Here is a 55,537-nt window from a genome sequence, read left to right as displayed (position 1 = left end):
GGGACCTGTTCGTCTGCACTCTGGGCATGGCCGCGGAGCCGGGCAGGACCGGCGTCGCGCTCCCTCCTCCGGGGAGCGGGCGGGGAGACCTGGGGCCCTAGCGCCCGGTGGTGTGGATCTGGAAGGCGAGCCGCTTGCCGAACACCTTGCGGAAGGCGGCGACCTCCCGCTCGGCGTTCCACAGCTCCAGGTCGAGCGGCTGGCGGGCGTGCAGGTGCAGCGTCACCGCCTCGCGGCCGTCCGTCACCTTGAAGTCGCGGATGGGCTGGTGGTGGCTGTGGTCCAGCGCGTTCGCCAGGCGCAAGAGCGTGGCCAGCTTGCGCACGCGCCGGGCTTCGGACGGGGTGAGCCCGGCCATGCCGGAGTGGGCCAGCTCCGGCAGCGAGCGCCGGTGGTAGCGGGCGACGCGCGCGATGATCTCCCGCTCGTGGTCCGCCAGGCCCGGGATGTCCGCGTTGTGGATGAGGTAGTACGTGTGGCGGTGGTGGCGCTCGTAGCTGACCGCCGTGCCGATGTCGTGGAGCAGCGCGGCGACCTCCAGGTGCTGGCGCACGGACAGGGGCAGCTGGTGCAGCGCGGCCAGCCCGTCGAAGAGGGCCAGGGACAGGCGGGCCACCTGACGGGCGTGCTTCTCGTCGAAGCGGAAGCGCTGGCCCATGACGAGGGCCGCGTCCGCCAGGCTGTGGTCCTCGCGCGATTCGTCCTGGCGGTAGAGCAGGTCCACCAGCACGCCGTCGCGCAGGCCGCGGTTGACGACGCTGACGGACTCCACGCCCAGGTGGCGCGCGACGCCCTCCAGGATGACGGCGCCAGAGACGATGATGTCCGCGCGGCGCGGGTCGAAGCGCTTGCGCCGGCGCTCCGGCGGCATCTTCGCCAGGGCCTCCACGGTCTGGGTGAGCTGGCGCACGGTGGCGTTGCCTCCGTTGTCCGCGGCGGCGAAGCCCACCACCGCGCCAATGGTGCCGGACGAGCCCAGCGCCACGCGGGGCAGGGCAGGGAGCTTCTCCGGGAGCGTCTTGTGGAGGGTCTCCTCCACGAAGCTCCGCATCAGCCGCAGCTGCTTGGGAGTCACGGCGCGCGAGGTGTCGAAGACCTCGGTGAGCCGCACGGAGCCCAGGGCGAGGCTCCAGAGCTCGTCGGGCTTCTCACCGGTGGCGATGGCGACCTCCGTGCTGCCCCCGCCGATGTCCACGAGGAGCGAGCGGGCGTTGGCGGGCTTGCGGTGCAGCACGCCCAGGCAGATGAGGCGCGCCTCCTCCTTGCCGCTGACGACCTCCAGCTCCAGGCCGGCCTCCTCGTGCACGCGGCGCACGATGTCCGCGCGGTTGCGGGCCTCCCGCAGGGCGCTGGTGGCGACGGCGCGCACCTGGGCCTTGTGGCGGCGGCAGAGGGCGGCGTAGCGGCGCAGCGTGGACAGCAGCCTGTCAGCGGTCCCCGGGGGCATCTCGCCGGTGGTGAAGACCCCCTCGCCGGGGCGGATGGGGTCCCGCTCCTGGTGGAGGGTTTCGAGCGAGCCCTCGGCGTCCGGGCGGGCCAGCTCCAGGCGCACGGCGTTGGTGCCCACATCGATGGCGGCGAGGACGGGGGGCGGGGTGGGACGTGCGGGAAGGGCCATGGGCTCGCGTGCTGAAAACGCCTGGGAGGGGCGCGGTCCTTCCGGGCCATGCTCCTCCAGGTGGGGGCGTTCCTAGCGTAGCCGTGTGACAGCCGTGTGGCGTTGGTGAAGATGGGGTTTCACGAGGGGGAGGTCCCCTGGGCTTCAACGGAACCCTCGGCGCGGATGCGGCGGGAGCGCTCCTGGAGCTCGCGCCAGTTGGCCTCGTACTGCTCGCGGGCCGTCTTCCAGACCTGACCTCGCGCGTGACGCAGGTTCTGGAGCATCTCCCTGGCGTTCCCCAGGCCGCGGGTCATGAAGTCCAGCTCCTCGCGCGTGAGGAGCGCGCTCTCGGCCATGCTCTGCTGGTGGGAGGCGACCCAGCGGTCCATCTGCGCGCCCAGCTCGTCCAGCTCGGCCTCTCGCTGGCGGCGGTAACCCTCGCGCAGCCGCGCGAAGTGGGCGTCGGCGCGATCCAACTGCTCACGGAAGCGGCGGCGGGCCTTCTCCGCGCCGTCCTTGAGCCGGTCCCAGTCGCGCTGGTCCGCGCGGCGGATCGCCTGAAGCTCGCGGTTGACGTCGCCGTTGAACTCGCGGACGCCGGTGAGGGTGTCGAGCGCCTCCTCGTTGTCGGCCAGATCCGCCTGGGCCTCGATTTCACGGAAGCGAGCGGTCGCCTCGCGCTGCTCGGCCTCCAGCTTCTGGATGTATGCGTCCTGTTCCGTCATGGCTTCCTCCTGATGGCAGAAGCATGGGAACGCGCGCGGGGCGGTGCATCAGAGGGGGGCGGGAGGCGGAGCGCTCCGTGAGGCAGTCCTTCCCTGCGACCCGCGTCGCGGCCCCATGTCTCCCTCCAGCCAGTCCCGCCACCCCAGGTAGGCGACCTGGCGTGAGACAGCGACACCGCGTCTTTCCATCGCACCTGTGCGAATCCGCCCGGCGATGGAGGGCCCATCGACGCATGGGGCGTGAATCGCTACCCTTCGTGCCCGTGACCGTCGCCGCCGCCGAGAAGAGTGAGAGGATCCGTCATCGCAAGATTGGCGCCTGCCGCGTGCTCGGTGAGCTGGGCCGGGGTGGCATGGCGCTGGTGTATCGCGGCCTCCACGAGCTGCTCCAGCGCGAGGTCGCCATCAAGGAGCTGCTCCCCGAGGGCCAGCGCGACCAGGAGGCCCTGTCCCGCTTCCGGCGTGAGGCGCTCGCGCTCGCCGCGTTCCGCCACCAGAACATCGTCACGCTCTATGACCTGGTGGAGAAGAACGACAGCCTCTTCATGGTCATGGAGTTCGTGGACGGCCCCACCCTCCACTCCCTCATCAAGGACGGCCCGCTGCCACCGGACGTCGCCGCCGTCATCGGCGCGCGCATCGCCAGCGCGCTCGACCACGCGCACTTCCGCCGCATCATCCACCGCGACCTGAAGCCCGCGAACGTCATGCTCACCAAGTCCGGTGAGGTGAAGCTGATGGACTTCGGCATCGCCAAGGATGTCAGCCTCGAAGCCCTCACCCAGCAGGGCATGGCCGTGGGGACGCCGTCGTACATGTCCCCGGAGCAGGTGACCGGCGCGCCCATCGACGCGAGAACCGACATCTTCTCGCTCGGCGTGCTCCTCTACGAGGCCCTCTCCGGCGTCCGCCCCTTCGTGGGCAAGACCGCGGGCGAGGTCTTCGCCCGCATCCGCGACGGCAAGTTCACGCCGCTCCAGAAGGTGGCCCCGCATGTGCCGCCGCCGCTCGCGCGCATCGTGAAGCGCGCGCTGTCGGTGCGGCCGGAGGCCCGCTTCCCGGACGCCGCGGCCATGCGCCGCGAGCTGGACCTGTTCCTCGCCCACGAGGTGCGCGTGTCCCATCCCGCGCTGCTCGTGGCCTTCCTGCGCTACCGCGAGAAGCTCACCGAGACCGAAGCGCTGGCGCACCTCACCCAGCAGGAGCTGGGCGTGCTGGACGTCTTCGCCACGAAGAAGCCCGCGCGCGCCCCGCGCAAGCTCAAGTGGGTGCTGGCCTCGCTCGCCGCCGGCATCGCGGCGGCGGGCACCGGCCTCTACCTGTCCCAGGCCCAGTGGGTGCCGCTCCTGGAGAAGCTCACCCGCTGAGCGCTGGGCCTCAGGCCTGCTGCTTCTTGTCGTGCGTCACGGTGACGATGGTCCCGATACCGCCGCGCACGAAGAAGTCGCCCACCACCGTGAGCTTGCGCGGCTGGATGGCCTTGATGATGTCGTCCGCGATGGTGTTGGTCACCTTCTCGTGGAAGGCGCCCTCGTTGCGGTAGGACCACATGTAGAGCTTCAGGCTCTTGAGCTCCACACACAGCTGATCCGGCACGTACTTGATGGTGAAGCGCGCGAAGTCCGGCTGGCCCGTCAGCGGGCACAGGCAGGTGAACTCCGGCACGTCGAAGGCGATTTCATAGTCGCGATCGGCGGCGGGGTTGGGGAAGGTCTGGATTTCCTTGGACGGCTGAGAGGGCATGCGCTGTCGTGTAGCACACGTTCGGCGTGTGTCACCGCCCTCCACGACGTCGCCTCCCTGGCTGCCCTGCGCCGGCTCTGTTCGGGGCCCAACGTGCCGCGACCCTCCGGGACAGGAGAACGTCCTGGGGTGGTTGGCGATCATGCCCGGGGATTCCTATCTCCCTCCGGCGACCCCTGTTTCGAGCGCGTCCCGCCCCTCACATGCTGCCACCCAACGACGTCGAGGATGTCCTCTCGTGCCTGCCCCAAGCGCTCCTGCGCGTGGGGGCCGACCTGCGCGTCCAGTGGTGCGAGGAGGGCTTCGCGGCCAAGACGGGCGTGGCGCTCGCTCCGGGCCGCCCCCTGCTGGAGGCCCTGGAGCCCGGCCGCAGCCTGGACGCCCTGGAGCGCGCCATCCGCGAGCAGCGGGCGCACTCCGGCCATGTCATCACCCGCGCGCTCCGGCAGGTGCGCGTGCAGGTGAAGCCCACCCACACGGACGGGCAGGCCGGGGCGTGGCTGGTGGTGGAGCCGTCCGGCGTGGACGACGAGGGCGCGTTTTCACAGGCCGTGCGGGAGATTGCCCGCGCGGTGGGGGAGTCGCTGGAGGTGGACCGCGTCTGCTCGGCCGCGGTGGTGGCCCTGGTGCGGTGCGCCCAGGTCCGCCGCGCGGAGGTGTTCCTCTACGAAGAGGACGACGCGACGCTCAAGCGCATGGCGGTGTCGGACCTGGAGGGCCTGGACGCGCCCCAGGACGCGTTCGACCCGTCGGAAGACCCCTACCGGCAGGCCCTGGCCCTGCGCCAGCCGCAGCTGGGCATCCAGCGCGGCTACGGCGACGCGGTGGGCCCGGTGTTCGCGGCGGTGCCGCTGTGCGCGCCGCGCCGCACGGTGGGGCTCCTGCTCATCTACAAGGAACAGGGTGCCTCGTTCTCCGTGCGCGAGCTGGAGATGTGGAGCGCGGCGGCCAGCCAGCTGGCGGTGGCGGTGGAGAACGCGCGCCTGCTGCGCGAGGCCCAGGCCGCCCTGCGCGTGCGCGAGGAGTTCATGTCCATCGCGTCGCACGAGCTGAAGACGCCGCTCACGCCGCTGAAGCTGGGCCTGTACGCCATGGAGCGCCGCATCGCCGCGGGTCAGCCGGTGGCGCTCGCGAGCGTGCTCAAGTCCAAGCGGCAGGTGGACCGGCTCGCGGGGCTGGTGGAGGACCTGCTGGACGCGAGCCGCCTGGAGCTGGGGCGGCTGGCGCTGGACTCGTCGCCGCTGGAGGTGGGCCAGCTGGTGGCGGAGGTGGTGGACCACTTCCGCCATGCCTTCGAGCGCCCCTTCACGGTGGACGTGCCGCACGACGGCGTCTGGGTGCTGGGCGACAGGGACCGGCTGGAGCAGGTGCTGGTGAACCTGCTGGAGAACGCGCACAAGTACAGCCCGGCGGGGGCGCCCATCGCGGTGCGGGTGGGGCGCACGGCGGAGACGGCGCGCATCCAGGTGCAGGACCACGGCATCGGGATTCCGGGCGCGGACCAGGCGCTGGTGTTCCAGCGCTTCTACCGGGCGCGCAATGTGTCGCACCGGAACTTCGGCGGGCTGGGGCTGGGGCTGTTCATCAGCCACTCCATCGTGAAGATGCACGGCGGCGCGCTGGCGCTGCGCAGCCGCGAGGGCGAGGGCTCCACGTTCATGCTGGACCTGCCGCGCATGCCCGCGCACGAGGTGCGCAGGCTGCCCCGGCGCGTGCTGGTGCTGGACGAGGACGCGCACCAGGAGGCCGCGGCGGAGCGCACCCTGCGGGCGGAGGGCTTCGAGGTGTTCACCGTGCAGAGCGGCGCGGAGGCCCTGCGCAAGGCGACGCACCTGCCGGTGGACCTCATCGTCCTGTCCACGAGCGCCACGCAGTCCCCGGTGGGCAGCTTCCTGGAGACGTTCGCCACGCTGCCCCGCGCGCGGCCGGTGCCCATCCTGCTGGCGGGGGATGAGCGGCCGTGGTGGGCGCAGGAGAACGCCGCGCTGTGCCGCCGGCCGTACCGCGCGGAGGAGCTGCTCGCGGGCGTGCGCAACGTGCTGACGCGCGAGCTGCTCCGCACGCCGGCGCCGGTGGAGCCGGAGCTCCCGCTCGTCACGCCCGCATGAGTCCGTCCGCGTGGAGGACGCGGAAGTCCGTGGGGCGCACTCCGGCCTGCTCCAGTGCCTCGCGTGCGCGGGCGTCCACGAACGTGGCGCGCTCCACCTCGCGCTGTGCGGCGTAGCGGGTGGTGACGAGCTCGGGCAGGTGCCCCGGGTGACACATCCACTCGGTGACGCCTTCGGCGGGCAGTGACGCGAGGGCCTCGCTGAAGCGCTCCGGTGTCCAGTACGCCGCCTCGCCGGACTCGCCCACGAAGTGGTCGTTCGTGGCCACGCCCCGGGCCCTCAGCGCGCTTCGCATGGCCTCGTGGATGGAGCGCACCGGAAGGCCCGCGCGCCTCGCGACGCGCGCCACGCCCTCCAGGACCCGCGGATGCCGGTGCAGGTGCTTGTGCACGTCCAGGTGCGTGGCGGCCTGGCCCAGGAGCCGCTCCAGCCGCTCCAGCTGCGCGAGCGCCTCCGCCTCCACCACGTCCGGGGGGAGCTCGCCCACGCGTGAGCCGTCGAGGCCTCCGTCCCCGGTGCGCCACTCGCGCGGGAAGCCGGGGGCCACGGGGGCGCCGCGGTCCAGGTTCAGGTGCAACCCGATGGCGAGTCCCCGGGCCTGCCGCGCGGCGGCCTCGGAGTCCGGCGCGTTCACCAGCAGGGTGGCGGAGGAGACGACGCCCTCGCGCAGGGCCTGGAGGAGGCCCCGGGTGACGCCGGGGTCGTAGCCCAGGTCATCGGCGTTGATGATGAGGGCCCGGCGCGGCGTGGCGTGCCTCCTTCAGGGGCGGGGACGCGCCTGGAAGAAGCGCCACATCTGGAGGGTCGCGTCCAGGTCCGTCGTGCCGTCATTGTAGAGCGGCTGGCCGGGCCACGCATGCTTGCCGCCGGTGATGGTGCACAGGCTCGCGGTGGCGCTCGCCGGCTGGCAGCCCGTAGACGCCACGCAGGTGCTGTTGCCCTGCTGGTACGTCTGCTGCTGCGGGCCGGTGCAGCCGTTGAGCTCCGCGAAGCGGCGCACGGACTCCGGCGCGGACGGGTAGGGCTTGCCGCCCGGGACGTTCGCTCCGCCGTCGTAATAGATGGTCGGGTCGGCGCTGCCGTGGAAGTGGAGCACCGGGACGGGCCGCGACGGGTGGCAGTCCGTCACGCCGTCCATGCCCGACACGGGCGCGATGGCGGCGATGCGCTGGGCGCGCTTGCAGGCCAGCTCGTAGGAGAAGAACCCGCCATTGGAGAAGCCGTTGGCGAAGACGCGGCGCGGGTCGGTGCACACGCGGGTGTCCAGGTTCGCGAGCAGCGCGTCCACGAAGCCCACGTCGTCCACGTTGGCGATCTGCGCCGGGCCACAGCACGCCTCGCCGTTCCACCCGCGCGAGTCCGCGTCGCCGCGGCCATAGATTTCCGGGAGGTTGAGGCCGCGCGGGTACACCGCGATGAAGCCCTCCGCGTCCGCCAGCGCGGAGAAGCCGGTCAGCTGCTCCTGCTCCACTTCATTGGAGCCGAAGCCGTGGAAGCTGAGGACGACGGGCGTGGGCTTCGTGGCGTCGTAGCCGGTGGGCACGTGGACGCGGAAGGCGCGGGTGTGGCCGCCGTGCTCGACGGTCCAGTCGTAGGTGCCCGGCGTCACGGTGAGACCCGAGCAGGCCGTGCGGTCCGCGGGGGCCACGTCCCCGGAGCCCGTGCCCGGAAGCTCCGGTCCGGAGTCAGGCGGGTCGTCGGGCGAGGAGCTGGAGCCGCACGCGGTGGCGGTCAGCAGCAGGCTGGACGCGGCGAGGGCGAGGAGGCGAAGGTGCATGGGGAAACCTAGTTCCCCCCGCCGCACTCCGCCGCGAGCGCCGGTGCCCGGTCCGGGAACCTTTCCGCCAGCGTACGTTTCACCTCGGCCACCCCGGCGGCGTTGCCTTCGTGGACGTGCAGTTGGCAACGCGCGGTGAGGGCGCGGGGATCGTCCGGAGCCAGACGCTCGGCCTCGCGGTATTCGCGCTCGGCGCCGCGCAGGTCGCCCTGCCGGAAGAGGACGGCGCCCAGATAGGAGTGGGCCACCGCGAGGTGGGGGGCCTTTCTCTGCGCGCGCTTGAGCAGGGCGACGGCGTCGTCCAGCTTCTCCTGGCGGAAGCGCACGAAGCCCAGCTCCGCCAGCGACCCGGCGTCGTCGTGCTGGCGCGTCCAGGCGGACAGCACGGCGGCGGCTTCATCCAGCCGGCCCCCCTGGGACAGGAGCTGTCCGTAGCGGGGGGTGACATCCGCGGAAGCCGGCGCCTGCGCGTAGGCCTTCGCGAGCGCGGTCAGCGCGCCCGGCACGTCGCCCTGGCGGGCCCGCAGGTCGGCCAGGGCCAGGGGCGCGCGGACGTCGTTGGGCGCCAGGGCGGTGGCCTCGTCGATGGCGCGTTCGGCGCGCTTGCCCATGCGCAGCTCGGTGGCGGCGCGCGCGGCCAGCAGGTGCGCCTCCGCCTCCTTCGGGAAGCGCGCGGCGTAGGACTCCGCCAGCGCCAGGGCCTGCGAGTGGGCGCCCGAATCGAGCAGCAGCGTGCTCGCGCGAGCCAGCTCCGCCGCCGTGGCGCGCACGTCCTTGCCCAGCCCGTCCAGCGCGGACACCTTCGCCTCCTTCGTCGTGGCGGCCTCCGCGGCGGCGAGCCTCGCGGGGGGCGGCACGTCCGGGCGCCGCAGGTGCCACGCGGCCCCCGCGCCCAGTCCGCCCAGCGCGAGCACGCCCGCGACGATGGCCAGGGCCCGCCGCGACCTGGGAGCGCCCCGCGACGCCGGGGCGCGAGCGCTTGCCGGAGCCTCGCCGCGCCCCGCGTCCTGGGCCGCCGCGGCCTGGAGTCCGGTGGAGGCCAGGCCCTGCGCGGCGGGGCTCGAGGCCGTGACGGGGACTTCCGCCGTCACGGGCCGGGTCGAGCCGCGAATCGACACGGTGTGGCTGCCCGGGGGCGGACGGGGCCGGGAGACGGCTGGAGCGGCGGCCGGCGGAGGCACGGGCCACGGGGGAACGCCCTGCACCCCGAACGGCGGGAGCACGTCCACGCCCGGCGCGCCCGCCGAGCCCGAGTTCGACGGATCCGCGAGCCTCGCGTTGCGCAGCGCCAGCCGCTTGGGGTCGCGGTCCGGCGGGAACAGGGTGTCCAGGTACGCGGCCACCTGCGCCGGCGCGGCGACCTCCGCGGGCCCGCCCAGCATCTCGATGGCCGCGATGAACGTCTGCAGGCTGTCGAAGCGCGCCGCGGGCTCCTTCGCGAGCGCCTTGAGGCACACCGCCTCCAGCGCCTGCGGCACCGACGGGTCGAACGCCGTGGGCGGCTTCGGCCTGCCTTCGGAGATGCGCGTGAGCACCTCGTCGGTGGACATGCCGGTGAAGGGCCGCCGGCCGCACAGTTGTTCGTAGAGCATCACCCCCGCGGCGAACAGGTCCGCGCGGTGGTCCACGTTGCGGCCGGCGATCATCTCCGGCGACATGTAGAAGAACTTCCCCTTCAGCGTCCCCGGCTCCGTCCCCGCCCCCAGCGCGTCCGCCTTCGCGATGCCGAAGTCGATGACCTTCACCGCGCCGTTCGCCCCGACGTGGATGTTGTCCGGCGTGAAGTCGCGGTGGACGATTCGCAGCGGCCGCCCCGCTTCATCCACGGCGCGGTGCGCGGCATCCAGCCCGCGGCACGCGTCCACCAGCACGCGCAGGGTGATGCCCAGGGGGACGCGCTGGCCGCGCTCGGCGGCCTCCTGCCGCACCTCCGCGAATGAGCGGCCCTCCAACAGCTCCATGGCGATGAAGGGCTCCGCGCCCTCCATGCCCAGCTCCAGGATGGACACCACGTTCGGGTGGCGCACCTGCGCGGTGATGCGCGCCTCGTTGAGGAACATCTGCACGATGCGCCGGTCCGCGACCAGGTGTGGCATCAGCCGCTTCACCGCCACGGCCGGGCCGCGCTGCCCGTCCGGACCGATGGCGCGCGCCAGATACACCTCCGCCATGCCGCCCGTCGCGATGCGCGCGCTCAAGCGGTAGTGGCCTGCCCAGGAGATGCTGGATTCCGACACCAAGGTGCCGGCAGTCTACGAGCCCGCGCCCCCGGCGCCCAACGTCCTGACGGGCTGCCTGCCTGCCTGTCACCGCTCCGCCGTGGGTGCCCCGGCCGCCCCAGGCATGCCCCCCGTGTTGAAAGGGCCGGGACGACGGGTGTGGGTGCCGGGATGTGTGGACCCGATGACGGCGGACCGCCCGGGAGTGCTAACCTGCCCGGCCTCACGCGTGACCCCTAAGGGGAGGGGGCCGCCTTCACGAGCCGCGCGCACCGACGCGGATACTGGGAGGGATGTTGGGCACCGTCCTCAAGGGTGGTTTCGTCGTCGAACTGGAGCCCGCGTCGGTCGAGCGGGTGGACCTTCGCATCGAAGGGGAGCGCATCGTGGCGCGAGGCGAGGACCTCACGCCCGGCCCCGACGACGAGGTGGTCGCGCTGTCCGGCAAGCTCGTCTTCCCGGGGCTCGTCAACGCCCACCACCGGTTGTCGACCGTGCTGTCGCGCGGCCTCAACCGTCCGACGCCCACGTCCTACCAGGCCCTGCTGGAGCAGGTGCGCTGGCCCTTCGAGAACGCGCTGGACCTGGACGCCGTGCAGGTGGCCGCCACCGCGGGCGGCCTGGAGTCCATCCAGTGCGGCACCACGACCCTGTTCGACCTGCACGCCTCGCCCAAGGCGGTGACGGGTTCGCTGCTGCGCTCGGCGCGCGGCCTCCATGAAGTGGGCGTGCGCGGCGTGCTGTCCTACGCGGTGACGGACCGCATGGGCGCGGTGGGCCGCGAGGAGGGCCTGGAGGAGACGGTCAGCTTCGCGCGCAAGGCCCGGGGCCGCTTCCGCGGACAGGTGGGCGCGGGCCCCTGCTTCACCCTGGGCGACGACGCGCTCCAGGGCCTGGGCGAGGCGCTCAACACGACCGGCACCGGGCTGCACTTCCCGCTCGCGGAGGATCCGCTGGACGAGCGGCTGTCCACCGAGCGCCACGGCAACCCGCCGGTGACGCGGCTGCTCAACGGCAACCTCCTGTCGCCCCGCGCGATGGCGGCGCACGCGGGCCACCTGGCGTGGGCGGACCTGGCGCAGGTGCTGGCCACGGGCACGTGGCTGTTGCACACGCCGCGCTCCAACCAGGGCCAGGAGGTGGGCTACGCGCCCGCGCTGAAGTTCGGGGCGCGCGCGTCGCTGGGCACCGACGGCACGTCGCCGGACCTGTTCGCGGAGGCGCAGGCCGCGTACCTGCGCTCGCGCGAGGCGGGGCAGCCCATCGACGTGCTGCGCTATCTGGCCAACGGCCACCGGCTGGCGTCGCAGGTGTTCGAGGCGGCCATCGGCCCCATGCGCGAGGGCGCGCTCGCGGACCTGCTGGTGTTGGACTACCTGTCGCCCACGCCGCTCACCGCGGAGACGCTGGCGTGGCACATGGTGCACGGGCTGGGCAGCCGCCACGTGGAGGCGGTGATGGTGGACGGCGTGTGGCGCGTGTGGGCGCGCCGGCCCCTGTCGGTGAACCCCACCGTGGTGGCCGAGCAGTCGCGCGAAGCCGCCGCCGCCGTGTGGGCCCGCATGTCCTCGTCATAGCGTCCGGGGGGAGCGGGGCTTGTCGCGGTGACAGGGGCCCGTTAAGTCCCGGGCATGCTCAACTCCCTGCTCGTCGTCGGATGGCTCAGCGCAGCGATTCCCCAGGTGGGCGACACCGCCCCGGACTTCACGGTGAAGGACACCGCGGGGACGACCTACACGCTGTCGGAGATGGTGAAGAAGGGGCCCGTCATCGTGGCCTTCTTCCCCAAGGCGTTCACCGGCGGCTGCACGAAGGAGCTGACCGCGTACCGTGAGCGCTACAAGGACGTCGAGCAGGCGCAGGGCCAGGTGCTGGCCTTCTCCACGGACGACGCGGAGACGCTGACGCGCTTCAAGACGGAGCTGAAGGCGCCCTTCGCGTTCATCCCGGACCCGGACGGCAAGGTCGTGGGCGCGTACGACGTGAAGATGCCGGTGGTGACGGTGTCCAAGCGCTACACGTTCGTCGTGGGCGAGGACCGCAAGGTGCTCAAGGTGAGCGAGGGCAAGGACGCCATCGACCCCACGGGCGCCATCGCCGCGTGCCCTCTGCGCAAGGGCGGCGCAGAGGCGAAGCCCACCGCGGCTCCGGCGGGCACCACGCCGCCCACCCAGGCCGCGCCCGCGACGAAGTAGTCGCGATGCGGCCCCCGGATGAAGGGACGGGGGCACGGTCCACTCGCGGACGTCCTCGTGGCACGGGCGGGCTGGACGCGGGCCGAGCCGTTGAGGAGTTCACGCGGCACGGGGGCTGCTGGCTTGTCCGCCCCCGAGCGGAAGCGATAGCCCTGGGGCGTGCCGCGCGCGGAGCATCCTCCCTCCGCCGGGCGGGGGGCGTGAGGAGGCCCGCGTGGATGGACATCGTCTTGCTGGGCCCCACGTGTCGGCCCACCCCCGAGGCCCGCGAAGGCAACGCCCCACGTCAGCTCGCGCAGGCGCTCCGGCGGCGCGGCCACACGGTCCTGCTCCTGGAGCGCGCGGCGCCCGGGGCCTGCATCGAGGAGGGGACTGACCTCAAGCGCTCCGACGTCGCGCCGTACCAGGACCTCACGGACCTCCACGCGCGGTTCCATTCACGGGTGCGCCGTGCGGACCTGGTGATGGTGGACGCGGAGGTGCCGCAGGTCGCGGACGTGAGTCGCTGGGCCACGAGCGCGGCGGGTGGGCTCACCGTCTTCTGGGACCGGGACACGCCTCGGACGCTGGCGCGGCATGCCCTGCGCGAGGACCCGGGCTGTCTGACGCCGGACCTGCTCGCGGGCTACCGGCTCTATCTCGCCTCCAGTGGAGGCCCGGTGCCCCGTCGGATCGAGCGCGAGTGGGGCGTGCCCCGGGTGCGCGTCTTCCTGCCGGGAGTGGACGTGGAGCACGTCGCGCCCGGAAGCGGGAGGACGCGTTGGGACCTGGGGCACCTGGGGCCGTTGTCGCCGGAGCGGCGGAGCCTGCTGAAGCAATGGTTGCTGGGCGCCGCGCGAGGCTGGCCCGAGGGCCGCTTCGTCCTCGCGGGGACGCTGTCGGCGGTGGATGACGCGTGGCCCGCCAACGTGGAGAGGCAGGCGCCGCCGTCGCTCCAGGAGCACACGGGCTTCCTGGGGGCGCAGCGCTTCACGCTGGCCCTCTCCCGGGCGGAGCACACGCCGGGCGCGGGCCTCTTCGAGGCCGCGGCCTGGGGCGCGGCGCTCATCTGCGACACGTGGCCGGGCCTGGAGGACATCTTCTCGCTGGGCGAGGAGGTGATGGTCGCCCGCACGGAGAGGGACGTGCTGCGCTACCTGCTCGCGATGCCGGAAGCGGAACGGCGCCAGCTGGGCATGCGCGCCCGAGCGAGGGTCCTGGCCGAACACACCGTGGCCCACCGCGCAAAGCTGTTGGAGCAGTACGTGAGCGAGGCGGAGCGTGGAGTCGCGTGGCTGGCCCCGGTGCGCTCGCTGAACTGAGCCTCAGGGGCCGGCAAGACGGACGGGCCCCCCTGTCGGCAGCGCACCGCACAAACCTGTCCGACAGTCGGACAGGTTTTGGAGCATCGCGCCCCGGGCCTACGCCCCCTCAGGGGCCTTCACCATTTCGCGCGGCGGGAACACGAACTGCGCGGCCCCGGCCACCAGCGGCGAGACATCGCGCTGGAACGCAGCGAGCATCGCCAGCCGCTCTTCCGTCCACCCGCGCCCCTCTCCTGCGTCGCGCACCAGGCAGTGCAGGGCCACGCGCCGGGCCTCCGGACTGGGGCTCCGCGCCAGACGCCGGCCGACGTCGTCCATCGTCCCCACATTCAGGCTGGACACCGCCACCTGTGCCGCCATCAGCGCATCCGCGTGGAGCCAGCCCTCCCGGCCCATCGTATCCAGGTGGCTCGCGAAGGCCGGCGGCGCGAGGGCCACCACCGCGCAACGCACGCGCAGCGTCGCCAGGCGCGGGTCCTTCGTCAGGAGCCCCGTCACCAGGCCCTGCACCGCGAGCAGGGGCACGGGCCGCATCCGCTCCCGGGGCTGAAGCAGCGCGTCCAGCGCCACGCTCAGCGCGCGCCGGTCCTCCACCACCGCCTCCAGCATCCGCTCCAGCAGCGTCACGTCACGCTCGTCGGCGCGGTACACCAGCGCCCCCATCGCCGCGCGCACCTCGTCGTCATAGGGCGAGGCCAGCCGCGCGCCACACGCGGCGAGGAACACGCGCTCCCGGTCCTTCACGGGCAGCCACGCCGCGCGCCGCAGCAGGTCGATGCGCGCATCCGGCTCCGGCCGCGCCAGCACCTTCGCGAGCAGCGCGGACAGCCGCCCATCCAGCGCCTCCGTCAGCCGGTCCGCCGGAATGTCCCCCACACGCGACGCCATGATGGCGTCCTCGCCGGTGACGGCGCGCTCGAACACCGCCCACGTGGGCTCGCGGTCCAGGTGGTCCCACAGCGCGCGCAACAGCGCGATGCGCACGTCGCGGTGCAGCGGCTTCGCGTCCAGCTCCAGCAGCCGCTCATAGCCCGCGTCCGAGCGCAGCTCGCCCAACAGGCGCACCACCTCCTTGGCCACCGTGACCTTGGTCAGCGGCACCTCCGCCAGCAGCGACAGCACCCGCGTGACGGGCATCCCGTTGAACGCGCGGCGCAGCCCGTAGATGGCGATGCGCGCGCGCGAATCCTCCAGGGCCCGCAGCAGCGCGGGCACCCCCTGGCCCTGGTCGCACCGCGCCATCACCCGCAGGGCCCGCTCCTGCACCGCGGGCCGCTTGTCGTCCGCCAGCGCGAGCAGCGCGTCCATGGGCGCCCAGTCCAGCGCCGCCATCCGCGTCACCGCCTCCAGCAGCGTGGGCGTGTCCCGCTCCATGTCCTCGCACAGCCTCGCGAGCGCGCGCGAATACGCCTGGCTCTGTTCGGTCGTCCATCGGAAGAAGCCGGAGGAGAAGGGGAGGATCCAGTGCGTCGCCCCGGTGGCGAACCGGCCCGTGATGACCGGCGCGTCCAGGTAGGGCCCCAGCAGGTCCTGCCGCCGCCGGTGCAGGTAGTCGCGCACCACCGAAATGGCGATGACGCTCTCGTCCCGCTTGAGCAGCTCGGGCAGCAGCCGGTCGAAGTCCCTCCAGGCGCGGTGGCGCAGGACCTCCAGGGCGACCGCGTACGCCTTGCCCTGTCGCAGCGCCATCCGCTCCAACTCCTCCACCAGCTCCCGGTGCAGGGGCATCCCCCGCTGCTCGGAAGCCGCAAGTGTCACGACCTCGTCGCCCCAGCCCCGGTCCCTCCAGTGCCGGAGCACGCCCGCGAGCGTTGCCTCGTAGCGGGGCCGGTCCTCCCGCGACAGCCACTGCGTCAGGGCGAGCGACAGCCTCACCTGGGGGGTGGTGTCACGCACGGAGACGAGCCAGTCCGACAGGCCGGGCACCAGCGCCGCGCGCTTGCCCAGGCTCGCCGCCAGCTGGAGCAGGGGGCCCCCGCGCTCGCGCTCCGCCCAGACCTTCGCCATCTTCAGCAGGTACGGTGCGGCGTGGCGCACCTCGTCGTCCGTCAACCGGTGCCCCAGCCCTCCGTCCTGGACGCGCCCGCGCTCCTTGAGGAAGGTGCCCAGCCACTGGGCGCCCCACGCCGCGTCCGCGCGGAAGGCCCGCACCAGCAGCCGCTCCGCCGCCTGCGCCGTGGGCATCGACAGGTCCGCGGCATCCAGCGCGTCGCGCAGCACCCGGCCCAGCGCCTCGGTGTGCTCGGCGCGCCACATCCGCCGGGGCCAGTCCGCCAGCGCCTGCAACATCAGCCCTCGCACCGGGTCCTGTTCGTTCTTCCGGGCCAGCACCACCGCCAGCGCGGGCGCCACGCACGCGGGCTCGTCCGGGCGCAGCCCGGGCAGGGCCAGCAGGGCGCTCAGCGCCGCGCCGCGCATGCCGGCGTCCGGGTGGCCCATCTCGGCCCGGAGCACCTCCAGCGCCTCGCTCCACGGCAGGTAGCGCGCGTAGGCGATGCGCTTCTCGGCGCGGGTGTGCAGCTCCATCACCTCATGCAGGTGCCGGCGCGCCTCCCGCTCGCGCAGGTCCATGGGAAGGTGCCGCACGGAGTCCAGCGCGATGATGCCCCTGTTGTTGCGTGCCCCCACCGTCCAGCGCGCGTAGACGCTCTCTCGCACGGCCGGGTCCGCGATACGGGCGATGAGCTTCGTGCCCCAGGCGGGGGCGCGCTTCACGGACGCGGCCCAGGCCTCGGTGAGCGTCGCGTGCAGCGACTCCGGCAGGTACTCCAGCACGTCCTCCGCGCTGCCTAGCAGCGTCGGGTCGCGCTGGACGATCCACGTCAGGGACCCGGCGTCCAGCGACGCCAGGGACTTCGCGAACAGCAGATGGGGGAGGGCCACCGTGGGGTGCTGACGCAGGAGCGCCACCATGCGCACGGGGCGCTGCCGTACCAGCGACCGCAGGGGATATTCGAGCGGCGGGATGCCTCGTTCCAGCAGCAGCGTCAGCAGCGTCTCCGCGAGGTCGGGCGTCCGGTCCGACAGCCACGCCAGCCCCCACGCCAGATGCTGCCGGGTGACGGGGTCCGGCTCGCCGGGCACCGCGCGCAGTTGCTCCAGCAGGAGCTCGCCCAGCACCGCGGGCGCACGCCGCGCCAGCCGCGCCCAGAATCGGTGGCTGGGCCGCTCCAGCGCCCGCGCCAGATGCTTGCGCAGGCCCGCCTCGGAGGCCAGGGGCACCGTGTCCGCGAAGGTAGCGGGGGCTCCCCGCTCCGCCAGCCCGTCGAGGAACGCGTCGATGACCGGGGAGCGCCGCTGCCTCACCAACTGGCGCAGCACGTGCTGCTCGCGGCGCATGCCGTGCGCCATCCGCAGCGCCTCCAGCGCCTGGGCGTCGTCACAGGCCAGCGCCACCAGCTCGAACGCCAGCGCGCGCACGCGCGAGGATTCATCCGCCGTGGCCTTCAGCACCGCCGCGCCATCCCGGCGCGTGAACTGGGCCGCCAGGGCCAGCCGCCGTTCGAAGGCATCCCCCCGGGCCAGCGCGTCCAGCTGCGCCTGCGCCTCCGGGTCCGTCCGCGCCTTCCGGCCCAGCTCCACCATGCGGCGCACCCGGGCATCGTGGAAGGTGGCGTTCAGCTCGGAGCGCAGGGCGGACAGGGCGGGTTCGGACATGGCGCCCAAGGATGCCCGCTCCCCGGGATTCCTGACAGACCCACTCCTGCCGCTCCGTGGCTCAGTGCGTCGCCTCGGTGGGCGTGATGGGGTAGCTGCCCGTCGAGTGCGCGCGCGTGTGCTGCGCGAAGAGGAAGCGCCGGACCGCGGCGCGGGTGATGAGCCCGCATGGCGCCAGCCCCAGCACGGGGGCCACCGGCAGGGCGTCCACGTCCTCCTGGTCCATCACCCGGAGCGCATGCGCCAGGTCCGAGTCCGGCGCCAGCGCCGGCAGCTTGCGCGCCATGTCGCTGGCCACGAGCAGCGGGTACATGGACTCGTCGCGCCACACCTCGCGCAGCTGCTCCACCTGCACCGTGCCGTAGAGGTTGCCCTCGGTGTCCAGCACCGGCAGCGTGCCGGCCTCTGAGGTGAGCAGCTGGTCCGTCAGCGCGCGCAGCGGCGTGCCCGCGGGCACCGCCGGCACCTCCGTCATCAGGGCGCGCACATGCGTGGCGGCCAGCAGGTCCTCGTCGCTCTGCACCTTGGGCGCGGTGCGCTCCGTGAGGTAGTGGCACAGCGCGGACGCGATGGTGCACGTGACCATCAGCGGCAGGATGATCTCGTGGCTGCCGCTCAGCTCGTACAGCATCATCATGCCGGTGAGCGGGCCGCGCGTGAGCGCCGCCACCGCGCCGCCCATGCCCACGATGGCGTACGCCCCGCTGGGCCCGGTGGCGAGCGGGAAGAAGTAGTGCACCAGCGTGCCGAACGCGCCGCCCGCCATGGCGCCAATGAGCGCCGCCGGGAAGAACGTGCCGCCGGACCCGCCAGAACCAATGGTGAGCGACGTGGCCACGAGCTTCAGCACGCACGCCGTCAGCATGAAGTAGAAGGGCAGCTGGCCCGCCGCCGCCAGGTTGATGTAGTCGTGCCCGCTGCCCCACACCGTGGGGCTCAGGAACACGAGCAGACCCGTGCACAGGCCACCCAGCGCGGCGCGCACCGGCAGCGGCTTCCTCCCCAGCCACGGGGACAGACGGCCGCCCATGCTGCCGTGGAAGAAGTGCTCCACCCCGTGCAGGAGCTTCACGAACGCGAACGCGAGCAGCCCGCACCCGATGCCCAGCGCCGCGTACGCGAACACCTCCGAGCCGCTGACCAGCTCGTAGTTCACCCGGTGGATCATGGGCGCCTCGTCCAGCACGCCCCGGCTCACCAGCGTGCCCGCCACGCTCGCCAGGATGATGGGGGAGAACACCCGCAGCTCGAACTCGCGCAGGATGATCTCCATCGCGAACACCGCGCCCGCGATGGGCGCGTTGAAGGACGCGGAGATGCCCGCGCCCGCGCCGCACGCCAGCAGGATGGACAGCTCCTTGCGGCTGAAGCCCAGCACGCGCCCCACGCTGGACGCGAACGCCGCGCCGCCATAGACGATGGGGCCCTCGCGGCCCGCGGACCCGCCGCTGCCAATGGTGATGGCGGACGCGATGAGCTTGAGCAACCCGCGGTCCGCCGGCACCACGTTGGCGCCGCTCTTCACCGCGCGCACCACCTCCGGCAGGCCGTGGCCGTGCGTCTCCGGCCGGTCGCGCAGGAGCCGCCCCACCGCCAGGCCGCCCACCGTGGGCGCGAGCAGCACCAGCCACCAGGGCAGGTGCGGCAGCGCCGCGGGCATGTTGTGTGAGTGGCCGAACACGGCGTTCACCGCCGCCAGGCCCACCAGCGGGTAGTAGAGCGACAGCGCGCCCAGCGTCAGCAGCGCCAACAGGCGCAGGCGGCGCTTCACCTCGTCGCGCGGGCCGCCGGGATCAATCACCCGCGCCAGCAGCAGCGCCCCCAGCGCCAGCGGCACGCCCACCAGCGCGTATTCCAGGTGCCAGCGCGCGGACGCGAGCGACTCCATCAGCGTGTGCAGCCGCTGCGGCTTCAGCGTCGCCGCCAGCTCCGCGGCGCTGAACGTGATGCCGCTCATCACGCCAATGAGGTTGGAGAAGATGCCCGCGGCGAGGCCGCTGTAGAGCCCCACCACCGCGCCCGCGATGGGCAACACCGAGGGGCTGGGCAGGCGGATGCGGTTGGACGCACCCAAAAGGAAGTAGATGAGGCGTGAAAGGTTCTGACGCGCCCAGAGGCTGAGCGCGGCCATCCGCTGCACTTGGGCAGGCGGAGGTTCGTCGGAGTCATTCATTTGGTACACCTACTAAACGGAGGACGCCGGTGGGTTTCAAGCCTCTTGATGGAGGTGTGACGCGCGCCTTGTCCGCTTGCACTCCACTCCACACATCCGCCGAGCGGTGCCCGGCCCCTTGCCCCCGGAGCGTGCTACGACGCCCCTGGTTTCCACCCGATGAAGGAGGCATCGCACATGCTCAAGCCGGGAGACGTCGCGCCGGAGTTCACCGTGCAGGACTCGGCGGGAAAGACGCACCGCCTGTCGGACTACCGGGGCAAGAACGTGGTGCTCTGGTTCTACCCGAAGGCGGACACGCCGGGATGCACCGCGGAGGGCTGCTCCTTCCGCGACCACAAGCCCCAGTACGAGGCGAAGGGCACCGCCATCCTGGGTATCAGCTTCGACACACCCGCGGAGAACAAGGCCTTCTCCGAGAAGTTCGGCTTCAACTTCCCGCTCCTGTGCGACGTGGACCGCAAGGTGGGGCTGGCCTACGGCGCCGCGGATGACGCCTCGGCCCCCAACGCGCGCCGCGTGGGCGTGGTCATCGGGCCGGACGGCCGCATCAAGGAGTGGCACGCGAAGGTGGACGCGCGCGCCTTCCCCCAGGAAGCGCTGTCGCGGCTCCAGTAGGACGCCGCGCGCCCTGGCCTCAAGGCGCGAACGAGCGGGACGGCAGGCGCGAGCGGATGAACACCGCCACGCCCGCCAGCACGAGCCACGGCAGCACGTGCCCGAGCATCAGGTGGCCCGCGCTGCCGTCCGGGCAGTGCACGTGCAGCACCAGCAGGCTCACCCCCGCGGAGGACAGGCCCGCCGCCAGCGCCCGCACGGGCTGGAAGGCGGAGCGGCACAGGAGGACGAGCGCCAGCGCCAACGGCACCACCGACAGGGCCACCTCCGCGCCCATGCACCCCAGGGTTCCCGCGAGGAACGGCCGCGCCTGGACCCCCGAGCGTCCCGTCAGCTGCGCCAGCGCCACGACGAGCGCGCCCGAGGCCACGAGCGTGAAGGGCCAGGCGCGCCGCATCGGCGCCAGGGCCACCATCGCCCCCCCGCCCACGCCCACGACGATGAGCAGCGCCACCAGCGCCACCGCCCACGGCGACGCGGCGTTGAGCATCATCCCGTGCCGGCCCACCACGAACAGGCCCAGGACGCCCACCACCAGATAGGTGGCGAGCAGCACCGCCACCTCCTTCCACCACGGCGTGGGCCGGGGCCGTGCGGCCAGCTCCGTCAGCGACTGGCGCCGCGTCTGCTCCAGCCGCGCTTCGTCAACGGGGGTGGGGGAGGGGACGGAGGCGGGAGGCCCCAGGGCATGGAAGCCCGCCAGCAGGGCGCGGCAGTCCGCGCAGCCCGCCGCGTGCGACGCCAGGTCCGGAGGCAACGGGCCGTCCATCTGGTCCAGGACGCGCTCACACTCGGGCGTCATCGCGATGTCTCCTCCTGGAGCGGGGCGAGCAGCTCGCGCAGGCGCGCGTAGCCCCGGTGGGCGCGGACCTTCACCGCGCTCTCGGTGAGGCCCAGGGCCTCGGCGATTTCAGCGAAGCCCATGCCCTCGAAGCGGTGCATGAGGATGGGCAGCCGCTGGCCTTCGGGCAGCTGCGCCAGGGCGTGTTGCACCGCGCGCTCCAGTCCCACGTCGCGCGGCTCCGGCGTGTCCGCCGCGACGGTGACGGGCAGCTCGCCCTCGGGCGTGAGGTCCTCCGGGCGGCGGTGGCGGCGGGCATGGTCCCGCGCGGCGTTGGTGGCGATGGCGTACAGCCACGGACGGACGCGGGCGCCCGCCTGGTAGCGGCCCCGCGCGCGCACCAGGGACAGGAAGGTGAGCTGGGCCAGGTCCTCGGCGGTGGAGGGGCTGCCGGTGAGGCGCGCCAGGTAGCCCTGGACGGGGCGCGCGTAGCGCTGGAAGAGCGCGTCGAACGCCTGCGCGTCTCCCTGGCGGAACCGCTCCATCAGCACCTCGTCCGAGTCGCCGGAAGCTCCCGAGGACACCGGCATCTCTCCGGTACGCACGGGCGCGGCATCAGGTTTCACGGGAGGTGACGAGGGGCTCACGGACAGGGGGGATTTTAGGCCCCCCCCGGCCGCCGCGAGGGAGAAAGTCGCCCCGTCAGGGCGAGGCGGCCGGCCGCAGCCGAGCCAGCCACTGCTCGAAGGCGGGGTGGCCGTGCAGGTGCGCCAGGTCCTCGTCGGAGGCGGCATAGGCCGCGTCCCGGAAGCCCAGCCCTTCCGCCCGCTGGAGCAGGCGCACCGCGTCCGGCACGTTGCCCGCGCGAGCGAAGGCGCACGCCGCGTCGTACGCGATGCCCGGGTCGGGCACGTGGCGAAGGGCGGCCTCGCTCACCGCCGCGGCCTCCGAATAGGCGCCCCGGATGAACAGCGCCCGCTCCGCGCACCGGAACGCGGCCGCCGGGTCCGCGCCGGGCAGCCGCAGCGCCTCGTTCACCTGGCCCAGCCGGATGAGCGCTCCCGCGTACTCGTGCATCACGGTGCGGTCCTGCGACTCGGCCCACGCCTGCTTCCAGTAGCCCACCGCCCGGGCGTCATCCCCCACCAGCGAGAACGCCGCCGCCACCGCGTGCATCTCCACCGGCTGGCCCTGCACCTGGGAGAAGTGGTCCAGCGCGGGCCGCCCGTGGCCCTGCTTCAGCGCCACCCAGCCCAGGAGATAGTGCGCCCGGCTGGTGAGGTTGGGGGACAGGCCCTCGGTCTCCAGGAGCCGGGTGCCCTGCCGCCACGCGTCGTCCAGCCGGTCCTCGCGCAGCGCCTGCTGCGCCTCGCGCAGGGCCTGGGCGAGGGGGCCCTCCTCCTCCTTCGCCGCGTTGCGCGCGCGCATCACGTCCGCCAGCACGCGGAACGCCTGGAAGCCGAACATGGCGAAGAGCACGCCCATGAACAGCGCCCCGGTCCGGATGCTGAGCAGCACCACGCCCACGCACAGCCCCAGCGCCAGCACGTGCGACACGATGAAGCCCCGCCGCCCGAACATCCGCGTCGCCAGCGCCGTGCTGATGTGCCCGCCGTCCAGGGGCGGCACCGGCAGCAGGTTCAGCACCGCCCACACCATGTTGGCGAAGAAGAAGTTGCCCAGGAAGAAGTCCGCCATCTCCGAGCGGCCCCGCACCTGCATCAGCACCGCCCAGCACAGGACGCCCAGCGTCAGCCCCGCCAGCGGCCCCGCGAAGCTGCTCACCACGTCCTTGTGCCAGGGCAGCGGCGCGTCCGTGTTGGGCCGGGTGACGCCGCCCATGAAGACCAGGTCCACGCTCGGCCGGTAGCCGAAGAAGCGGAAGGCCACCGCGTGCCCCAGCTCGTGGACGAGCACCGACACGAAGATGATGAACATCCACGCCAGCACGAAGGCCACCAGGGCGCCCACGTGCCCGGGCGACGAAGGGTCGACCAGCTGGTCCCCCAGCCACCCGGCTCCCGAGTGACGCCCCGGCAGCGGGCGGGACTGGAAGGCGAACACCGCGGAGAAGAGCAGGTGACTGGTATGGACCTGGACGGGGACGCTCCCGAGCCTGAAACGGAACATGGCGGAGGACCATAATCGTTGGTCCCCACCCGCGCAGGGCCGTTCTCATGGTCCGCGCGCTTCTGTTCCCCGCCGGGTATAGGGTGTCCTCACGCCATGCTGAAGCTGGGTCCCTACACGCTCCCCAACCCCTACATCCTCGCGCCCATGGCCGGCGTGAGCGAGCGTCCCTTCCGCGTCATCGCCTTCCGCCTGGGCGCGGCGCTCTGCCCCACGGAGCTGGTCAGCGCCCAGGGGCTGATGCGGCAGAACCAGCGCACCCTCAAGTACCTGCGCTACGACCCAGAGGTGGAGAAGCCCTACTCGCTGCAGATTTTCGGCGGCGAACCGGAGGCCATGGCCCGGGCCGCGCAGGTGGGCAAGGCCGCGGGCGCGCAGCTCATCGACATCAACATGGGCTGCCCGGTGAAGAAGGTGGTGCGCAACGGCGCCGGCAGCGGCCTCTTGTGCGACGTGCCCCGCGCCGCCGCCATCGTCCGCGCCATCCGGGAGGCAACGGGCCTGCCGGTCACCTGTAAAATCCGCTCGGGCTGGGACGCGCGCACGCTCAACTACCTCCAGGTGGCGGAGGCCCTCCAGGAGGCGGGGTGCGCGGGGCTCGCGCTGCACCCGCGCACGCGCGAGCAGGGCTACTCGGGCCAGGCGAACTGGGCCCACATCGCGGACCTGAAGCGCCACTTCCCGGAGCTGCCCATCATGGGCAACGGCGACGTGAGGACGGTGGCGGACGCCCACCGCATGCTGGACAGCACCGGCTGCGACTTCGTGATGATTGGCCGGGGCGCGCTGGGCAACCCGTGGCTCTTCCGGGAGCTGCGGGGCGGCCCGCCCGCCACGCCGGAGGAGCGCTGCGAGCTGGTGCTGGAGCACGCCCGCGGCCACGCGGAGTTCGTCGGGGACGCCTTGGGCGCGGTGCGCTCCTTCCGCCGCCACCTGGCCTGGTACGCCCACGGCCTGAAGGGCGCGGCGCACTTCCGCTCGGAGGTGAACCAGCTGGACTCGCCGCAGGCGGTGGAGGACAGCGTGCGCCGCTTCTTCGCGGGCGCGGACACCGACCCCACGGCCCTCCTGGAGGAGCCGCCGGAGGTGGACTACCGCGCGGCGCTGGGCTGAGCGCCGGCCACGACGGAGGCCGGCGGCACCAGCACGCGCCCGGTGGCCACCGCGCGGAAGTAGTCGCACGCCGGGGTGGGGCGGCGCTCCAGCGTGTCGAAGTCGACGTGGTAGAGGCCGAAGCGCGGGCCCCAGCCTTCCAGCCACTCGAAGTTGTCCAGCAGGCTCCAATAGAGGTAGCCCTGCACGTCCACGCCCGCCTCGCGCGCGGTCAGCACCTGGCGCAGGTGCGCATGGATGTACTCCGGCCGCACCGTCCCCTTACGGTCGTCGATGCCGTTCTCCGTGACCCACACCGGCTTGCCGTAGCGCTTCACCTCCTGGAGGAGCTGGAGGAAGCCCTCGGGCCGCTGCTCCCACCCGATGTCGGTGAGCCCGCGCCCCTCCGGGTCGCGGTACTTGAAGTCGATGAACGGCGGACGCGGGATGAAGCGCAGGTGCGCGCGCGTGTAGTAGTTGACGCCCACGAACTCCACCGAGTCGCGCGCCCCCTCGATGTGCACGTTCGTGGACGCCACGCCCGGCATGAACACGCGCAGGCGGCCGGTGGACAGCGCCTCGTGGAACGCGTGGTTGTAGGCGGGGGCCGCCCACCGCACCAGCAGGCGGTCCAGGGGATGCCACGCGCGGTCCGGCGCGAACGCGAGCATGTTCTGGGAGATGCCCAGCTCCACCCGGCCCAGCCGCTGCCCCAGCTCCTCGCGCGCGATGACGTGCGCCCGCACCAGGTTGGCGAGCGCGGCCATCATCTTCCCCCCGTCCGCGATGCCCGGCGGCATCACTCCCTGGAGGTAGCCGCCCAACAAGAGGACCATCGGTTCGTTCAAGGTGATGATGAGCGCGTCCAGCCCCTCCAACAGGGGGGCGCACCGGCGCACATACTGGCGGAAGGCCTCCAGGCTCTCCGGAAGGTGCCAGGGCGTGGACGCGTGGAACCACGTGGGATGGGTGAAGTGATGCAGCGTCACCACCGGCCGCAAGCCCAGGGCGCGCAGCCGCAAGAGCCGCTCGCGGTAGGCCTCCAGCGCGGCCTCGTCGAACCGGCCGCGCTCGGGCTCGATGCGCGCCCACTCCAGCGACAGCCGGAACGCCGTGGCCCCCACCGCCTTCGCCAGCGCGTAGTCCTCCGGGTACCGGTGCCAGTGGTCCACCGCGCGGCCGCAGCGCGCATGCGGCTCCTTCAGCCTCCCCTGCCGCTCCCACTGGGACCAGTCGTTCTCGATGCCGCCCTCCACCTGGTACGCGGACGTGGCGACGCCGAAGGTGAAGGACGCGGGGAAGGTCAGCGCGCTGGTGCTCATGCGGGCGCGCACCGTAGGCCGCCGCCTCCGGGACGCAAAGCGACACGACGCGCACGCGCCGGATGCACGGCAGCGGACATCCAGGCCTGTAGCGCGAACCCTCGAAGTGCGTCCGGAGCCGGAAACTCGGCCTCGCGCGCGACGCGCCGGACCCCCGAAATGACCGCCACGAACGGTTCGAAGCGCCCGGAGGCCAAAAATCGGCCTCGCCGCGCACTGCAATACATCACCATGCGTTGACACACTGGCATGTCGCCCGTACCATTCATTTCAAGCACTCACGTTCAGTTCGAAGTGGGTGCAGGGCTCGCGTCCTCGCGGGCCTCAACACTGAACGGAGGATTCCGATGGCCGCGAAGAAGAAGACCGCGAAGAAGGCCGCGTCGAAGAAGACCGCGTCGAAGAAGACCGCCCGCAAGGCCCCTGCCGCCAAGCGCGGTACGGCCAAGAAGGCCCCGGCCAAGAAGGCCGCCGCGAAGAAGTCCGCTCGCAAGACGACCCGCAAGAGCGCCAGCAAGGCCGCTGCGGCCCCGGCGACCCCGGAAGCCTGAAGTAACGGCGTCATTTCGGACGTCGGTTGACGTCCGGTGAACGGCTCGGCGAAACCCGCCGGGCCGTTTTTCTTTTTGCGGGCCAGGGGCTCCCTCCCCTCGGGGTCCGCTCCCGGGAGGGGCCATGTCGCTGCGTCCGGTGGAGTTCGGGGAGGTCGTGGCGGAGGCCGCGGCCCGGCTGGTGGGCGCGGTGGCCCAGAAGGCGTGGTGCCCGCTGCCCCGCCTGGCCTACCTGGAGCTGCGCGTCCCCGGCAGATCGGTGGTGCTGTGCCTGTGCGCTGAAGGTGAGCTGTCGCGCCTGTCCGTCGCGGAGGACCGCTTCCCCACGCCGGGCGAGCCCGCGCCCTTCCAGCGCTGGCTGCGCCAGGAGCTCACCGGCTTCAAGCTCCAGGCCGCGCGCTACCTGGAGGACTCTCGCGCCATCGTCCTGGAGTTCGAGCGCGAGGACGTGCGCCGCCGGCTCGTCCTGGAGGTGGGCGCGCCCGGGGGACTGCTGCTCCTCAGCGACAACAACCGGGTGCTGATGCTCTCCGGTGAAGGCTTCGGCCCCAGGCGCAACCTCTATCCCGGAGCGCAGTGGTCTCCACCGGAGCCCGTGTCCGCGGAGGCGCTGGCGAAGGGGCGCGCGCAGCCCTCGCGCCTGGAGCCGCGCGAAGGGGACGTGCTCCCCAGGCTGCAGGCCGCCGAGCGGGTGCTCGGGCAGAAGGACCGCACCAGCCGCGCGGACACCATCCGACGCCGGCTCGCGCAGCCGTACCGGGCGCGGCTGAAGCGCGCCTCGCGAACATTGGAGAAGGTGCGCGCGGAGGCGGGGCGCGGCCCGGAGGCGGAGAAGCACCGGCAGGTGGGCGAGCTGCTCGCGCAGAACCTGCACCGGCTCAAGCGCGGCGCCTCCCAGGTGACGCTCACCGCCTATACAGAGGAGGGCGTGGAGGAGGTCCAGGTGAAGCTGGACCCGAAGCGCACTCCCAGGGAGGAGGCGGACTGGCACTTCCACCAGTACCGCCGCCTGCTGCGCGGCGTGGAGCAGGCGCGCCACCGCGAGGCGGAGCTCGCGCGCGAGGTGGCGCACGCGCAGACGGCGCTCGCGCAGATCGAGGCCATGGATGACGCCGCGCTGCTCGCGCAGGTGGACGTGCTCCAGGTGTCGCAGGGCGAGGAGGGCCCGAAGGGGGGCCTCCCCTTCAAGGAGTACGTGGGCCACGGCGGCGCGCGCATCTGGGTGGGGCGCGGCTCCGAGGACAACGACCAGCTCACCTTCAAGGTGGCCCGTCCGTGGCACCTGTGGCTGCACGCGCGCGGCCTGCCGGGCAGCCACGTGGTGGTGCCGCTGGAGAAGAACGCGGAGGTGGCGCAGGAGGTGCTCCTGGACGCGGCGCACCTGGCGCTGCACCACTCCGGCGCCAAGGGCGAGCCGCGCGGCGAGGTGAGCTATCTGCCGGTGAAGTTCGTGCGCAAGCTGAAGGGCGCGGCCCCCGGGCAGGTGACGTATGCCCGGGAGAAGACCTTTGTCGTGCGCATGGAGCCGGAGCGGTTGGAGCGGCTGCTCAAGTCGCGCCATGGCGACCCGGGCGCATCGTCCTGAAGGACGATGCCTGTGGGACGGATTCACCCCAGCGTGTCACGCTCGGCGTGTGGGCCCGGTCGACCGGCGGACGGGCATCCAACCCCCGGCCTTGAGGTTCGGGAAGTGCCGGGTACGATGCCCCCCGCGTGACGCCCGAAGCCTTCCGCCAGATGTCCCTGTTCCCGCGTGGCTCGTCCGCGGAACGCGCCGCCACTCCCGCGCAGCCGCGCGCGCCGGAAGGCCCCGCGCCCCTGCCGCCGCGCAACCGCGTCGCGGAGGAAGCGCCGCGCGTCCTCACCGCGTCGCGTGAAGAGCTCTGGACGCGCGCGGAGTCACTCGCGTGGCGACTGAGCGCGAACCTGGGCATGCCGGTGCGTCTGGCCGTGACGGACAACCGCTCCACCATGGTTTCATTCCGTCGCGGCGCGCAGGTGCTCCAGCTGCGGCTGCACCACATGTTCCTGGACGCGCCGGAGATCGTCGTGCGCGCGGTGGCGGACTACGCGGGCCGGGGTCACCGCAGCGCGGGCGCCCTCCTGGACGAGTACATCCGGGGCCAGCAGCCGCTCATCCGCCAGCTCCGCCGTGAGTCCGACGCGGAGCTGAATCCGCTCGGTCGCTGCTTCGACCTGCGGGCGCTCTACAACGGCGTCAACGAGGCCTACTTCGGCAACGCCATCCAGGCCCGCATCGGCTGGGGCCGCATGCCGCCGCGCCGCCGCCGCAAGTCCATCCGCCTGGGCGTCTACGACCACCAGACGCGGGAGATCCGGATCCACCCCGCGCTGGACAAGCCGGACGTGCCCGCCTTCTTCGTGGAGTTCATCGTCTTCCACGAGATGCTCCACCAGCTCTTCCCCAGCAGCAATCGCACGGGGCGCCGCGTGCATCACCCGCGCGCCTTCCGCGAGCGCGAGCGCACGTACCCGCACTACGCCGCCGCGCTGCGTTGGGAGCGCGAGAACCTGGGCACGCTGCTGCGCGGTTGAACGCACGCCGAGCGGCCTGGACATTTACTGGTTTACCTGCCCGGTCGCGCTCGGTGATGTCTTGACCGAAATGAGGGAGAGCCGGATGTTCGGCCTCATATGCGACGAGCAAAGATTGTCTGCACCCTCGGCCCGGCCAGTCAGACCCCGGAGATGTTGGAAGCGCTGCTGGAGGCCGGCATGGATGTGGCCCGGCTCAACTTCTCCCACGGCAGCCACGAGCAGCATCAGGCGAACATCGACATGCTGCGCGCGGCCTCGCTGAAGGTGCGCAAGGCGGTGGGCATCCTGGGCGACCTGCAGGGGCCCAAGATCCGCACCGGCCGCTTCATCACCGGCAGCACGGAGCTCAAGCCGGGCGGCGTCTTCCACATCACCACGGATGAGACGGTGAAGGGCACGGATGAAATCGTGTCCACCACGTACCCGCACCTGGCGGCGGACGTGAACCCGGGCGACCGCATCCTGCTGGATGACGGCCTGCTGGAGCTGCGCGTCCTGGAGACGGACAAGAAGCAGCTCATCAAGACGGAGGTGGTGCACGGCGGCACGCTGAAGAACAACAAGGGCATCAACCTGCCCGGCGTGGCGGTGCGCGCGGACGCGCTCACGCCCAAGGACCGCGAGGACCTCATCTTCGGCCTCAAGGCGGGCGTGGACTACATCGCGCTGTCCTTCGTGCGCCAGCCGTCGGACCTGGACTCCGCGCGCCAGGCCATGGCGGAGGTGGGCCGCACGGTGCCCATCATCTCCAAGCTGGAGAAGCCGGAGGCCATCGCGCGCCTGGACGCCATCCTCGACAAGACGGACGGCGTGATGGTGGCCCGCGGCGACCTGGGCGTGGAGATTCCCCCGGAAGAGGTGCCCGCCGTCCAGAAGGACATCATCCGGCGCTCCAACCTGCGCGGCCTGCCCGTCATCGTGGCCACGCAGATGCTCAACTCGATGATCGACAACCCGCGCCCCACGCGCGCGGAGGCCAGCGACGTGGCCAACGCCGTCTACGACGGCGCGGACGCGCTGATGCTCTCGGGTGAGACGGCGAGCGGCAAGTTCCCCACGGACTCCGTGCAGATGATGGAGCGCATCATCCTGGCGGCCGAGTCCTCCGCGCGCGCGCAGCTGCAGCCACGCGTCATTGAAGCCCCGCTGGGCCTGCCGCTGCACTTCCCGGACGTCATCGCGCGCGTGGCGTGCGAGGCGGCCAAGGCCAGCGGCGCCACGCTCATCGCGGCCTTCACGCTGTCGGGCGTGACGGCGCGCCTGCTCGCGCACTACCGGCCCACGGTGCCCATCGTCGCGTTCAGCCCGAACCAGGAGGTGCGCCGCCGCCTGTCGCTGCTCTGGGGCGTGGTGCCGCGCGTGCTGGAGCCCATCCAGGAGACGGAGACCATGCTCCGCCGCGTGGAGGAGGAGCTGGTGTCGCGGGGCCTCGCGCGCCGGGGCGACCGCATCGTGGTGGTGTTCGGCGCGCCGGTGGGCCAGCCGGGCAAGATCAACAGCCTCCGGCTGCACACCATCAGCGCCTGATGCCGCGACTCACGCCGGGCTCTTCTTGAGGGCCCGGCGGGGAATCTCCGCCTCCACGAAGATGGTGAAGAGGTCCATGTCGAGCTGTCCGGACCCCGCCTCCTTCTTGAGGATGTCGAGCGCGAGCGCGTGCGGCACGGCCTTCTTGTAGGGCCGGTCGCTCGCGGTGAGCGCGTCGTAGATGTCACAGATGGACATCATCCGGGACTGCACCGGAATCTCCGGGATGGCGCGAGGGTAGCCCGTGCCATCCAGCTTCTCGTGGTGCGCGTACGCAATCTCCGGCACGCGGCGCAGCGCGCGGGTCCACGGAATCTGGGACAGGAAGCGGTACGTGTGCTCGACGTGGCTCTCGATTTCGCGGCGCTCCTCCATGGAGAGGGTGCCGCGGGTGATGGAGAGGGATTGGATCTCCTGGGGCAGCAGCAGCGGCTGGCCCTGGTCGTGAGCGTCGGTGAACGTGAGCTTGCCCAGCTCCAGGAGCCGCTCGAAGTTGCCCTGCGCGAGCACCGTGGGCTTGTTGCAGGTGAGCAGGAAGCCCATCACCTCATCCAGCTGGGCCAGCTCGTGGGCGAGCCGCAGGTCCTCCTCCTGGTGGATGGAGGGCAGGGCGGCCAGGCCGCGAGCCTCCACGGCGGACAGCCTGCGCCGCGAGCTCTGCAGCTGCAGGTCCTTGCGAGCCAGTTGGAAGCGGGCGCGCAGCGCCTCCAGCTCATGGGGGTAGAGCTTCTCCGCCTTGACGAGCACGTTCTCGCGCACGCCCACCTTGCCGAAGTCGTGCAGGAGCGACGCGTACCGCAGCTCCTGCAGCTCCACGGCGGTGAAGCGCATCTGGGCATAGCGGCCGGTGGAGTGGTGCTCCAGCGCCTGGGCCAGCGACACGGTGAGGTCCGCGACGCGGCCGGAGTGGCCCGCGGTGGTGGGGTCGCGCGCTTCGATGGCCACGACGGACGCGGAGACGAAGCCCTCGAAGAGGCGGTTGATCTCCTCGTGGAGGAGGGCGTTTTCAATCGCGCCGGCGGCCTGGGCGCCCAGGGCGAGCAGCAGCTCCTCATCCTCCGCGTCGAACACCTGCCCGCCGCGCTTGTTGAGGGCCTGGATGACGCCGGTCACCTCGCCGTTGGCGTCGCGCATGGGGACGCAGAGGATGGTGTGGGTGCGGTAGCCGCTGGAGACGTCGAAGCTGCTGTTGAAGCGGGGGTCGGCGTAGGCGTCGGGGATGTTGATGACGGCGCCCGTCTGGGCGACCTGGCCGGCGACGCCGCTGCCCATGGGGAGGCGGATCTCGTTCTTGGAGCCCTGGGCCACCTTGCTCCAGAGCTCATTGCGCTCGCGGTCCAGGATGAAGAGCGAGCAGCGGTCCGACTCCACGACCTTGGTGGCCTCATAGAGGATGAGGGGCAGCAGCAGGTCCAGGTCCCGCTCGGCGCTCATCGCCTTGGCGACATCCAGGATGGACGTCAGCTTCGCGAGCCGGCGGTTCAGGTTGGGGGAGGCGGGCGCGGACTGAGGAAGCACCGAGGCGGGCTCCGTGGGATGCGGCGGGTGGCCGCGGGCGCACCGGGTTGTAGCATGCAGGATGTGTCGGCTGCCCGGGCCCACCCCCTGTGGGGTCCACCTCTGTCCGCCAGCCCGCTGTCCTGCCGGGCGAAGGTACCGTGGCCCGCCGGAAGCGGTTATGAAGCGCCGCCATGACCCGCCCCGTTCGCATCTCTCCGTCGCTGCTCTCCTCTGACTTCAGCCGCCTGGGCGAGGAGGTCCGCGCCATCGAGGCCGCCGGCGCCGACTGGATTCACGTGGATGTCATGGATGGCAGGTTCGTGCCCAACATCACGTTGGGGCCGGTCATCGTGGAGGCCATCAAGCGCGTGGCGACGAAGCCGCTGGACGTGCACCTGATGATCGTGGAGCCGGAGAAGTACGTGGACGCGTTCGTGAAGGCGGGCGCGGACGTGCTGACGGTGCACCAGGAGGCGAGCCCGCATCTGCACCGCACGCTGCAGCACATCCGCAATGCGGGGGCGAAGCCGGCGGTGGTGTTGAACCCGGGCACGCCGCTGGTGGCGATCGAGGAGGTGCTGGGGGACGTGGACATGGTGCTGCTCATGAGCGTGAACCCGGGGTTCGGGGGCCAGTCGTTCATCGAGTCCACGGTGGACAAGGTCCGCCGGCTGCGCGGGATGTTGGACGCGCGGGGGCTGAAGGACGTGGACATCGAGGTGGACGGCGGCATCAACGCCCAGACGGCGAAGCGCGTGGTGGACGCGGGGGCGACCGTGCTGGTGGCGGGCAGCTACGTGTTTGGCGCGAAGGACTACGCGCAGGCCATCCGGTCGCTGCGGCCCTCGTGAGTCAGGCGGCTTCGGGGGAGGCGGGCGGGCGCGCGGCGGCGGCGGCCATGCGGGCGATGCGGGTCATGAAGGTGGGGTCGCACGGCTTCACTTCGTAGTCGTCGGCGCCCAGCTCGAAGCACACGTGGCGGGTGAATTGATCCTCCACGCCGCTGAGCATGATGACCTTGCAGTCGCGGGTGATGGGGTCCTTCTTCAGCTGCGCGAGCAGATCCCTGCCGTCCTGGTGCTGGTTGATGTCCAGGATGATGACCGCGGGCCGGTGCTTGCGGGCCAGCTCCAGCACGTGTTCGGAGGTGGTGTCGGACACGCAGACGAGGCCCGAGCGCTTGGCCTCTCGAGCGAGTGCGGACACGACAAGGGGCTCATCGTCCGAGATGAGGACAGTGGGAGCAGTCATGGCCCTCTGTGGGGGAACAGGGGTGGATCAACGTGCAACATCTTGGAAGTACAGGAAGGCCCGGATCTTGTGAAGAGGGTGAACATTGTCCCGTCCTAAAGGGTATGTAGGACAACAGTCGGGCAGGCGAGGGGGGCGGGAGGTGGAGGGGAAGGGGAGGGCAAAAGAGTCCGTTGACTGAAGGAAGCGGCTCGGATAGATCCGCCCACGCTTCGCCGGGCCCGAGGGCAGTTCCTGGCGCAGCACCGGATATCGGGGAGTGGCTCAGCCTGGTAGAGCACTTGGTTCGGGACCAAGGGGTCGCAGGTTCAAATCCTGTCTCCCCGACCAAACGATGAAGCGGGCTGGAGATCTTCGGATCTTCAGCCCGTTTTCATTTTGGGCTTCCGGCTTCGGCCCTCCCAGCGCGGCCTGCCGCTGTTCGTTGGACGCTCGGGCGGCGAGCGCAGGCCCCACGTTGTCGGCGGCGTCAGGCCGGTGTCGCGGTGGAACGTGGTGGTGCCCGGCGGCTCCGCGATGAGCTGGCTGCCCCGGCACACCAGGCGCCAGCGCGCGTTTCCCTGCACCTCGCCACTGCCGTCCACGGACCCGTACCAGGTCAGGTCGATGGCGGTGGACGAGTGGGGCGCCGCCTCCACGTGCGTGGGCGCCGTCGGGGGCGTGGTGTCGTTGGACTGGAAGGCCACCTCCACCCAGGAGTTGCTGGCCTGGTAGCTGTCGGTGGGAAAGCCGCTCGTGAAGGTGGCGGTGGCCAGCAGCGCCCCCGACGCGGACCACAGGCTGCCGGTGTGCGTGCCCGTGTTGCCCGCGCCCTTGTAGAAGCGCCTGCCCTTGAGCTGCCCGGGCGCGTCGCTGCGGAAGCGCACGCCCAGCTCCAGCGCGGCGCTGTCATTGGCGGCCTCCACGGCCGGGACCGCGGAAGCGTCGAAGAGGGCGCGCTCCCCCCTGCCGCGCACTTGTTTGCGATTTGCTTTTGATGTTTCGAGGATGCGATTGAACACGCGGCCCGGTGAAGGCTGATATCCCAGGGGTCCCAGTGGCAATGACCCTCAGTGAGTCCCCAGTCATGGCTGGGCCCGGGGCTGATGCTCCTCCTGTCGACCGTTCGTCCGATGCGCGGGGTGGATGTTGACGCAATGTCGAGGCTTGGGTCAGGTCAGCACCAATGCCCGACCATCCCTCGCCTTCCGCGCCCCCCTCCTCCGACGAGCAGCTCCAGCGCGCGTTGCGGCGGCTGGAGGAGTGCGAGCGCGCCGAGAAAGTGGTCGCCGCGGCGGGCATCGGCCGTTGGTCCCGCGACCTGTCACAAGCCCACGTCGTCTGCGACGCCATCTGCCGCGTGCACTACGAACTGCCCCCGGACGGCGCGGTGACCCCGGCCCAACTCCAGGAGCGCATCCACCCGGAGGACCGTGAGCAGGTGTGGGACGCGGCGCGGCGCGCGATGGAGGGGCAGGCGCCCTTCGAGATGCGCTTCCGGCTCCACCCGGGCGCGGAAGGCTCCATCAAGTGGTTGCATGTCACGGGCTCCGTCTTCCACGACGCGGAAGGGCGCGCGCGGCACTTCGAGGGCATCACGCGGGACATCACCGCCGAGCGGCAGCTCGAGGAGTCCCTGCGCCAGACGCTCATCGAGAAGAACGACTCGCTCCAGAACCTGGAGCTCATCAACAGCACGGGCCAGGCGCTGGGCGCGGAGCTGCAGTTGGAGAAGCTGGTGCAGGGCGTGACGGACGCCGCCACCCAGCTCACCCGGGCCGCGTTCGGCGCGTTCTTCTACAACGTGCTGGATGAGCGGGGACAGACCTACATGCTCTACACGCTCAGCGGCGTGCCCCGGGAGTCCTTCTCGAAGTTCCCCATGCCGCGCGCGACCCGTGTCTTCGAGCCCACCTTCAAGGGGGAGGGCATCATCCGCAGCGAAGACATCACGAAGGACCCTCGCTACGGCCATAACGCCCCCCGCAGGGGGATGCCCGAAGGCCACCTCCCGGTGCGCAGCTACCTGGCGGTGCCCGTGGCCTCGCGCTCCGGTGAGGTGATTGGCGGGCTGTTCTTCGGTCACCCCACGCCCGGCGTCTTCACCGCGCGCGAGGAGCGGCTGGCGGCGGGGCTGGCCGCGCAGGTCGCCGTGGCCATGGACAACGCCCGGCTCTTCCAGCGGGTGCAGGAGGCCGTCACGTCGCGAGACACCTTCCTGTCCATCGCCTCGCACGAGCTGCGCACGCCCATCACATCCATGAAGCTGCTGTCGCAGCACATGCGCAAGCGCATCCACGCCAACGACCCGGTGGCCTTCACCCCCGAGCGCGTCATCCGGATGGTGGAGCAGACGGAGCGCTCCATCGACCGGCTCGCCCGGCTGGTGGATGACATGCTGGACATCTCGCGCATCGCCGCGGGCCGGCTGCAGCTGCATCTGGAGCCGGTGGACCTGAGCGACGTCGCGCGCGATGTGATGGACCGCTTCGAGCCGCAGCTCACCGCGGCGGGCCACACGCTCACGCTGCGGCTCACGTCCGGCGTGGTGGGGCGGTGGGACCGGATCCGGCTGGAGCAGGTGCTCGCGAACCTGCTGACCAACGCCCTCAAGTACGCGCCCGGGACGCCGCTCACGGTGAGCCTCACGGCCCGGGACGGCCACGCCGTGCTGGAGGTGGAGGACCGCGGGCCCGGCATCGCACCGGAGCATCAACACCGCATCTTCGAGCGCTTCGAGCGGCTCGGCAGCGCCAGCGAGGTGAGCGGGCTGGGTCTGGGCCTCCACATCGCCCGCCACATCGTGGAGGCGCACGGGGGCCGCATCCACGTGCGGAGCGCCCTGGGCGACGGCGCCCGCTTCTTCGTCGAGCTGCCGCTGTCAGGCCCCCCGGACGTCAAGCCCGGGGCGCCGTAGGGGCTGGCCAGGAGGGCTCAGCGAACGCATATGCCAGCACCCTCCTGCGGCCTCCACACCTCACGCAGGCGAACACGTCGAAGTCGAACGTCCTCCTCAGCAACTCGGCCCGGTCCACTCGCGGCGCTCCCTGCTTCATCCGCTCCGTTCTGGCCGGTGCCTCCTTTCCCGCTCTCGCCTCCTCCCCACCTGCTTGGGGGAGCGCTCGTCCCCTGAAGCGTGTCCCTTCACCGGCTGGCTGACCGGCGCTGCCTCCCATTAGGGGCTCGTGGGGGAGAGGCAATCGTCGGTCGGCCTGGACGGAGCCGCTCCGGAGGCCGCTGCCCGGCCTCGGGAGACGTCCCGCATCAATGCCGTTCTGAGTGGATTGCGTCAGAGCCTGCGCTCGTTGGGCCGCAGCCTGATGGGGCTGCTCTCGCTGGACCCGGGGTGCCGCACCGGGGATGTCGCGGTGCTCAGCCTCGTGCTCCCGCCGGCCAAGGAGGAGGGGCTGCTCGCGAGCTGGCTGCCGGCCCGGCGCGCCTCGCGCGTGGACCCGAACACAGTGCTTCGCTCGGATGTCTGAAAGGCAGGCGCCACGGGTGCGCTCGGGTCAGGGGACGGGCCTGCAGCCGGTGCCGGCCTTCACCGCGGCCCGGAGCAGGTCGTTCGCTCCCGTGCCCATTCGCGTCGCATCCATCCCCGCGACGGCGACACCGAGGTCGAGGTCTGGGCACACCATCGCCGCCACGCCCCAGAAGCCCTCGTGCAGCCAGCAAGGTTTTCCATCGGCGCGCTCCAGCCGGAAGATGCCCATGCCCCCGCCGTCCTCGGTGTTCGTGGAGGGGATCCGCGACATGGTGTCGAGCGTGGAGGCCCGGGTGAACACCTCTCCGGCGAACAAGGCCTGGAACCAGCGGGCGAGGTCCGCCGTGTTGGACACCAACCCTCCACCGCCAAAGAGGTCGGCCGTGGCATTGATGCTGGCGAGCGGGAGCCCGTCATAGGCTTGCGGTGCCAGGGCGACAAGGTTCGCGGGGGGCGGCTCCAGCTCTTCGAGCCATGTGGCCTGGAGCCCCAGCCGCTCGAAGCCGAGCTGACTCCGGTAGGCCTGCGCGAGCCGCCAACCGGTCCTCGCTTCCAGCACGGCCCCCAGCAACAGGTAGCCCGTGTCCGAGTACACGTAGCGCTCGCCCGGTGCGCCCACGGGCGCGCCATGCTCCAGCGCGAAGCGGACCTGCTCCTCGCGGGTCCAGACGCGCTCCGGTGCATCGAGGACCGTCGTGAGGTAGTCCTCGCTCTGGGCGTAGTCGAACAGGCCGCTGGTGTGGGTGAGGAGGTGCGCCATCGTCATCCGCTCGGGGGCATAGCCTCCTGCGCGCAGCAGCTCCGGATAGGGCGCGGGGACCACCGCCGCCACGGTGTCATCGAGGGACAGCTTGCCGTCCTCCACCAGCCGCAGGATGGCCGCGGCCATGTATGTCTTGGTCACGCTGGCGATGCGGAACGGAGCCCTTGGGTCGAGCGGCTCCATGCCGGGAGCCTGTACCGCGCCTGAGAACTCAAGCCCCGCGGAAGGGATGCGGACGCTCATCAGCCAGCCGGCGTTGCCGGGATGTGCCTCCTGGGCCTCCTGCATCGCCTGCTGGAGCGACTGTCGCAAGGCGGCGGCGTCACAGGGGGGGACATCAGGGGCGTCCGACCGGCAGGCCAGCGCTCCGAAGAGGAGACAACTCGTGACGGTGAGCGCGCTGCACGCAGCGTATGTTGGGGTCCTGCGTGATGCCATGGAGACTCCGGGATGAGGAGCCTCCACTGTGTCGTGGCCAGGGCCGGCGGCGCTTGAACGCTCTTCGGAAGAATGAACCTCCCACCTCTCTTCGTCCTCGCCCCGGAAGCCGGCATCTTCGTCCTGCGGTCCAACGACGCTCACTCCGCGCCCCACCAGCAGTGGGGCACCGCGATCCTCTTCGGACTGGAGGGCGCGGTGACGGTGCGGCACGCCTCGGGCAGCGCGCGAGGCCGCATCGTGGTGGTGCCTGGGGATGTCCCGCACGTGACGTCGTCCCGGGGACCGCTGGCCAGCGTGGTGCTGGACGCGGACCACCACCGCGCCACGTTCCGAGCGCTGGCGCGGCGCCAGCCCTTCGCCCTGGAGTCCTCCAGCGCCCTGGCTCAAATGGCGGGGGTGGTGGCGCGCGGGAAGGGAGCGGTCGCGCGCGGCGCCGAGCAGGCCGTGGCGGGCCTGCTTCCCACGGGCCCGGCCCCGGTGGGGGATGGCCGCATCGCGCGCCTGCTCGACATGCTGGAAGGGGACGAGGAGCACCCCCTCCCGGTGCACGCGGCCCGCCTGAAGCTTTCCACGGGACATGTCTCGACCCTGTTCCATGCCAGGGTGGGAATCCCCCTGCGGCGCTGGTTGCTGTGGCGTCGCCTCTTGCGCTCACTGCCCCTGCTGCGCGCGGGCGGCCTCGCGGAGACGGCCGCGGCCTCGGGCTTCTCGGACCAGGCACACCTGACTCGGACCTGTGTCCGCTTCGCGGGCTACACGCCCCGGCAACTGGCGAACGCGCTCGCCTCGGCCGGATGAGCTGTCGTGCTCATGACGCAGCGACCGGATGGGGGCCCGCGCCGAGGGACTCCTGTTCGATGCCGTGGCCCCATGTACAGTCGTTGACGACTGTCATTGGTGCGGCCCTGCTGTGGAGCCTTCCTCTCTCGTCGTGGGGGGCAGGCCCCCTCCGCGGAGAAGCCCACGCGCATCGCCCTGCGCGCCGCGAGGCTCGTCGATGGGAAGCGTGACCGAGTCCTGCCGGCTGCGGTCGTGCTCATCGAAGGCTCGAGCATCCAGGCAGTGGGCGCCGGCCTCGCCATCCCCGCGGGGACACGGGTCTTGGACCTGGGGGACGTCACCCTGCTTCGCGGCTGGGCGCTGTTGGAGGCGGTCTTCCGCGACGGCGTCGCGCAGCTCTGTGCGCGGGCCGCCGCGCAAACGGGTGAGGATCCCGCCGCCGAGCTGGTGGCCTGGCTTGAGGAGGTGACGGTCTACACCGCGACCAACCGCGGGCTCGCCGCCGCGCTGTTGGCTGGCCCGGATGGGCTCACGCTCGAGGAACTCTGCTGCGCCGACATGCTGCTCGACGTGTCGAACGGTCTGGTGACACGGGCGTCATCGGTGGGCGCGATTCACTCCGGCGCCACGACGGAGGACCTGATGATGCTGGCGAACGCGATCGCCATCGAAGACGATCCGCTCACCGCGCGCCGGGTGCTGCGCCTCGCGCTCGCCGGCATCCGGTCCTGAACGCAACGGGCGCACCTCCTCCCGCCCTCGCTGCGGCTCAGAGACCGGGGGATGCCGCCTGGCTTGCCCGCGCATACCGGCCCGGAGACTGGCCCACGCGTCGACTGAAGGCCGTGGTGAAGGTGCTCGCCGAACTGTACCCGACGCGCTCGGCGACCTCGGAGATGGCGAAGTCCCGGCGGCGAAGCAGCCCGCGCGCAACGGCCATCCGCCAGTCCAGCAGGTACTCCATCGGCGGCAGGCCCACGGTGCGAGTGAAGCGGTCGAAGAACGCCGAGCGCGAGAGGGCCGCGCTCTTCGCGAGCTGCGCCACCGTCCACGGCCGCGTGACGTGCGCGTGCATCTGACGTATCGCGGGCGCGAGCCGCGCATCCGCCAGGCCGCGCAGGAGCCCCGGGGGCGCGTTGTCCGCCGGTGTCGAGCGCAGCGCCTCGATGAGCAGCAGCTCCACGAGACGCGTGAGCACGAGGTCTCGGCCCGAACGCTGCTCGCTCGTCTCGTCGCGGACGAGCCGCACCAGCGTCGAGAGCCGCTCCACGCCGCGCACGTGCACCAGGGTTGGGAGCAGCGACACCATCAGGGCCGCGTCAGGCGAATCGAAGACGAAGTAGCCGCCGAGCGTGCGCACATCGGGACGGCCGCCACGGGTGCCGTAACGCACCTCCCCCTTCGGATTGGGCGCCGCCTTGGCGTCGATGCGCTCGGGCACCACCGGCTCGAAGCCGGACATGGTGAAGCCGGGCGTCGCCGGCAGGAGCACGAAATCACCCGCCTGGAGCGTGAGAGGAGGCTGGCCGTCGACAGCGAGTCGGCAGCTCCCTTCGAGCACGGCACTGAAACTCGGCTGGCCAAAGTCCGAGTAGCGAACCCCCCAACGGCCTGCTCCGCTGATGCCCTTCGAGAAGACGGCTCGTGGCTGAAGCAGGGCGATGACTTCCGAGAGTGGATCGATCATGGCTGGACTCTAGCAAAAGAAATATGGACCGCTCGTGGTGGAGAGTCCTGTCGGCGGCACGTACCTTGGGACCATCAACGCCGCACGAACCGCGGCCAACCAAGGGGTCGACATGAAGGCAACGTATGGGTTCCGGGCCACGATGACCGCGCTGCCGGGAAGAGGCGATGAGCTGGCGGCGCTGTTGCTCTCCGCGGTGAGCGGCACGGGCCTCGTCACCAACCAGGACTGCGTCCTCTATCTGGTGGGGCGCTCCAGCAGCAATCCGGACGTCGTCTCCGTCACGGAGGGGTGGACCACGAAGGAGGCGCACGCCGCGAACTTCGCGAGCCCGCGCGCCCAGGCACTCATCGCCAGGCTCGCCCCGCTCGTCACCGGCGAGGCTCAGTACCAGGACGAAGTGCCCGCTGGCGGCAAGCTCAGCGAGGGGGTGGTGTCATGAAGACGGTGCTCATCACGGGTTGCTCCTCGGGCTATGGGCTCGAGACGGCGCGCCACTTTCACGCGCAGGGCTGGAGCGTGGTCGCCACCATGCGCACTCCACGCGAGGACGTCCTCCCTCGTTCGGACCGGCTGCGCGTGGTGCCGCTCGACGTGACGAAGCCCGGGAGCATCGCGGCGGCGCTGGAGGCGAGCGGGCCCATCGACGTGCTCGTCAACAACGCGGGCATCGGGCTGATGGGGGCCTTCGAGGCCACGCCGATGGCGACGGTGCGTGAGGTGTTCGAGACCAACGTCTTCGGGGTGATGGCGATGACGCAGGCGGTGCTGCCCCAGTTTCGTGCCCGCAAGTCGGGCGTCGTCGTCAACGTGACGTCCAGCGCGACGCTGGCGCCGATGCCGCTGGTGGCCGTGTACACCGCGAGCAAGATGGCCATCGAGGGGTTCACGGCGTCGCTCGCGTTCGAACTCGAGGCCTTCAACCTGCGCGTGAAGCTCGTCGAGCCGGGCTATGGCCCGAGCACCCGCTTCACGAGCAACGGAGGCGCCCGCATGGAGGGGCTGTTTCCCGAGCCGTATGCGCCCTTCGCACAGCGCATCTTCGCTTCATTCGGGCAGCCGGCCGCGGTGACGCGCGAGTCCGACGTGGCCGAAGAGGTGTGGCATGCCGCGAACGACACGTCGGCGAAGCTCCGTTACCCCGCGGGCCCTGACGCGGTCGCACTGGCTCGGTCGGCATGAGCAAGCTCGGTGAGGCATGGACTTCGCTGAGCGGGTTTCTGCTGCCCGGCGTTGGGTTGCTCGCATTCGAGCACTACTACTTGTGGGCGCGGCTGGTCCGGGATGTCGGCCTCCCCAAGCCCGCCGCGTGGGCGCTGACGTGGAGCCTGGTTGTCCTCGCGGTCAGCATTCCCGTGGGCGTGTTCGCGAGCCGCCTGGTGCCTCCCGATTTGTCGGTGTGGTGGCTCACGCCAGTCTACGTGTGGATTGGCGTGTCCACGCTGCTGCTCATGTCGCTCGTGGTGGTGGACGTGCTGCGGGTCGGTGCTTCCATGGCGCTTTGGGGCGCCGAGCCGATGGACGCCGGCCGCCGGCAGGCGTTGGCGCGCATGAGCGCGTTGGTCGCGGTGACGGTTGGCGTCGTCGCCAGCGGTTGGGGGCTTCGAGAAGGCCGCCGGGTTCGCGTCAAGCGGGTGGAGGTCCCGCTGAAGAAGCTGCCGACCGAGCTCGACGGGCTGAGCATCATCCAGCTGTCGGACATGCACATCGGACCGATGATGGGTCGGGAGTTCGTCGAGCACGTCGTGAGGATGGTGAATGCGCTGGCTCCAGACGTCGTGGCCATCACGGGCGACCTGGTGGACGGCAGCGTCGAGGACCTCGAGCCGCACGTCGCGCCGCTCGCGAACCTCACCTCCACCCATGGCACCTACTTCGTCACGGGCAATCACGAGTACCACGCGGACGCGAGTCGGTGGTGCGAGCACCTCGGCCAGCTCGGAGTGCGAGTCCTGCGCAACGAATACGTGGAGCTGGGGAGCGGTGAGCAGGTGCTTCACCTGGCGGGTATCGACGACTACGAGTCCGCCAGGTTCGACATCGGCCATCGGGTAGACCTCCCACGGGCCGTGGCGGGCAGAGACACGCGTCGAGCGCTGGTCCTTCTGGCGCACCAGCCCAAGGCCGTCCACGAAGCCGTCCTGCACGAGGTCGACCTGCAGTTGTCAGGGCACACCCACGGAGGGCAGCTGTGGCCGCTGGGGTGGCTTCAGCGCTTGGGGCAACCGGTGGTCGCGGGGCTCGCCAGGTTCAGCAAGACCTGGGTCTACGTCAGCAGCGGCACTGGCTTCTCGGGGCCTCCCATGCGGCTCGGCGCTCCCGCGGAGATTACGCAGCTCGTCCTGCGAGCAGCCTGAAGGCATTTGGAAGTCGGCGGCTCGATTCTTGTCTTGGAATAGAAGCGTTTGGATTTGAGGCCTGGAAGGTCTGAGACAGGCCATGTCGATACATCCCCATGAGCGCCGCCTTCATCGCGGCCACGCTCGAACCTGGAGAACATACAAGCCATGAAGACGCTCCATCTGGTCGACCCCTCCGTGCGCGACATCGTTGCCTCCATGAAGGCGTTTGATCCCGCGAGTGAGCCCCTGGAGGCGTTCCGCGCTCAGCTCCTCGCGAGCTACGCGCAGATTGCCGCCCCAATGCCTCACGCGCGGGAGGAGCGTTGGGTGCCGGGGCCGTCCGACGTGCGGGTCCTGGTGTATCGACCGAGCAACCCGCCAGCGGTGCTGGGGGCCATCCTCTATGTGCACGGCGGCGGCTATATCGCGGGCGTCGCGGAGATGACCGATGCGGCGTGTGTGCAGCTCGCCGAGGAGTACCAGTCGCTGGTCGTCAGCGTCGACTACCGCCTCGCGCCGGAGACTCCCTTCCCCGGTCCCGTCGAGGACTGCTACGCCGCGTTGAGCTGGCTGATGCGGGAGGCGCCTGCCTTCGGGGTGGACACGTCACGGGTCGTCATCATGGGGCACAGCGCTGGCGGAGGGCTCGCGGCGGCGACCGCGCTCTTGCACCGCGACCGCGGTGGCGCTCCCCTGGCGGGACAGGTGCTCATCTACCCGATGCTCGACGCCCGCACCGGAGCGCCGGAGGCCCCGGTCGACAACCCGAGCACGGGCGAGTTCGGGTGGACGCGTCCGCTCAATCAATTCGCGTGGCGCGCGCTGCGGGGCGGCGGCGTGATTCCGAAGGAGCGCGAGGGCCACTACTCGCCCTCGCTGGCGTCCGGGCTCGAGGGCTTGCCGCCGACGTTCCTGGCGGTGGGGAGCGTGGACCTCTTCCTGGAGGAGGACGTCGACTACGGGATGCGCCTGTCCCGCGCGGGCGTGCCCGTCGAAATGCACGTCTACCCAGGCGGCATCCATGGCTTCGATTTGTTCCCGACAGCCTCCGCGGCCCGGTTTGTCGCCGACCTTCGGAGTGCGCTCGCGCGCCTGCTGCGATGAGGCGGGAGCGGGCACTGGCCAGGCGACCCTCTATATCTATAAAGGGCTCCATGCCTCAGCCCCGCTCGGAAGCGTTCACCCCACGCCGCCGCGCACTCCTCATCGCTGATGGAGGCGCTTCCGGAGGCCCTTGGCGCGTGTGTCCCCCCGAGTCGCAGGTCCTCCTCGCCGAGCTGGCCCGCCTGCTTCCTCCGGAGGTTCCGCTGGTGAGGCTGGCGTCCCTGCCGGTTGGAGGGCGGGTGTTGCGTGCCGTCCAGCGGCTCTCTCCGGCCGAGGCTCCCGACGCGCAAGCATTGATCGACGCGCTGTGCTCCCATGCGGATCCGGAGCTCCAGCTCGAGGGCCTTCGCCACTTGGGTGCTTGGGCTCAACACCACGCGCTCTGGGGGGCCCCTGTGCCGGGGCCAGCTTCGCAGGCCGCGAGGGCAATGCCAGGTGCTCCAGAATGGCGGGTCCCCCTCCGGGGGCCGTCAGGTATGCCAGCACCCTCCCGCGGCCTCCACACCTCACGCAGGCGAACACGTCGAAGTCGGACGTCCTCCTCGGCAACTCGGCCCGGCCCACTGCATCCACCCTGGGGAAGTACAAGCTGATCTCCAAGCCGTTCCCCGCGCTCACGACGAGCTGGTTTGGCGTAAGCTTCCGCAAGGGAATCCAAACCTTCGACGGCGTCGGAGAGACGCCGCCCTTCGCAGCGGGGGACGTGGAAGGCTGCTGCGCCGGCTCCCGCTCCGGGCCGTAGAGGTTGAGGTGCGCCGGGTGGTAAAGAACCGGCACGTCCGCGCGGCGCCGCCACATCTCCGGAAAGAGCGAGGCCTGCGCGCGTCTCCTCCAGCGACAGCGGCGGGCTGTACTTCAAGCAGTCGAAGAGGCCGGGCTCGCCGTCGAGCAGCCGGTACGGGGGCGGCGCGTCACTCGCGCCGAGGTTGCTGCTCAGGCCGACCCCCCCGCCACGGCAACGTCCATGCAGCGACATCCGGGGCAGTCATGCCGCACACGTTACTCGTCAGCATTCGGCGACATGGGTAGGGTGCGCGCTGCTGTACGCGGTTCCCCCCAACCAAAGGAATGACGATGAAGCTGAATGCTCTCGCGATGTCCGTTGTTGCGATGCTGACGCTGGTCGTGGGTTGCGGAGTGGCTGATGAGAACGTGATGCAGGACGAGCGGGTGACCGCCCAGGGCAGCACCTGTGCAATGGGCCAGCACCTCTGCCCCACGTGTGATGGGAAGAGCACCTACTGCGCCATGATGTGCATGGACTGCGCCGTCCCCATCGCCGCGCCCACCGTCGAGGCCGAGGGCGTCACCTGCAAGACGGGCCAGAGGCTCTGCCCCACTTGCGATGGCACGGGCTCCTACTGCGCCGCGAAGTGCTTCGAGTGCGCTCCCCAGGTGGCCAACCCGGACCCGTCCGTGTCCGCCATGGACTCCACGAGCTGCCCGCCGCACCAGTTCCTCTGCCAGCGCTGCGACGGCAGCTACCGGTGCGCCCCCGAGTGCGCACCCTGCCTTTAGTCCGCGCCTCGTGACGCCCTGAAGTGCCGCGGCCGGATCCACTCGCATCAGGGATTCGCAGAGCCGGCGCCGCAACTGCACCGCACGGGCATGGATTCGGACTGGGGAACCATGAACCGCCATGGATGGCCGTGGAGAGTGAGCACCGGCTGGAGCGGAACATGCTCATCTCCAGCGAGGCGGGAGTCTACGTGCCGGGCGTCGGCGGTTACCGGCGCTCGGATACGGGCGCTCGTCACGGACAGAGGCTACCGCGTGCTGACGGACCGGGTTCCCACGGACGGTGAGAGCCTCACGTTCGGCAAGCCGGGCCTCGCGCCTTCGCAGACTGGCTGGCGTCTGAGCGGATTGTACCAGCCTTCGAGGAAGCGGAAGACGGCCATCCTCGCCTCGGCGTGAGTTGTAAAACGGCGGCGTGCGAGCAGCTCACACTCGAGTGTGGCGAAGCAGCTCTCACACATCGCTAGTTCGACGCCCCGCTCACGGAAATCAGGCGGGTATGGGGGGCGTGACTTCGGCATCGTGGGACCCTCTTCGCACAGCGGGTGGGACTCCACGAAACCGGGGCAACTTCAGTGCATGGGTCGTCTCGAGGGCCCCCTGCCTTCCCCGCCCCGAGGCCTCGCGGCGTCCGGGCTCCTCACTGGACGCTCTGACAGCGGCCCGGGCCACGTGCTTCCGCCACGTGCTTCCATCGAGGCCTTGGAGCTGGGGTGGGCGCCAGCGCGCACCGGGTACCAGATTGGGCAAAAGGAACCCATCCAATGGCCACACTTGCTCCCCCCCCTCCCGCCTCAGGCATCCTTGTGCACGGTCTGCCGCCTGGCACCCGCGCGCCTGAATGGGACGGCGCGTCCACCCCCGACGGGCGTCGCATCAAGCTTGCGGACCAGCGGGGCTCACCCGTCGTCCTCGTCTTCTATCCAGGGGACTTCACCCCCGTCTGCACCAACGAGCTGGGGCTCTTCAACGAGCTGCTGCCCGAGCTTGGCCAGTTCGGCGCGAAGGTGTTCGGCATCTCGTGCGACTCCCTCTGGAGCCACATCGCCTTCGCCAAGGAGCTCCACATCCAGATTCCGCTCCTCTCCGACTTCCATCCGAAGGGAGAGATCTCCCGCCGCTACAACGTCTACCGGGAGGACGCCGGCATCTGCGAGCGGGCGCTCTACGTCATCGACGGCAAGGGCGACATCTACTGGAGCCACGTCTCGCCCCTCGAGTTCAACCCCGGCGCGGACGGCGTCATCGACGCGCTCGAGCGGCTGACTGGCAAACCGATGGAGGTCCCCACCTTCCAGCCACAGCAGCAGCCATCTCGGACGGAGGCCCGGACATGAGCAGACTTCGCAGAGGCGTGGACGCCAATGACTGGGCCAAGGGGCCGGCCGATGCCCCCATCACCCTCCTGGAGTACGGCGACTTCGAGTGTCCCTACTGCGGGCGGGCCTTCTGGGAGTTGAAGCGGCTCGAGAGCGCTGTCGGGGACCGGGTCCGCTTCGTCTTCCGCCACTTCCCGCTCTCCCAGCTCCACCCGCACGCGCTGCTGGCCGCGGAGGCCGCGGAGGCCGCCGGCGCGCAGGGCAGGTTCTGGGAGATGTACGACAGGCTCTTCGAGAACCAGCAGAGCCTGGAGGCTCCCGCGCTGCTGACCTACGCGGCCGACCTGGGGCTCGACATGGGCCGCTTCACTCGTGACCTCCAGGAGCACCGCCATCTCCCCAAGGTTCGCCGCGACTTCATGGACGGCGTGCGCAGTGGCGTGAACGGCACCCCGAGCTTCTTCCTCAACGGGGAGCGCCACAACGGCGCCTACACGGCCGAGGCGCTGCTCGCCGCCATCGAGCAGCGGGCGGGGCCCGACATCGAGCCGATGACAGGGCTTCCCTGGGAAGGCGACCGCGTGCCGCGCATGGGCCGGTTCCAGGCGCCGCCCCATTTCCATATTTGAGGGAGTGCAGCAGCCATGGTCCTGACGCGCTCGTCCCGCTGGTGGGCCGTTGCTCTGCGCGGCATCGCTGCCATCCGCTTTGGCCTCATCACCTTCCTGGCGCCGGGCGTGAGCTTGCTCGCGCACGTCTGGCGCAGGGCAGGCGCGAAGCATCGGCAGGCGCTCCGCGGAGGCCTGCCTGTCACGGGAAGCGTGAGCGGTTGTTCGGCGCTCACTGGTGGGGTCGCGCCGCGGTCCCCAGATTCACAGTGTTCGAGACACGGGGCGCCACGGATATGACGGCCCTGTAAGGGGACCTAAAGCAATGGCCGACCTTTGCCAAATGTGTCAGCAGCGTCCGGCGACGACCCGGGTCACCCGGGTGACAGGCAATCGGAGAACTACCGAGGAACTGTGTGACGTGTGCGCCAGCCAGCGCTCGCGTTTCGGGCGCATGAGGCTGGGCACGTCCCTGTTCGACCAGTTCTTCAGTGGTTTCGACGACGATGATTTCGGGGGAATGGACGGTACACCCCAGTCCATCCGGCAGCCGGTGGAGCGCTACGACATCACCGAGGCCTTCTCCGAGGACACCCGCCGGGTGCTCGCGTCTGCCTTCGAGACCGCGCAGAAGGCGGGGGCACCGGCCATCGACACCGAGCACCTGCTCGCGGCGATCGCCCGGGACCCGCGTGGCCGCGAGGTCCTCACCCGACTGAAGCTCGAGCCGGCCCGGGTGGCCACCCGCGCTGAGTCGGAGATGCGCAGGGGCAAGCGGCCGATGGAGCGGCCGGAGCTGTCACCCCATGCAAAGCGCGCGTTGGAGCTCGCCTATGAGGAGGCCTACGCGCTCGGCCACTCCTATGTGGGCCCCGAGCACGTGCTGCTGGGCCTGCTGCAGGAGGGGGAAGGCACGGCGTCGGAAATCCTGCGCGAGATGGGCACCAACCATCAGAGGTCGCGCGAGGCCGTCAAAGAAGCGCTCGCCCCGGGTGCGGAGAAGAAGCGGTCGGACACGCCGTCACTGGACGAGTACTGCCGGGACCTGACGGAGCTGGCGTCCGAAGGCAAGCTGGACCCTGTGGTGGGGCGGGCGAACGAGATCGAGACAACCCTCGAAGTCCTCTCCCGCCGCACCAAGAACAACCCTTGCCTCATCGGCGAACCAGGTGTGGGCAAGACGGCCATCGCGGAGGGAATCGCCCAGCGCATCGCCTCGGAGTCCGTGCCCGACACCCTGCGCAACAAGCGGGTGCTGCAACTGGACCTCTCCGGACTGCTCGCGGGCAGCAAGTACCGCGGCGAGTTCGAGGAGCGGCTCAAGAAGGTGATTGACGAGGTGAAGGACCACAGCGAGGAGGTCATCGTCTTCATCGACGAGGTGCACACACTGGTGGGGGCGGGTGCCGCCGAGGGAGCCATGGACGCCGGCAACATGCTCAAGCCGGCGCTGGCCCGTGGAGAGCTGCATGTCATCGGGGCCACCACCCTCAACGAGTACCGCAAGAACATCGAGAAGGACGCTGCGCTCGAGCGCCGCTTCCAGCCAGTCCTGGTGCCCGAGCCCACGCCCGAGCAGGCCATCGAAATCCTCGAGGGGCTCAAGGACCGCTACGAGTCACACCACCGCGTGCGCATCACGGAGGAGGCCATCGTGGGTGCGGTGGAGCTGTCCGACCGGTACGTGCAGGGGCGCTTCCTGCCGGACAAGGCCATTGACCTGGTGGACCAGGCGGCCGCGCGCGTGCGCCTGCGTCAGACGGCGCGTCCCCAGCGGCTGACGGACGCGGAGCAGGAGGTGTCGCGGGCCAGGCGCTCGCTCGACGAGGCCCGCGACCGCAAGGACAACAAGCGCGTCCGGGAGTGCGAGCAACGGCTGGAGGCGGCCCAGAAGGCGGCGGCGGCGGCGCAGAAGGAGTGGCGCTCGACCAAGCGCGAGGAGACGCCCGAGGTGCGGGACACGGACATCGCCGAGGTGCTCTCGCGGATGACGGGCATCCCGGTGACCCAGATGACCGAGGACGAGCGCAAGAAGCTCTCCTACCTCGAGCAGCGGCTGCACGAGCGCGTCATCGGGCAGGACGAGGCCATCCGGGTGCTCTCGCAGGCCATCCGGCGGGCGAGGGCCGGCCTCAAGGACCCGAACAAGCCCATCGGCTCCTTCCTCTTCCTGGGCCCCACGGGGGTGGGCAAGACGGAGCTGGCCAAGACGCTCGCGGAGCAGCTCTTCGGGGACGAGAAGGCGCTCATCCGCTTCGACATGAGCGAATACATGGAGAAGCACACCGTGAGCCGGCTGGTGGGTGCCCCACCGGGCTATGTCGGCTACGACGAGGGCGGGCAGTTGACCGAGGCCGTGCGAAGGCGCCCCTACGCGGTCCTCCTCTTCGACGAGGTGGAGAAGGCCCACCCCGACGTGTTCCACGTCCTGCTGCAGGTGCTCGACGACGGGCGGCTCACCGACGCCCAAGGGAGGACGGTGAGCTTCAAGAACACCGTCATCATCGGCACCAGCAACCTGGGCTCGCAGCTCATCCAGGACATGACGGCGCGCCAGGACTCGCAGGAGCGCATCCGTGACCGGGTGATGCCGGTGCTCAAGGGGCACTTCCCGCCGGAGTTCCTCAATCGCATCGACGAGGCGATGGTGTTCGAGCCGCTCAACCGCCCCCAGTTGCGCGAAATCGTCAACCTCATGATGGAGAAGACGCGGCGCCTGCTCCACGGCCAGGACATCCAGATGGAGGTGACGCCCGCGGCCATCGACGCGCTGCTGGAGCGCGGATGGGATCCTGGCTACGGAGCCCGTCCGCTGCGGCGGGAAATCCAGCGCGCCATCGAGGGACCCATCTCCGAGTCCCTCATCCGCGGAACGCTGCAAGAGGGGAAGCGGGTGCGCGTGGACTTCCGGGACGGGGCGTTCCGGTTCGAGCCGTTGGAGGCGCGGGAGGAGCGTCCCGCCGTGGAGGAGCAACCTCCCGAGGTGCACTGAGAGGCCCCGCGCCAGCCGGGCAGGAGAGGACACCCGAGCATCAGACACATGGGGGGCCGGTGGAAGACCTGGGAGCTCAGCTTCCGCCTCGTTCGGGTTCGATCAAGGATTGGACGGATAGGAACCCTGTTGAGGGCTGCGGGGGGGAAGAGGGGCCGAGGATGGCTGCGGCCGGGTGCCCTGCGGGCAGTGCGCGGTGCCAGCTTCGCGGGCCGCGAGGGCAATGCCAGGTGCTCCAGAATGGCAGGTCCCCCACCAGGGGCCGTCAGGTATGCCAGCACCTTCGTGCGGCCTCCACACCGAGAGCAGGCGAAGACATCCAGCGCGAACGTCCGGCGCAGCAGTCCCGCCCAATCCAATCGCGGCGTGCGCTCCTTCGCCGACTCCACTGTCGCAGCCAGGGCCGGGCTCTCCTCCTCCAGCCCCGGCTCCGCCCCCCGCTTGAGGGAGCAGAAATGGCCGCACTTTCGCGCCTGGAACCTGGATGACTCGTCCGCGAGCCCGGCGGACTCCGGCGTTCGCCTCCGGCTGCTGCGGCTCGTGATGAGCCTGTCGGGCATCCACTGGAGCGCGGAGACCGTCGCCGAGACGCCCTTCTTCCGCGCCGAGGCGGAGTTCCTGATCCGTGGCGACCTCGAACAGCTCGTCGCGCTGGGCGAGCCCGAAGCCGAGGGCATCATCCGCGAGGTGCGAAAGGCATAGCGCGTGCCCTGGCCGCGGGGCCGGGGCCAGGTCCGCCAGGACTTCCCCCGGGGGCCTTGCTGGCGCGACGGGCCACGTCGAGCGTGACGCTCCGAAGACCGCAGTGCCTGCCTCCCGTGGGCGGAGGCGCACCGGACGTCACTCCGCCGACTTCGCGGCCTCCACGAAGTGCGCGAGCGCGGCCTCGAAGTCCGCTGTCGCCTCGATGAAGGGCAGGTGCCCCACGCCCGGAAGCCACGTGCCCCGCGCCGCGCGGGCGCACGGCAGCACCACCTCCGAACTCATGCTCGGAAGGACCACCAGGTCGAGCTCACCGTGGAGCGTCGCCACAGGGCGGCCGCAACGCTCCAGCTCCACCGAGTAGTCCTCCGCGCGGGAGAGGAGCGCGCGCCGAACGTTCGGGGGCACGCGGAGCATGGCGCGGACGCTCTCCTCGGCCAGCGACGGGTCGACTCGTCGCGCGGCGCATGCGCCGATGAAGGCGCGAGCGGCGGCCTCGTAGGTTTCCGCGTCCTCGGACAGCAGGCCCCGCGCGTTCGACATCATTCCTGGCCCGAACAGGGCGCGCGCGGGCTTGCCTGTCTTGAGCGACGCGGCCACGAAGAAGAGGCCGCCCAACGCGGAATCTCCCCGGTGCCGGAGGTAGTCCCCGACGACGACGCCACCGTATGACCAGGAGACCACGACCGGCCGCTCCAGGCCGAGCCGCTGGATGACCGCCTCCAGGTCTGCGGCGAAGTGGACGCCATTCACGTACGGCGCGTCCCCTTCAGGCTTGTCCGAGTCGCCGTGACCACGGAGGTCGACCGCGACGAGCCGGTGGCTCCGAGCCAGACCGCCCTGGAGGACCGTGTCCCACGCATGGCGGCTCTGGGCGAAGCCATGCACGAAGAGCACGCAGGGTGCACCCGACGACGGGCCCGTCTCGCTCACCGCGAGCCGGACGCCACCTGAACCTTCAACGAAGCAAGTGCGCAGCATGTCGGCCGCCGCCAGTACGCGCCCGCGGACGGCCCGTCAATCCTTTGTGGGATGGGAACGGATTTTTGTCGGCAAAGTCTTCTGAGGGGGAGGAGCGCTCGCGCGCAGCCCCGGGTGGACATGGAGGACGAGCTCGGTGGTCCTCGCCAGGTGCTCGGTCAGGAGCGCGCAGGCGCGCTCCGCGTCGCGGTCCAGGGTGGCTCGCACGAGCGCGGTGTGCTCTGCCTCCACGTCCCTCCCGGCCTTGCCGTGCGCCTGGGCAAGGCGCCGGTAGCGTTCGGTCTGGTCGAACAAGGTCGCATGGAACTTCAGGAGCCAGGGCGAGCCGCACGCGCTGAGCAGGGCCGCGTGGAAGCGCGCGTGCTCGAGCTCCCAGGCCTCGTCGAGCGTCCCTTGCTCCGAGGCCTGGACGCTCCGGAGGAGGCGGTGCAGGGCCGCGGTCACCTCTCCCTCCCAGGTGATGTCGCCATGGATGATGGCCGCGCGCAGCGCGAGCGTCTCGATCTGCTGGCGCGTCCGCGTCAGGTCCAGGATGTCGGCGCGAGAGATGGGCGCCACCCGGAAGCCACGTTGGTCCTCGATGGTGACGAGCCCCTCGGACGCCAGTCGGCAGCAGGCCTCCCGCAGCGGTGTCCGCCCGACGCCGTAGCGTGGCGCCAGATGTTCGAGCCGCAGCTTCTCACCCGGGGGCAACACCCCATGAAGGATGTCCCCGCGCAGCCGGTCTACGACCGCCGACGCGAGCGTGGGTTCGGACACCGGGCCACGGATGCGGGATGGAGCAGCCATCGACCTCCTCATGGGAACGACACGACCTATACGTCAGGGCGCGAAATTGACACAAGGCGTCGAATTGGATGCAAAGTGTATTTTGTCGACATTTGGTTGATGTGCCTCGGCTCCGTCGCTAACCTGGGCGGGCGGCACAGGGAGACCAGCGACATGCGGATGGCATCGATTCTCGTGAAGGAGGTGCCCGCCCTGGGCGTGCGCACCCCCAGAGGGATGGTCAACATGACGGCTCTCGACCCGTCGGTCGGGAGCTCGCTGCGGGCCCTGCTCGAGCGGGGCCCCGGCGCGTTGGCGACGCTCGCCGCTCGCGCGGCGGAGGCGGCCGAGTCGTACGTGCTCTCGCCCGCGGAGTTCCGCTTCCGGCCGCTCGTGCCAGAGCCGAGCAAGTTCCTCTGCCTCGGGTTGAACTACGTCGCGCACGCGTCGGAGGCGACCTACGAAACGCCGCGCCACCCCGTGGTCTTCACGCGTGTCCCGTCGAGCCTCCTCGCGCACGGTGAGCCGCTGGTGGTCCCCACCTGCTCGAACCAGCTCGACTACGAGGCCGAGCTCGCCGTGGTGGTGGGGCGCCCGGGGCGGAACATCCCACGGGAGCGGGCGCTGGAATGGGTCGCCGGGTACACGCTCTTCAACGACGGCTCGATTCGGGACTACCAGAAGCGCACTCCCCAGTGGACGGTGGGGAAGAACTTCGATGGGACCGGGCCCCTGGGCCCCGAGCTCGTCACCCCCGATGAGCTGCCCGAGGGCGCTCGCGGGCTGCGCATCCAGATGCGTGTCGGGGGGGAGCTCCTCCAGGACGCGAACACGTCGGACATGATCTTCGACGTCGCCACCGTCATCGCGGACCTCTCCGAGGCCATGACGCTCCAGCCGGGAGATGTCATCGCGATGGGCACTCCGAGCGGCGTGGGCGCCGCGCGAACGCCGCCGCGGTACCTTCGCGCCGGTGACGTCTGTGAGGTCTCCATCGAGCGGCTCGGAGCCCTGACCAACCCTGTCGCCGACGCTGTCCCCGCGCGCGCCGGGGCGTCGCGCACGCACGAGCAGCCTGCCGCCCTGGCGGCGAAGTGAGCTGGGGTCGTTGAGGAAGCACCCACGGGAGGACGAATGTCCACGCAAGCGAAGCTGCCCAGCAGGCTGCATCACACGGCCTACGTGACCCGGGATCTCGAGGCGACACGGAAGTTCTACGAGGAGTTGATTGGCCTGCCGCTCGTCGCGACCTGGTGCGAGTCGGACGAGCTGTTCGGTGCCGTCCGAACCTACTGCCACACGTTCTTCGAGCTCGCGGATGGGAGCGCGCTCGCGTTCTTCCAGTTCGAGAAGCCGGCGGACCAGCAGCTCTTCGGGCCGGAGATGCCCGCCTCTCCGTTCCACCACATCGCGCTGAACGTGGACCCGGAGACCCAGCACGGAATCGAGCAGCGCCTGCGGGCCGCTGGCTACAAGGAGCCCGAGCTGTACGTGCTGGAGCACGGCTACTGTCGCTCGCTCTACGTGAAGGACCCGAACGGGATGATCGTCGAGTTCACGCACGACAGCCCGGAGGCCGTGCGGCCTGAACTCGTGGAGGCCCGTCGCGCCAGGGCCCGCCAGGAGCTGGCGCGGTGGCTCGCGGGGGATCGCACCTCCAACAACGTGTTCCGGTGAGCCTGCTCACGCTCTCGTTCGACAACGGGCCCGATCCCCGCGTGACGCCGCGGGTGCTCGATGTCCTGGCGTCGCACGCCATCCCTGCTTGGTTCTTCGTGCTGGGGAAGAACCTCGTCTCGGACGAGGGGAGGCGGCTCGTCGAGCGCGCGCGCGATGCGGGGCACCTCATCGGGAATCACTCCTTCACGCACTCCATTCCGCTCGGGGAAGATGCGCGCCCGGACGCGGTGGAGGAGGAGATCGCCGCGACGGATGAGCTCCTCGCCCCGCTGGTGTCCGCGCCGAAGAGGTTCCGTCCCTTCGGCGGCGGAGGGAGGCTGGGCCCGCATCTGCTGAGTCCGCGCGCCGTCGACCACCTGTGCGCCCGCCAGTACTCGTGTGTGCTCTGGAACAGCGTCCCCGGCGACTGGCTGGATCCCGCGGGGTGGCCGGAGAAGGCGCTCCAGGATTGCGCGCTGCGCCCTCATACGCTGATGGTCTTGCATGACATCCCGGACGCCTGCCTGGAGGGCCTGGATGGGTTCCTCGTCCGGGCGAAGGCGCTGGGCCTGCGCTTCACGACGGAGTGCCCGCCGGACTGTGTGCCCATCGTGGAGGGGCGCATCGTTGGCGACCTCTCGGGCCTCGTCGCCGCCAGCGGCTGACGGGGCGAGCGGCGTCGGCTCGCGGTTGTCGCGCTACACGCCCGGGCGCGCGAACTCCGGGGCGAACTGCGGCTGGGTGGCCATCTGCGCGACCAGCGCGTCGATCACCAGTCGAACCCGCGGAGGCATGTGCCTGCCCCTCGGCCAGACGGCGTGGATGGGTAACGAGGCGCCCCGGAGCGTTGGCAGCACCCGGCGCAAGGCGCCAGCCTGCAAGTGTTCATCGGCCAGCCACGAGGGCAGTTGCGCCACGCCCATGCCCGCCAGCGCCGCATCCAGCAAGGCGCCGGTGTCACGCAGGCAGAGCGCGCCATCCACGGGGACCTCGCTCGAGGTCACTCCGGCCTCCGGTCGCGTTGCGTCCACAAGCTCCGTCAACCGCCAGCCCGTCCGGCGATCCGATAGCAGGCAACGGTGCCCGGCGAGGTCGGCGAGGGACTGAGGCACGCCGCCGCGCGCCAGATACGTCGGCGAGGCGCACAGGACTGTCCGTTGTATACCCAGGGGGCGTGCCATCAGCTCCGCGCGGTCCGCCAGCTTGCCGATGCGCACGGCCAGATCCACACCGTCAGCCACCAGTTCGCTCACGCGATTGGAGAACGTCACATCGAAGCGCAAGCGCGGATGCCGCGTGGCCAGCTCCCCCACGACCGGCATGACCCAGCGACGGCCGAACAGCAGGGGCACGTCCAGGCGCACGTCGCCCGCCGGTTGTGTCCGCCGGGTGCTGACGGACGCCTCCGCCGAGGCCAAGGCATCCATCACCTGCCGGCAACGCTCGTGGAATTCACGCCCCTCCGGCGTCAACGCAAGCCGGCGGGTGGAGCGCTCCACCAGGCGCACGCCCAGGCGCGCTTCAAGCCGCGAGACCGCCTTGCTCACGGCCGTACGCGACACGTCGATGCGTAGCGCC

General features: G+C 71.1%; 49 protein-coding genes, 1 tRNA gene and 2 pseudogenes (1 of these 52 running past the window's edge). 30 read left to right on the top strand and 22 right to left on the bottom strand.

Annotation, left to right across the window (positions count from 1 at the left end; genetic code table 11):
* Positions 1–97 precede the first annotated feature (97 nt).
* Together KYK13_RS33520 and KYK13_RS33515 are read right to left on the bottom strand one after the other, a co-directional pair.
* Entirely contained in the window at positions 98–1,618 is a 1,521-nt protein-coding gene (locus KYK13_RS33520; RefSeq protein ID WP_223638160.1) for a Ppx/GppA phosphatase family protein, read from the bottom strand.
* A 119-nt stretch (positions 1,619–1,737) separates the two neighbouring features.
* Positions 1,738–2,325: a hypothetical protein gene (locus tag KYK13_RS33515; protein WP_223638158.1), complete on the bottom strand. Its 588-nt coding sequence runs from the start codon at positions 2,323–2,325 to the stop codon at positions 1,738–1,740.
* 353 nt (positions 2,326–2,678) lie between these two features.
* Between KYK13_RS33515 and KYK13_RS33510 the strand changes: the two genes are divergently transcribed.
* Positions 2,679–3,692 carry a serine/threonine-protein kinase gene (locus KYK13_RS33510; RefSeq protein ID WP_370645455.1) on the top strand — a complete coding sequence of 338 codons (1,014 nt, stop codon included), beginning with the start codon at positions 2,679–2,681 and terminating at the stop codon, positions 3,690–3,692.
* A 10-nt stretch (positions 3,693–3,702) separates the two neighbouring features.
* Here KYK13_RS33510 and queF read toward each other — a convergent pair whose 3' ends face one another.
* Positions 3,703–4,068, bottom strand: coding sequence for a preQ(1) synthase (gene queF, locus KYK13_RS33505; protein WP_223638155.1), 366 nt, complete (start codon positions 4,066–4,068; stop codon positions 3,703–3,705).
* Positions 4,069–4,271: 203 nt separating this feature from the next.
* On the opposite strand from queF, the gene KYK13_RS33500 reads away from it, so the two are divergent.
* Positions 4,272–6,176: an ATP-binding protein gene (locus KYK13_RS33500; RefSeq protein WP_223638153.1), complete on the top strand. Its 1,905-nt coding sequence runs from the start codon at positions 4,272–4,274 to the stop codon at positions 6,174–6,176.
* On the opposite strand, the gene KYK13_RS33495 is transcribed toward KYK13_RS33500, so the two are convergent.
* The 3 genes from KYK13_RS33495 to KYK13_RS33485 are packed head-to-tail and all read right to left on the bottom strand — an operon-like array spanning position 6,163 to position 10,193.
* Positions 6,163–6,903, bottom strand: a complete 741-nt coding sequence (locus KYK13_RS33495) for a carbohydrate deacetylase (RefSeq protein WP_223646894.1) — start codon at positions 6,901–6,903, stop codon at positions 6,163–6,165. The two genes, KYK13_RS33500 and KYK13_RS33495, sit on opposite strands and share 14 nt — an antisense overlap.
* 33 nt (positions 6,904–6,936) lie before the next feature.
* Positions 6,937–7,953 carry a PHB depolymerase family esterase gene (locus KYK13_RS33490; RefSeq protein WP_223638152.1) on the bottom strand — a complete coding sequence of 339 codons (1,017 nt, stop codon included), beginning with the start codon at positions 7,951–7,953 and terminating at the stop codon, positions 6,937–6,939.
* Positions 7,954–7,961: 8 nt separating this feature from the next.
* Entirely contained in the window at positions 7,962–10,193 is a 2,232-nt protein-coding gene (locus KYK13_RS33485; RefSeq protein ID WP_370645205.1) for a protein kinase, read from the bottom strand.
* A gap of 275 nt (positions 10,194–10,468) precedes the next feature.
* Here KYK13_RS33485 and KYK13_RS33480 point away from each other — a divergent pair, with 275 nt between their 5' ends.
* The 3 genes from KYK13_RS33480 (at position 10,469) to KYK13_RS33470 (ending at position 13,668) form a co-directional block, all read left to right on the top strand.
* Positions 10,469–11,749 carry an amidohydrolase family protein gene (locus tag KYK13_RS33480; RefSeq protein ID WP_223646890.1) on the top strand — a complete coding sequence of 427 codons (1,281 nt, stop codon included), beginning with the start codon at positions 10,469–10,471 and terminating at the stop codon, positions 11,747–11,749.
* Between the two features lie 54 nt (positions 11,750–11,803).
* A complete protein-coding gene (locus tag KYK13_RS33475; protein ID WP_223638134.1) occupies positions 11,804–12,367 on the top strand; it encodes a peroxiredoxin in 564 nt (187 codons plus the stop codon).
* A gap of 218 nt (positions 12,368–12,585) precedes the next feature.
* Positions 12,586–13,668, top strand: coding sequence for a glycosyltransferase (locus tag KYK13_RS33470; RefSeq protein ID WP_223638131.1), 1,083 nt, complete (start codon positions 12,586–12,588; stop codon positions 13,666–13,668).
* A gap of 99 nt (positions 13,669–13,767) precedes the next feature.
* On the opposite strand, the gene KYK13_RS33465 is transcribed toward KYK13_RS33470, so the two are convergent.
* Together KYK13_RS33465 and KYK13_RS33460 are read right to left on the bottom strand one after the other, a co-directional pair.
* Positions 13,768–17,328, bottom strand: a complete 3,561-nt coding sequence (locus tag KYK13_RS33465; protein WP_223638128.1) for a hypothetical protein — start codon at positions 17,326–17,328, stop codon at positions 13,768–13,770.
* A gap of 61 nt (positions 17,329–17,389) precedes the next feature.
* Entirely contained in the window at positions 17,390–19,501 is a 2,112-nt protein-coding gene (locus tag KYK13_RS33460) for a chloride channel protein (RefSeq protein WP_370645204.1), read from the bottom strand.
* Between the two features lie 177 nt (positions 19,502–19,678).
* Between KYK13_RS33460 and KYK13_RS33455 the strand changes: the two genes are divergently transcribed.
* Entirely contained in the window at positions 19,679–20,119 is a 441-nt protein-coding gene (locus KYK13_RS33455; protein ID WP_223638125.1) for a peroxiredoxin, read from the top strand.
* A gap of 19 nt (positions 20,120–20,138) precedes the next feature.
* Here the strand turns inward: KYK13_RS33455 and KYK13_RS33450 are convergent, their stop codons facing one another.
* The 3 genes from KYK13_RS33450 to KYK13_RS33440 all read right to left on the bottom strand — a co-directional run bounded on the left by KYK13_RS33450 (position 20,139) and on the right by KYK13_RS33440 (position 23,030).
* Positions 20,139–20,921 carry an NrsF family protein gene (locus tag KYK13_RS33450; RefSeq protein ID WP_223638122.1) on the bottom strand — a complete coding sequence of 261 codons (783 nt, stop codon included), beginning with the start codon at positions 20,919–20,921 and terminating at the stop codon, positions 20,139–20,141.
* On the bottom strand, positions 20,918–21,490 hold the full coding sequence (locus tag KYK13_RS33445; protein WP_223646887.1) for an RNA polymerase sigma factor: 573 nt from the start codon (positions 21,488–21,490) through the stop codon (positions 20,918–20,920). Before KYK13_RS33445 ends, KYK13_RS33450 begins: the two co-directional genes overlap by 4 nt.
* A 112-nt stretch (positions 21,491–21,602) precedes the next feature.
* The gene (locus tag KYK13_RS33440; protein ID WP_223638120.1) at positions 21,603–23,030 is read right to left on the bottom strand and encodes a site-2 protease family protein; all 1,428 of its coding nucleotides are present in this window, start codon (positions 23,028–23,030) and stop codon (positions 21,603–21,605) included.
* A gap of 96 nt (positions 23,031–23,126) precedes the next feature.
* Here KYK13_RS33440 and dusB point away from each other — a divergent pair, with 96 nt between their 5' ends.
* A complete protein-coding gene (gene dusB, locus KYK13_RS33435) occupies positions 23,127–24,143 on the top strand; it encodes a tRNA dihydrouridine synthase DusB (protein WP_223638117.1) in 1,017 nt (338 codons plus the stop codon).
* Here dusB and KYK13_RS33430 read toward each other — a convergent pair.
* Positions 24,122–25,444, bottom strand: a complete 1,323-nt coding sequence (locus tag KYK13_RS33430; RefSeq protein ID WP_223638114.1) for a glycoside hydrolase family 1 protein — start codon at positions 25,442–25,444, stop codon at positions 24,122–24,124. The genes dusB and KYK13_RS33430 overlap by 22 nt on opposite strands.
* 347 nt (positions 25,445–25,791) lie before the next feature.
* Between KYK13_RS33430 and KYK13_RS33425 the strand changes: the two genes are divergently transcribed.
* From KYK13_RS33425 to pyk, 4 genes are all read left to right on the top strand, one after another.
* Positions 25,792–25,995, top strand: a complete 204-nt coding sequence (locus KYK13_RS33425; protein ID WP_207057695.1) for a hypothetical protein — start codon at positions 25,792–25,794, stop codon at positions 25,993–25,995.
* Positions 25,996–26,119: 124 nt separating this feature from the next.
* Positions 26,120–27,580 (top strand): NFACT RNA binding domain-containing protein, encoded by a 1,461-nt coding sequence (locus KYK13_RS33420; RefSeq protein WP_223638111.1) that lies wholly within the window; start codon positions 26,120–26,122, stop codon positions 27,578–27,580.
* Between the two features lie 152 nt (positions 27,581–27,732).
* The gene (locus KYK13_RS33415; RefSeq protein WP_223646885.1) at positions 27,733–28,551 is read left to right on the top strand and encodes a hypothetical protein; all 819 of its coding nucleotides are present in this window, start codon (positions 27,733–27,735) and stop codon (positions 28,549–28,551) included.
* A gap of 99 nt (positions 28,552–28,650) precedes the next feature.
* Entirely contained in the window at positions 28,651–30,081 is a 1,431-nt protein-coding gene (gene pyk / locus KYK13_RS33410; protein ID WP_223638107.1) for a pyruvate kinase, read from the top strand.
* 9 nt (positions 30,082–30,090) lie between these two features.
* Here the strand turns inward: pyk and KYK13_RS33405 are convergent, their stop codons facing one another.
* Entirely contained in the window at positions 30,091–31,599 is a 1,509-nt protein-coding gene (locus tag KYK13_RS33405) for an HD domain-containing phosphohydrolase (RefSeq protein ID WP_223638103.1), read from the bottom strand.
* Between the two features lie 173 nt (positions 31,600–31,772).
* On the opposite strand from KYK13_RS33405, the gene rpe reads away from it, so the two are divergent.
* Entirely contained in the window at positions 31,773–32,432 is a 660-nt protein-coding gene (gene rpe, locus KYK13_RS33400) for a ribulose-phosphate 3-epimerase (protein WP_223638100.1), read from the top strand.
* A gap of 1 nt (position 32,433) precedes the next feature.
* On the opposite strand, the gene KYK13_RS33395 is transcribed toward rpe, so the two are convergent.
* Positions 32,434–32,832 carry a two-component system response regulator gene (locus KYK13_RS33395; protein WP_223638097.1) on the bottom strand — a complete coding sequence of 133 codons (399 nt, stop codon included), beginning with the start codon at positions 32,830–32,832 and terminating at the stop codon, positions 32,434–32,436.
* A 253-nt stretch (positions 32,833–33,085) separates the two neighbouring features.
* Between KYK13_RS33395 and KYK13_RS33390 the strand changes: the two genes are divergently transcribed.
* Positions 33,086–33,162 (top strand) — tRNA-Pro (locus KYK13_RS33390).
* Positions 33,163–33,194: 32 nt separating this feature from the next.
* Here the strand turns inward: KYK13_RS33390 and KYK13_RS33385 are convergent.
* Positions 33,195–33,788 carry a DUF4082 domain-containing protein gene (locus KYK13_RS33385; RefSeq protein WP_370645203.1) on the bottom strand — a complete coding sequence of 198 codons (594 nt, stop codon included), beginning with the start codon at positions 33,786–33,788 and terminating at the stop codon, positions 33,195–33,197.
* 209 nt (positions 33,789–33,997) lie between these two features.
* Here KYK13_RS33385 and KYK13_RS33380 point away from each other — a divergent pair, with 209 nt between their 5' ends.
* Complete coding sequence (locus tag KYK13_RS33380; RefSeq protein WP_223638094.1) at positions 33,998–35,728, top strand: GAF domain-containing sensor histidine kinase; 1,731 nt, start codon at positions 33,998–34,000, stop codon at positions 35,726–35,728.
* Positions 35,729–36,095: 367 nt separating this feature from the next.
* Positions 36,096–36,293 carry a hypothetical protein gene (locus KYK13_RS33375; RefSeq protein WP_223638092.1) on the top strand — a complete coding sequence of 66 codons (198 nt, stop codon included), beginning with the start codon at positions 36,096–36,098 and terminating at the stop codon, positions 36,291–36,293.
* A 27-nt stretch (positions 36,294–36,320) separates the two neighbouring features.
* Here KYK13_RS33375 and KYK13_RS33370 read toward each other — a convergent pair whose 3' ends face one another.
* Entirely contained in the window at positions 36,321–37,370 is a 1,050-nt protein-coding gene (locus tag KYK13_RS33370; RefSeq protein WP_223638089.1) for a serine hydrolase, read from the bottom strand.
* Between the two features lie 198 nt (positions 37,371–37,568).
* Between KYK13_RS33370 and KYK13_RS33365 the strand changes: the two genes are divergently transcribed.
* Together KYK13_RS33365 and KYK13_RS33360 are read left to right on the top strand one after the other, a co-directional pair.
* Positions 37,569–38,297 carry a helix-turn-helix domain-containing protein gene (locus KYK13_RS33365; RefSeq protein WP_223638087.1) on the top strand — a complete coding sequence of 243 codons (729 nt, stop codon included), beginning with the start codon at positions 37,569–37,571 and terminating at the stop codon, positions 38,295–38,297.
* Between the two features lie 234 nt (positions 38,298–38,531).
* Positions 38,532–39,011, top strand: a complete 480-nt coding sequence (locus tag KYK13_RS33360; RefSeq protein ID WP_223638085.1) for a TetR/AcrR family transcriptional regulator — start codon at positions 38,532–38,534, stop codon at positions 39,009–39,011.
* Between the two features lie 37 nt (positions 39,012–39,048).
* Here the strand turns inward: KYK13_RS33360 and KYK13_RS33355 are convergent, their stop codons facing one another.
* On the bottom strand, positions 39,049–39,966 hold the full coding sequence (locus KYK13_RS33355) for an AraC family transcriptional regulator (protein ID WP_223638082.1): 918 nt from the start codon (positions 39,964–39,966) through the stop codon (positions 39,049–39,051).
* 112 nt (positions 39,967–40,078) lie between these two features.
* Here KYK13_RS33355 and KYK13_RS33350 point away from each other — a divergent pair, with 112 nt between their 5' ends.
* The 4 genes from KYK13_RS33350 (at position 40,079) to KYK13_RS33335 (ending at position 43,412) form a co-directional block, all read left to right on the top strand.
* On the top strand, positions 40,079–40,408 hold the full coding sequence (locus tag KYK13_RS33350) for a putative quinol monooxygenase (RefSeq protein ID WP_223638081.1): 330 nt from the start codon (positions 40,079–40,081) through the stop codon (positions 40,406–40,408).
* Entirely contained in the window at positions 40,405–41,148 is a 744-nt protein-coding gene (locus KYK13_RS33345; protein ID WP_223638080.1) for an SDR family oxidoreductase, read from the top strand. Before KYK13_RS33350 ends, KYK13_RS33345 begins: the two co-directional genes overlap by 4 nt.
* Positions 41,145–42,323 (top strand): metallophosphoesterase, encoded by a 1,179-nt coding sequence (locus KYK13_RS33340; protein ID WP_223638079.1) that lies wholly within the window; start codon positions 41,145–41,147, stop codon positions 42,321–42,323. Before KYK13_RS33345 ends, KYK13_RS33340 begins: the two co-directional genes overlap by 4 nt.
* A 150-nt stretch (positions 42,324–42,473) precedes the next feature.
* A complete protein-coding gene (locus tag KYK13_RS33335; RefSeq protein WP_223638078.1) occupies positions 42,474–43,412 on the top strand; it encodes an alpha/beta hydrolase in 939 nt (312 codons plus the stop codon).
* 714 nt (positions 43,413–44,126) lie between these two features.
* Here KYK13_RS33335 and KYK13_RS33330 read toward each other — a convergent pair.
* A pseudogene (locus tag KYK13_RS33330) lies at positions 44,127–44,401 on the bottom strand (hypothetical protein); the annotation flags it as partial.
* A gap of 85 nt (positions 44,402–44,486) precedes the next feature.
* Here KYK13_RS33330 and KYK13_RS33325 point away from each other — a divergent pair.
* Positions 44,487–44,930, top strand: a complete 444-nt coding sequence (locus KYK13_RS33325) for a hypothetical protein (protein WP_223638077.1) — start codon at positions 44,487–44,489, stop codon at positions 44,928–44,930.
* 23 nt (positions 44,931–44,953) lie between these two features.
* Complete coding sequence (locus tag KYK13_RS39410; RefSeq protein ID WP_223638076.1) at positions 44,954–45,217, top strand: M24 family metallopeptidase; 264 nt, start codon at positions 44,954–44,956, stop codon at positions 45,215–45,217.
* On the opposite strand, the pseudogene KYK13_RS33315 reads toward KYK13_RS39410, so the two are convergent.
* Positions 45,179–45,394, bottom strand: a pseudogene (locus KYK13_RS33315) (hypothetical protein); the annotation flags it as partial. The gene KYK13_RS39410 and the pseudogene KYK13_RS33315 overlap by 39 nt on opposite strands.
* A gap of 342 nt (positions 45,395–45,736) precedes the next feature.
* Here KYK13_RS33315 and KYK13_RS33310 point away from each other — a divergent pair.
* The 4 genes from KYK13_RS33310 (at position 45,737) to KYK13_RS33295 (ending at position 50,551) form a co-directional block, all read left to right on the top strand.
* Positions 45,737–46,267 (top strand): redoxin domain-containing protein, encoded by a 531-nt coding sequence (locus tag KYK13_RS33310; protein WP_223638074.1) that lies wholly within the window; start codon positions 45,737–45,739, stop codon positions 46,265–46,267.
* Positions 46,264–46,878: a thioredoxin domain-containing protein gene (locus KYK13_RS33305; protein ID WP_223638072.1), complete on the top strand. Its 615-nt coding sequence runs from the start codon at positions 46,264–46,266 to the stop codon at positions 46,876–46,878. Before KYK13_RS33310 ends, KYK13_RS33305 begins: the two co-directional genes overlap by 4 nt.
* A 304-nt stretch (positions 46,879–47,182) precedes the next feature.
* The gene (locus KYK13_RS33300) at positions 47,183–49,849 is read left to right on the top strand and encodes an ATP-dependent Clp protease ATP-binding subunit (RefSeq protein WP_304504073.1); all 2,667 of its coding nucleotides are present in this window, start codon (positions 47,183–47,185) and stop codon (positions 49,847–49,849) included.
* Positions 49,850–50,290: 441 nt separating this feature from the next.
* Positions 50,291–50,551, top strand: a complete 261-nt coding sequence (locus tag KYK13_RS33295) for a hypothetical protein (RefSeq protein WP_223638067.1) — start codon at positions 50,291–50,293, stop codon at positions 50,549–50,551.
* 138 nt (positions 50,552–50,689) lie between these two features.
* On the opposite strand, the gene KYK13_RS33290 is transcribed toward KYK13_RS33295, so the two are convergent.
* Entirely contained in the window at positions 50,690–51,532 is an 843-nt protein-coding gene (locus KYK13_RS33290) for an alpha/beta fold hydrolase (protein WP_223638065.1), read from the bottom strand.
* A gap of 36 nt (positions 51,533–51,568) precedes the next feature.
* Complete coding sequence (locus KYK13_RS33285; protein WP_223638062.1) at positions 51,569–52,321, bottom strand: GntR family transcriptional regulator; 753 nt, start codon at positions 52,319–52,321, stop codon at positions 51,569–51,571.
* Positions 52,322–52,480: 159 nt separating this feature from the next.
* Between KYK13_RS33285 and KYK13_RS33280 the strand changes: the two genes are divergently transcribed.
* Genes KYK13_RS33280 through KYK13_RS33270 form a run of 3 tightly spaced genes read left to right on the top strand, consistent with a single transcriptional unit; the run spans position 52,481 to position 54,624 of the window.
* On the top strand, positions 52,481–53,398 hold the full coding sequence (locus KYK13_RS33280) for a fumarylacetoacetate hydrolase family protein (protein ID WP_223638060.1): 918 nt from the start codon (positions 52,481–52,483) through the stop codon (positions 53,396–53,398).
* Positions 53,399–53,434: 36 nt separating this feature from the next.
* Positions 53,435–53,977 (top strand): VOC family protein, encoded by a 543-nt coding sequence (locus KYK13_RS33275; protein ID WP_223638057.1) that lies wholly within the window; start codon positions 53,435–53,437, stop codon positions 53,975–53,977.
* The gene (locus tag KYK13_RS33270; protein WP_255654083.1) at positions 53,974–54,624 is read left to right on the top strand and encodes a polysaccharide deacetylase family protein; all 651 of its coding nucleotides are present in this window, start codon (positions 53,974–53,976) and stop codon (positions 54,622–54,624) included. The genes KYK13_RS33275 and KYK13_RS33270 overlap by 4 nt, the downstream gene beginning before the upstream one ends.
* Before the next feature lie 33 nt (positions 54,625–54,657).
* On the opposite strand, the gene KYK13_RS33265 is transcribed toward KYK13_RS33270, so the two are convergent.
* Positions 54,658–55,537, bottom strand: partial view of a LysR family transcriptional regulator gene (locus tag KYK13_RS33265; protein WP_223638051.1) — the 3' portion only. The gene runs 74 nt beyond the window's last position; only the last 880 of its 954 coding nucleotides appear in the window; the start codon falls outside the window, past its right edge — the gene reads right to left on this strand; its stop codon occupies positions 54,658–54,660.

The organism is Corallococcus sp. EGB (genome assembly GCF_019968905.1).
GTDB lineage: Bacteria > Myxococcota > Myxococcia > Myxococcales > Myxococcaceae > Corallococcus.
The sequence above is the reverse complement of the archived record's forward strand: the minus strand, read 5'-3'. Positions and strand labels throughout refer to the sequence as shown.

What these genes read in the sequence shown, in the direction of transcription:
- KYK13_RS33520 (WP_223638160.1), bottom strand. Translation starts at nt 1,618, where the DNA reads ATGGCCCTTCCCGCACGTCCCACCCCGCCCCCCGTCCTCGCCGCCATC.
- KYK13_RS33515 (WP_223638158.1), bottom strand. Translation starts at nt 2,325, where the DNA reads ATGACGGAACAGGACGCATACATCCAGAAGCTGGAGGCCGAGCAGCGC.
- KYK13_RS33510 (WP_370645455.1), top strand. Translation starts at nt 2,679, where the DNA reads ATGGCGCTGGTGTATCGCGGCCTCCACGAGCTGCTCCAGCGCGAGGTC.
- queF (WP_223638155.1), bottom strand. Translation starts at nt 4,068, where the DNA reads ATGCCCTCTCAGCCGTCCAAGGAAATCCAGACCTTCCCCAACCCCGCC.
- KYK13_RS33500 (WP_223638153.1), top strand. Translation starts at nt 4,272, where the DNA reads ATGCTGCCACCCAACGACGTCGAGGATGTCCTCTCGTGCCTGCCCCAA.
- KYK13_RS33490 (WP_223638152.1), bottom strand. Translation starts at nt 7,953, where the DNA reads ATGCACCTTCGCCTCCTCGCCCTCGCCGCGTCCAGCCTGCTGCTGACC.
- KYK13_RS33475 (WP_223638134.1), top strand. Translation starts at nt 11,804, where the DNA reads ATGCTCAACTCCCTGCTCGTCGTCGGATGGCTCAGCGCAGCGATTCCC.
- KYK13_RS33470 (WP_223638131.1), top strand. Translation starts at nt 12,586, where the DNA reads ATGGACATCGTCTTGCTGGGCCCCACGTGTCGGCCCACCCCCGAGGCC.
- KYK13_RS33465 (WP_223638128.1), bottom strand. Translation starts at nt 17,328, where the DNA reads ATGTCCGAACCCGCCCTGTCCGCCCTGCGCTCCGAGCTGAACGCCACC.
- KYK13_RS33460 (WP_370645204.1), bottom strand. Translation starts at nt 19,501, where the DNA reads ATGAATGACTCCGACGAACCTCCGCCTGCCCAAGTGCAGCGGATGGCC.
- KYK13_RS33455 (WP_223638125.1), top strand. Translation starts at nt 19,679, where the DNA reads ATGCTCAAGCCGGGAGACGTCGCGCCGGAGTTCACCGTGCAGGACTCG.
- KYK13_RS33450 (WP_223638122.1), bottom strand. Translation starts at nt 20,921, where the DNA reads ATGACGCCCGAGTGTGAGCGCGTCCTGGACCAGATGGACGGCCCGTTG.
- KYK13_RS33445 (WP_223646887.1), bottom strand. Translation starts at nt 21,490, where the DNA reads ATGCCGGTGTCCTCGGGAGCTTCCGGCGACTCGGACGAGGTGCTGATG.
- KYK13_RS33440 (WP_223638120.1), bottom strand. Translation starts at nt 23,030, where the DNA reads ATGTTCCGTTTCAGGCTCGGGAGCGTCCCCGTCCAGGTCCATACCAGT.
- dusB (WP_223638117.1), top strand. Translation starts at nt 23,127, where the DNA reads ATGCTGAAGCTGGGTCCCTACACGCTCCCCAACCCCTACATCCTCGCG.
- KYK13_RS33430 (WP_223638114.1), bottom strand. Translation starts at nt 25,444, where the DNA reads ATGAGCACCAGCGCGCTGACCTTCCCCGCGTCCTTCACCTTCGGCGTC.
- KYK13_RS33425 (WP_207057695.1), top strand. Translation starts at nt 25,792, where the DNA reads ATGGCCGCGAAGAAGAAGACCGCGAAGAAGGCCGCGTCGAAGAAGACC.
- KYK13_RS33420 (WP_223638111.1), top strand. Translation starts at nt 26,120, where the DNA reads ATGTCGCTGCGTCCGGTGGAGTTCGGGGAGGTCGTGGCGGAGGCCGCG.
- KYK13_RS33415 (WP_223646885.1), top strand. Translation starts at nt 27,733, where the DNA reads ATGTCCCTGTTCCCGCGTGGCTCGTCCGCGGAACGCGCCGCCACTCCC.
- pyk (WP_223638107.1), top strand. Translation starts at nt 28,651, where the DNA reads ATGCGACGAGCAAAGATTGTCTGCACCCTCGGCCCGGCCAGTCAGACC.
- rpe (WP_223638100.1), top strand. Translation starts at nt 31,773, where the DNA reads ATGACCCGCCCCGTTCGCATCTCTCCGTCGCTGCTCTCCTCTGACTTC.
- KYK13_RS33395 (WP_223638097.1), bottom strand. Translation starts at nt 32,832, where the DNA reads ATGACTGCTCCCACTGTCCTCATCTCGGACGATGAGCCCCTTGTCGTG.
- KYK13_RS33380 (WP_223638094.1), top strand. Translation starts at nt 33,998, where the DNA reads ATGCCCGACCATCCCTCGCCTTCCGCGCCCCCCTCCTCCGACGAGCAG.
- KYK13_RS33365 (WP_223638087.1), top strand. Translation starts at nt 37,569, where the DNA reads ATGAACCTCCCACCTCTCTTCGTCCTCGCCCCGGAAGCCGGCATCTTC.
- KYK13_RS33355 (WP_223638082.1), bottom strand. Translation starts at nt 39,966, where the DNA reads ATGATCGATCCACTCTCGGAAGTCATCGCCCTGCTTCAGCCACGAGCC.
- KYK13_RS33350 (WP_223638081.1), top strand. Translation starts at nt 40,079, where the DNA reads ATGAAGGCAACGTATGGGTTCCGGGCCACGATGACCGCGCTGCCGGGA.
- KYK13_RS33345 (WP_223638080.1), top strand. Translation starts at nt 40,405, where the DNA reads ATGAAGACGGTGCTCATCACGGGTTGCTCCTCGGGCTATGGGCTCGAG.
- KYK13_RS33340 (WP_223638079.1), top strand. Translation starts at nt 41,145, where the DNA reads ATGAGCAAGCTCGGTGAGGCATGGACTTCGCTGAGCGGGTTTCTGCTG.
- KYK13_RS33335 (WP_223638078.1), top strand. Translation starts at nt 42,474, where the DNA reads ATGAAGACGCTCCATCTGGTCGACCCCTCCGTGCGCGACATCGTTGCC.
- KYK13_RS33325 (WP_223638077.1), top strand. Translation starts at nt 44,487, where the DNA reads ATGAAGCTGAATGCTCTCGCGATGTCCGTTGTTGCGATGCTGACGCTG.
- KYK13_RS33305 (WP_223638072.1), top strand. Translation starts at nt 46,264, where the DNA reads ATGAGCAGACTTCGCAGAGGCGTGGACGCCAATGACTGGGCCAAGGGG.
- KYK13_RS33300 (WP_304504073.1), top strand. Translation starts at nt 47,183, where the DNA reads ATGGCCGACCTTTGCCAAATGTGTCAGCAGCGTCCGGCGACGACCCGG.
- KYK13_RS33290 (WP_223638065.1), bottom strand. Translation starts at nt 51,532, where the DNA reads ATGCTGCGCACTTGCTTCGTTGAAGGTTCAGGTGGCGTCCGGCTCGCG.
- KYK13_RS33285 (WP_223638062.1), bottom strand. Translation starts at nt 52,321, where the DNA reads ATGGCTGCTCCATCCCGCATCCGTGGCCCGGTGTCCGAACCCACGCTC.
- KYK13_RS33280 (WP_223638060.1), top strand. Translation starts at nt 52,481, where the DNA reads ATGGCATCGATTCTCGTGAAGGAGGTGCCCGCCCTGGGCGTGCGCACC.
- KYK13_RS33275 (WP_223638057.1), top strand. Translation starts at nt 53,435, where the DNA reads ATGTCCACGCAAGCGAAGCTGCCCAGCAGGCTGCATCACACGGCCTAC.